Here is a 55,892-nt window from a genome sequence, read left to right on the forward strand (position 1 = left end):
TGAACGGCATTTGGTTTAGTGTTGTGAGTCAAACGATCTATGAAAAGTACGGCGGGTTCAAAACCATCAGCCGTATCGTGATGTCATTCTACGAAATGGCGCTGGATTCGGACGGGATCGGCGTGCATTTCGAAGACATCGACATGCCTCGACTGATCGACCATCAGACAAAATTCGTATCGTCTCTGGTGGGGGGACCGGCATCGTTCAGCGATGAAAGGATCGAAGCTGTTCATCGTCATCTGAAGATAAGCCACGACGACTTTGATGAGATGGCTGAGTTGTTTGGCGAAGCTCTGGCCATGCATGGCATGTCAGAGGCTGATATTCAGATCGCTTTGTCTGCTATCGAGGGAAAGCGTGCGATCATCGTCGCCCGGGATGCCGCATGAGCATTCTTGCCATCAATGAGCATCTGCTGCGGGCGATTGGGGTCGGCGTGGCTGTCTTGCGCGCGTCGGACCTGACCTTTGTCTTTCACAATGGGCCGTTTGCAGAATGGTTTGGAACTCCGGCAGAAGGGCAGACGCTCTTGGATCTACTGCCCGATCTTGATCAGCGCGAACTAGACGATGTTAAGCAATCCGGTTTGCGATACTCGGCCGAGTTGCAGATCAAGCCCAAACGCCGAACGCTGATATTTGCCACGACAATCTCTCTCGCCAATGGTCTTGAGGAGCAGGTTCTGGTTGTCGAGTGTCAGAACATTACGCGCATCCGTGAACTCGAAAGCATGATCGACAGTTATTCGACCATGGTTGAACGCAATACGCGCGAGTTGGAGCGTGAAAAGGAGCGGGTCGAGCGGTTGTTGCTCAATCTGATGCCTCGTGCAGTCTATGAGGAATTCAAAACATTCGGCGTTGTCACACCGCAGCTGTACGAGCAGGTTTCAGTGGTCATGCTGGACTTTGTCGGCTTCACCGATTTTGCGTCCCAAACCGATCCAACCGTTACGTTGAGTGAATTGAACGATATCTTCACCGCATTTGATCGCATCGTCGAGCAGTTCGGTTGCGAGCGGATCAAGACAATCGGTGACGCCTACCTCGCGGTATCGGGTATGCCGGACGCGACTCCTGATCATGCGACCGCCGTAGCCCACTGCGCGGTCCGGTTCCTGCGTTACCTCGAGCGGCGCAACGAGAGTCATCCACATAAATGGCAGGCAAGGGTCGGCTTAGGTATGGGGGCCGCTGTAGGGTCTGTCGTGGGCATTCAGAAATATGTCTATGATGTCTTTGGCCCAGCTGTGAACATCGCGTCTCGCCTGCAGGTGTTTGCCAACCCGATGAACATCGTTGCACCAGAAGAGATGAAGTACGCTCTGATTGATGAGTTTCAGGTGTCTGACCTTGGGCCAGTCGACATCAAAGGCATGGGTGAGATGAACCTGATCAACGTTACGTCTGGTCTTTCTGTCCCACAACCAAGCAGACATTTCTGAGACGTGTTATTCGTCTGGTGGCACCAGACCGAGCCCTCTGAGATAAATTCCAATACCAGACTCGAGCAAATCTTCAGGTGAAAATGGAGAACTTGCACCGGTGTTGCGGGCGTACAGCTCCACGACGCCGTGGCTCATGGCCCATATGTGGGCACTGAACATCGAGGCGGGTGGACGTTTCTCCGGTGGTATATGCTGCGACAGGTCGGAGGCTGCCTTTTCCAGAACGTCTTTGGCCCGGTTGGCAGCCATCGCCAGTTCTGGCGTACGATTTACCGAAATACCGCTTTCGAACATCGCGATATAGTGGCCGGGATGTTTGCGGGCAAACGCCAGATAGGCGCGTCCTGTTGCCTCGAAAGCGGCCAAGGCTGATGGCTGACCTTTGTCGTAGGCAAATTGCATCAGGTCCGCGAACATTTCGAAGCCCTGTCGTGCAGCCCCGGCGATCAGGTCCTCGCGACCTTGGTAGTGACGGTATACAGCTGCAGGGGTAACACCAGCAGTCTTCGCCGCCTCGGACAGAGTAAAGCCCGTCGGCCCCTTTTCCTCGATCAACGACAACGCCGCTTCAATCAGGGCTTGCTTGAGATTTCCGTGGTGATAGCCGCGTTTGGTCATCCCGGCTTCAGGTGCCTCTTGGTTTTAGTGTTTTTAGAAGTAGATACATAGAGTAACCCGGTGCGATCGTCCAACTATTGCCCTGTGAATTTTGCAGTTTTCTCCGTTCCACGAAATGCGAACAATCTGTGCACTAGGCGTCCCAGACCTCGGGTCCGCCGCATATTTTTGAATCTATGGGGCCAATGGCCTTTGGTTTCTTCTCGTCATAGTCCAGTGCGTTCAAAACGGTTCTGATTGCCTCCAGGCGGGCTCGTTTTTTGTCATCCGATCGCACGATGGTCCAGGGGCAGTGTTCTGCGTGTGATCGCGTCAGAGTTTCCGCAATCGACTGCGTGTATTCTTCCCATTTATCCAGGCCAGCGACATCAATGGGACTGAGTTTCCATTGTTTCAAAGGGTCAGTCTCGCGCGACAAAAAGCGGTTGAGCTGTTCGGCACGCCCTACATTCAGCCAGAATTTGAAAAGTTGAATGCCGTCATTCACGAGGCCTGTTTCCAGCGGTCGGACCTGGCGAAAAAAACGCTCGCGTTCTTCATTCGTGCAGAAACCGAAAACGTTTTCAACAACGCCGCGATTGTACCAGCTGCGGTCGAAGAAAACGATTTCTCCAGCAGACGGCAAGTGTGGGATATAACGTTGAAAGTACCATTGGCTGCGCTCTGAATCCGAGGGTTTCCCGAGCGCTACGTTCCTGGCACCGCGCGGGTTCAGATTTTCCCTGAACCGTTTGATTGTGCCACCCTTGCCAGCGGCATCGCGGCCTTCAAATATGATGGCAATCCGCTGTCCGGTTTCCTTGACCCAAGACTGCATCTTGACCAGCTCAATTTGCAGGGCGTCCATTTGCTCGTCATAGTCCTTACCCTTCATTCGTTCAGGGTAGGGATAAGTGGGATTTAGAATGTCACCCTTCTTCGACTTTTCGATAGCCTGTCGAACCTCTTTGGGGGCGCTGTTCTTAAAGTACTTTTGGATGGAACCTTTTTCTGATCGGGTCATGTGAGCCTCGCCATAAAATCCATAACTTACTATGGATTACGCGTGGCTCTAACGCAAACCTGCCCTTTGGGCTGCACGATCTATCGCCGCAGCAACTTCATCGGCGGCGACAACCTGGGGCATGTGGCCTACGCCTTCCAACTCTATCAACTCAGCGCCCGGTATCTGCTCGACCAAGCGCTCGGAATGAAGATCCAGTTCCACTGTCGTATCGGCAGTTCCATGGACGATTTCAGTGGGTACTGAGATATCGCCGTAGCGGGGCTGAAGTTGCGTGATCTCATCCAACAGATTGGCACGTTGCTTGGCATTCGAATGCATCGACGCACGGCGCATGGTTAAGCTGGGACCAAAGTGCTGCGCGTAGCCCTCGGGTGCTTTTTGAGGGGCAAACACAGAATCCAAAGCCTGCGAGACATACCAATCAGGTGTGAAGGCTGTTATCAGGGGCAGGGCGAGCGTGTTCCCAGCCGATGTGGACGCGATCGTATTGAATGAATCCAAGGGTGTTTCCCAAGGCACCGCGGCGGGTGCAATCAGGACCAGAGCCGAAATGTTGTCGGGGCGGGTAATTGCCCAGGCAAGCGACACCGATCCCCCATAGCTTTGTCCGGCAACGATTGGCTTGTCAGCCCCAAGAAAAGCAGCTGCATGCTGCAGGATTTCCGCCTGTTCGGTTATGGTTTCACCGTCGGGATTGAAGCTGCCGGAATATCCAAGCCCGGGACGGTCAAAAACGATTACCCGGTAGTTTTGAGCGAGTATCGGGGCTAAGGCAAAGGTCATATCGCGGGTGTTTCCGCTGGACCCGTGGATCAGGACGACGTCAGGCCCTTCGCCCATGACGACTGCATGAACGGGAACTCCATCGACATCGAGTATTTGTCCTTCGGGTGGAAATTCTGTCTCGGCGCGTGCCTCGTTTCTTGCAGATAACCATGCGGTTACCGTAGCAAGGCAAACCAGAACAACGCCGAGGGATATCAGAATTTTAGTCGCCAATTTTGCTCATGTCGAATGGGGTAGACTGGTAAATCTCGTTTATCCAGTTACCGTAAAGCAGGTGTGCATGGCTACGCCAGCGGTTCTGAGGTGTTTGAGAGGGATCGTCGTCAGGATAATAGTTGATCGGTACATTGATAGACGTGCCATTTTCTATGTCCCGGTCATATTCCTGCTTCAGTGTGTCACTGTCATACTCGAAGTGATTGAAAATATAGAGCGCACGGTGCGCGGGATCTTCAACCAGACAAGGTCCAACATCTTCGCTGCCCAACAAAGTCACCAGACCATGAGCATCGCTGATCTCACTTTGTTTCATTTCCGTCCAGCGGCTGACTGGGATGACGCAATCGTCAGAAAAACCGCGCAAAAACGGTGAGGCCGGTGACATGTTCTGATGGCGAAAGCACCCAAAGGCTTTCTCATCCAACACGTGTTTTTTAACGCCGTGGAAGTGATTAATCATCGCCATCCCACCCCAGCACACGCCAAATGTGGAATGCACGTTTGTTTGGGTCCACTCGAACACCTCTGAAATTTCTTTCCAGTAGGTGACATCATCAAATTCAAGATGCTCGATCGGCGCACCAGTGATGATCAGACCATCAAACTTCTGATCCCGCACTTCCTGAAACGGCCGGTAGAAATCCCTCATGTGCTCGGCGGCCGTGTTCTTGGTACGGTGCTCGGTCATGCGGATCAACGTCAGTTCAATCTGCAATGGCGTTGCGCCAATGAGGCGCGCGAACTGGTTTTCAGTCTGAATCTTTTTTGGCATCAGATTCAAGAGACCGATCCGAAGAGGGCGGATATCCTGACGGGCCGCGTGATCCTCCGCCATGACCATGACGCCTTCCCGGGTCAGGACGTCGAAGGCAGGCAGGTTTGATGGAATCTTGATCGGCATTGGTTCAGACTTTTCAGGCTTCTAGAGAGGTTTGGAACTTAGGCGCGCTTTGGGTTGGTCTCAAGGGTGCGTTCGATCAACTCATCGAAATCACGTGCATCCCGTACTTTGCTCACATCGTCAGCAGTGATCGTGATGCCCCAGTTCTTGGCCATAGCTTCGTATCTGGGTTGGCGATGGGCCAATGCCCGCGCATAGGTCCAACGAATGAACGAGTCAGGGTCAACCTCGGCGCTCGAGCAGTCGTGCTCGGTCAGGTATTCGTCCCAGACTTTGGTCAGAAACTCGGCCTGATATGACATCGGCTTGGGGGCCTTGTCGAAACGGCGGATCAGTTCGGCTGTGTGATCTTCGTCGCCCTTGATCCAAACCATGAGTGTCTGGCGTGACAATTCCGACATGACCTGATCACCAGGGTCTTCGGGGTCCACCCATTCACAGATTGACCCACCGGTGTCACAAATGAAATGAGGATAGTCATACAGGCGTCTGGCCCGGTCGATAAAGTACTCAGTGTCCAGGAGGGCGTGAATTTCCGCCAGTCGAAACTGCTCCTGTCGCCTGCGGTATTCAGAAATTTCAAGACCACCCAGATCAGGGTTGCCCGGCTTGCCCAAATAGGCGGACACAGGTGTGAGGTTTTCGAACGAGATGTTCGATCCGATATAGATGGAATCCGAAAGTAACAGGTCGCGGAGGAAGGGCACCTTCATCGCTTCGGCTTTGGCGTTGTCGGTGATGTACTCGCCCATATAACGGGTGCCGATCCGGTAATCGATGGAATAGTGAAACCAGTCGCCGGAATCTCTCAGAACATTTGAAACATATGTCTTGCCCAACCCGGACATGCCGAAAAACAGCACTTTTTTTCGCGCTGCATCGCGCCAGTCTCCTGCCGAGCCGTAGATCATGATCCGCTATCCCTTGTTTTGCTCTAGCTAAATCGGCCCGAGGGCGGCGTCAATTGCGCCGTCCTGATCTGCTGAGGATAACAAGGCCAACTGCAAGTATAGCGAACCCGATATAGGCATTGGGAGGCAGTGACTCGCCACGTAACAGAGTGCCAAGCAGTATGGCGACCGGCGGGATGACCAGAGTCACCAGCAGAAGGTTTCCACTGCCGGCAATGGCCAGCACTCGGTAGTAGAGCAAATATGCACCGGCGGTTGCGACGATCGCGTAGTATCCAATCGCTAACCAGGTCTCCAACGGTAATGAAAGGGAAGGGGGCCCATCCACGATCAGCATGATCGGCAGCATCATCACGGTTGATCCTGTCAGCATCCCTGCAGCGGCAACCTGAGGTGAAAGATCAGAAAGGTGAAACCGCGCCCAGACTGCGGCCAATGCATATGACACGGTACCGGCTAGAATGGCGATCTGCGCCACGCTGCGTAAATCAAAGCTCAGAAAATTCTCAATTCCGATTGTTGTTACAACGCCTAAGAACCCCAACCCGACACCAAGCAAACGGAGCCCGGTAAGACGTTCGTCCCGGAAGAAAACGGCTGCGAGCAAAACCCCGAATATCGCGGTTGCGGCATTCAGGATCGAGGTCAGGCCGGTGTCCACATAAAGCTGCCCCCACGCCATCAGTGAGAACGGTAGTACGTTGTTCAGCAACCCCATGATCAGAAACGCCCCCCATATTCGTAGGCTCGTGGGAACCTTCTGACCGCGTATCAGAATTACAGTCCACAATACCAATGATGCCCAGAAAACGCGATGAAACACCGATGTCATAACCGGGATCGTGTCGAGTGCGATGCGGATGGAGAGGAACGAAGCGCCCCAGATAACTCCCAAAAGAGTGAGTTCAAACCAGGCGCGGGGGGAAAGGGTTTTTTGTAATGCCATGGCTCTGTGTCGCATCGTTGGGCTCAGATATGCGACCCGTTTCTTGCGAAAAGAAAACCCCGCCGAAAGGGCGGGGTGATCCGATTTTCAACTCAGGTTACGCTCAGTTGAGGGCGTAGGTAACCTGCAGGCCAACACTCCAGGCGCTGTTACCAGTGAAGTTAGCGCGCGCAGCCGGGCCTGCACCATCCGCAGTCGCGTCGCCCAGATCGGTATAACGAATACCGCCCGAAATCTTGGCCTTCTCCAGAGAGTAGGTCCCACCCACTCCGATACTCCAGAAGCCATCAGTTGGGCCAAGGTTGGAAACCGGCTCATTTGTTGAGGACTCGTATCCCAGAGTTACAGCACCAGAGAATTCATCCGTGAACTGATAACCTAAGCCCAATGAATATGTCCAAGTCGGATCATCATAGTCGACCAATGGGTTCGCAGGCGGATAGTTTGGCGGATCGTAGATAGTTTGTGGCCAATCAACCCAACGGATCGATCCGAAGAGTAGGGTTTTTGGCGCGACACCAGTTTGGAAATCGAGATTCACCGATTGCGGCGAAGCAACCTCACTGTTGGTCTGGAAACTTGCAACTAGGCCAGTACCTGCTGCTTGCGGCGGATTTAGCGATTCCGTTTGTGACAGATCATGAGAGATTTTCGAGTTGTAGGTCAGAGCAACACGTGCTGCGATTTCAGGCTTTTCCCAAGCAACACCAAGTACATATCCGAGGTCCGTCGATGCTCCGCTGTTCACTTCGTACCCTACAGCTGCAGGAACTGCCACATTCGCCTTCAGGCGTTGAATACGCAGACCACCAATGGCGCTAAAGCCGCCATCGAATTTATAGCGCAACAATGCCGTTACCGCATCAGTATCAGCTTTTGCGCGTAGTACATCACTACGACCGCCCGGAACTGGGTTCCGAGATAGAGGGTAGCCAGAGGCGTAGTCGATGTCAGCGCCAAACGGCTGATCATAGATCAGAGCAAAATCCAGTTGATCAGTGAAAGCATGCTTATAGGCCAAATGAGGCGTAAAAAAGCTGTTAGCGACATTACCAGAGTCGACACCGAGCATCGTTCCGCTGACACTTGGTGAGGTGTAGCCCAAACGGAACTGAACGGCAGAGCCTTCTTCGAAAAGAATATTGATTCCCTGACCACTGCGGTCGATGCCGCCCGCCTGTACTGCCGTCGCCCCGACACATACCGCGCACGCTTGTAGCAGCGCTTTTTTCATTTCGTCCTCCCTTTTCACTATCCGATAGCCTCGGGCGCGTCAGAGTGACCGACATACCCCTGCTATTTTTTATAGGTTCCTGATAATCGCGTAGACATTTAAAAAACGTCAACCAGTGACCGAACGTTAGTTTCAGCGAGTGTTCTGCGGCTGTGTTGCGGAATTGATACGATTTTCAGACCAGACGTTCAGGAAAATTCCCGAAAAGATTACAGCGGCCCCCAGCAGGGTCCATTGATCCAATGGCTCGTGATACAGGATCATTCCGACGATCGCGATCGTTGGCAGGCGGGCAAAATCGAAGGGTATCACAACGGTTGCAGGCGCGATGGCCAGAGCGTTTGTGATACAGAAATGTGCAAGTAAACCAGCCAACCCAACAAGGATCAGGAACGGAGCAGTTTCCACTGTCGGCAGTGCAATCTGACCATCCAATCCAGCTGCGACAAGTCCAAGAATGGCCTGCATCACCGTCAACCAGAAAACGATACAGGCGATGCTGGTATGGCGCGTGAGTGTTTTTGTGGAAATCGTTGTTAAAGCGAAGAAAATGGCAGATGCGGCTGCCGCGATCACGCCCGGGCTAATCGCCGTCACCCCGGGGCGCGCGACGATGAGAATTCCAGCAAATCCAATAATCGCCGACGTCATTCGCAGGGCTGTCAGACGCTCTTTTAGCAAGAGTGGGGAGAGAAGGATGACCCAAATCGGCTGAGTGAATTCCAGCGCAAAAACCTGAGCCAAAGGGATGACGCCTACGGCGTAAAACCAGAGATTTTGCCCCGTGAAGTGAAGCGTGTTTCTGACTGCGTGCAGGCCTAATCTATTCGTCGATACCTGGTGCCAGTTTCCGGTAAATGACAGGATCAGGGACACTACGAAAACCCCGACCACGCTGCGGTACATCATGATTTCAAAGGTGTCGTGTGAAAGGCTGAGCTCACGCCCGGCAACCGCCATGGACGAGAATGAAGCTATGGCACCCGTCATCCAGAGGGCGGCCTTACCGATTTCAGCTTTCTTTTCGGTCACACCGAACTCCGATGAAGTCTCGTTCTATAGCATTGATGAGTAATCTCTTTTTGGCCCGAACATACAACAAAAAAGCCGGGACAAAGCCCGGCTTTTCAACTTATTCCCACTCGATCGTTCCCGGTGGTTTTGACGTAATGTCATAGGTGCACCGGTTGATGCCTTTAACTTCGTTGATGATCCGGGTTGCCGTTTCACCAAGGAATTCATGGCTGAAGGGGTAATAATCTGCGGTCATGCCATCTACTGACGTTACGGCACGAAGTGCGCAAGCGTAGTCATAGGTGCGGCCATCACCCATTACACCGACCGTGCGAACCGGAAGAATCGCCACAAAGGCCTGCCAGATCTCGTCATACAGGCCGTGTTTGCGAATCTGATCGATGTAAATCGCATCGGCTTCGCGCAGGATATCCAGTTTTTCGCGTGTGATCTCGCCAGGGCAACGGATCGCCAGTCCTGGTCCGGGGAAAGGATGGCGGCCAATAAAGCTCTGGGGCAATCCCAGCTCGCGACCAAGTGCGCGGACCTCGTCCTTGAACAGCTCGCGAAGAGGTTCGACCAGCTTCAGGCCCATTTTCTCGGGCAGGCCACCTACATTGTGGTGCGATTTGATCGTTACCGAGGGGCCGCCCGAGAAGGATACGGATTCGATGACATCAGGATATAGAGTGCCCTGAGCAAGGAATTCGGCACCATCAATCGTGTCCGCATGTTTCTGGAACACATCAATGAAGAGCTTGCCAATGATCTTGCGCTTGGTTTCCGGATCGCTTTGTCCATCCAGTTCTCCGAGGAACAGCTCGCTCTCATCTGCGTGGATCAGCTGGATGTTGTAGTTGTCGCGGAACATTGAGACGACTTCCTGCGCTTCATTCTTTCGAAGAAGGCCATGGTCCACAAACACACACGTTAGCTGATCACCGATGGCTTCGTGAATCAGGATAGCCGCGACTGAGCTGTCGACACCGCCGGACAGGCCACAGATGACTTTCTTGTCGCCAACCTGTTCGCGGATTTTCTCGATCATCTGCTCGCGATAGGCACCCATGGTCCAGTCACCCTTGAAACCCGCCAGTCTGACGAAGTTCTCATATAGCTTGGCACCTTTGGGAGTATGGTGCACTTCCGGGTGGAACTGGACCGCGTAGAAATGCCGCTCAGTGTCCGCAGTGATTGCAAAAGGTGCATTCGGGGAGGTTCCGAAAACCTCAAAACCCGGTGCAATCTCGCTGACGTGGTCACCGTGACTCATCCAGACCTGCTCGTCGCCATCCGCGAACCAGCCGTTCAGAATATCCAATTGCCCTTTCGGCGTGACAAAAGCGCGTCCAAACTCGGCGGTACCGTGGCCGCTTTCAACCTTGCCGCCCAGCTGGTGCATCATTACCTGTTGACCGTAGCAAATGCCCAGGATGGGCACACCGTAGTCAAAAATCTCCTGCGGGGCGCGGGGGGATCCGTCACGCGTCACGCTGTCGGGCCCGCCAGAAAAGATCACGGCACGGGGTGCCATGTCTCGCACGAAGTCCATCGTGACATTCTGGTAAGGGTGGATTTCACAGTAGACATTCAGCTCGCGCAGGCGGCGGGCGATAAGCTGCGTAACCTGGCTGCCGAAGTCGATGATCAGAAGGCGGTCGTGGGATGTCTGGGTCATACCCGGCTCTTAGGTTGCAAGCCTTGCATGTGCAAGCGCAATGACACCAATTGGTGGAGATGTGGGCCTGTGAATTGAAGGGAAGAGGCGCAATGGCTGATATTCGTTTCCGAAATGCAAGTGTGGGTGATGCGCAAGCAATCAGTAAGTGTATCGACCAAGCTTATGCCGCGGCACGGCGTGACATTCCGGATTTGCCCGACGTTTCGGCGGGCATCGAAGAGGATATTCGAGATCATTGGGTGAGTGTCGCAGAGATAGGTGACGCTCTTGTTGGTGTCATAGTCTTTGCCCGGATCGACCAGGCGATCATGGTCTTCAATATTGCTGTGTCTACAGAGGCCCAAGGGCAGGGTGTGGCGCGGCAGCTATTGGAGATTGCAGAACGAACTGGGCGAGAGCAGGGGTGCAACGTGCTCCGATTGGCGACCCACAGACAGATGCAGGATACGCGGGCGGTGTATCGTCATCTGGGGTGGTGCGAAGAAGAAGCTGAAGGCAACAAAGTCCGGATGTTCAAATCGCTGAACTGACCGAACGCGGGGTAACTGGCGCACGTCAGGCTATTCATGTCGCTTTTACCCCTATTGCGACGTAATCTACATTTGGTCAGGTCCGAGCTTCCTGTAACAAACTTGCAAATCTAACCATCCAGACGGGATTATCTCATGGCAGAGGCAAACACCCGGCGCAGAGCACGAGGTGGCGGTGGCGCCGCCCGCCGGGCCGAGCGCACCGCGGTTCGCATCGAAACGGCGAAATACATCGAACGCAACATTCCTAACTTCGAGATCCTCAACGAAGAAGCGTTGGAGATTATCGAGGCAAATGCAGAAACCGTGCTGGCAGAAGTCGGTGTCAACTTTGTTGACAATCCCGGTGCGTTGCAGCGCTGGAAAGATGCTGGTGCCGATGTCGACGGCGAGCGTGTGCGCATTCCTCGCGGTTTGGCCCGCGAGCTGATCAAGACAGCACCCAGCCAGTTCACCCAGCATGCACGCAACCCCGAAAAATCTGTTGTCATCGGTGGTCGCAATCTGGTGCTGGCACCGGTCTATGGCCCTCCGTTCGTGCGGGATGCGCAGGGCGGCCGTCGCTATGCGACCATGGATGATTTCAACAAGTTCGTGAAACTGGCCTATATGTCCAAGTGGCTGCACCACTCGGGCGGTACGGTGTGTGAGCCGACGGATATTCCGGTGAACAAGCGTCACCTGGACATGCTGATGGCGCACATGACCCTGTCGGACAAGCCGTTCATGGGCTCGGTCACCGATCCCAGCCGCGCGCAGGATTCGGTTGAGATGTGCGAGATCCTGTTCGGCAAAGAGTTCGTGCAGGAAAACACTGTCATGACATCGCTGACCAACATCAACTCGCCGATGACGTTCGACGACGTGATGATGGGTTCGCTTGAAGTATATGCTGCAAACAATCAGGCATGCATCATCTCGCCCTTTATCGTGGGTGGCGCGATGGCACCGGTTTCGGTGGCAGGTACGTTGACACAGGTTCTGGCCGAGGTTCTGGCAGGCGTTGCCTACAGCCAGATTATTCGTCCGGGTGCACCTGCAATCTTTGGTGCATTTGTATCTTCGATCGACATGAACTCGGGTGCGCCGACCTTTGGCACGCCCGAAGCGTCAATGGTAACCTATGGCGCGGGTCAGCTGGCGCGTCGTCTGAACCTGCCGTTCCGTTCGGCCGGGTCATTCTGCGGCTCGAAACTGCCGGACGCACAAGCCGCCTATGAAACCGCAAACTCGCTGAATATGGGCCTGATGTCGGGTGTGAACTTCATGTTGCACTCATGTGGCTGGCTCGAGGGCGGTCTGGTTGCCGACTTCGAGAAGTTCGTCATGGATGCCGATCAGTTGGGTGTTCTGCACGGTCTGGCCAAAGGCGTTGCGTATGACGAAAATGCGCAGGCGATGGACGCGATCCGCGAAGTTGGTCCGGGTGGTCACTACCTTGGTTGCGCCCATACGCAGGCAAACTTCAAAGACGCATTCTGGAAGTCCGAGGTTCTCGACTACAAACCCTTCGAGACCTGGGAAGACGAAGGCGGCCGCGACACGCGTCAGTTGGCCACGTCACGGGTCGAACATCTGTTGGCAAATTACCAACAGCCGCAGCTCGACCCTGCTGTCAACGAAGCACTGAACGCATATGTTGCGGAAAAGAAGGCGTCCGTTCCAGACGCCTTCACCTGATCACTGATATTGTGAAGCGCGGCTGGCCCGGTACAGCTGCGCCTCACCGATCACCGCGATTAACAAATCCAGATGCCGCACCAATGAGTATGCGGCATCTGAGTATTTCCTCATGGCGTTGACCTCGCGCTCAAGCTCCATCAGGCGGATCAATGATGCACTTGGTTTTGGCAGAGTGCCAAAGCCAAGGATGCGTTGTAAATGTCGTTCCCGATCATAGTCTTGTGCCCCGATTCTGGCTGCTCGCGTCAGCAAGCGAGGGCGACGAAGTGAGGCGATCATGGTCGACAGGTCATGCATCAAAGCGTTCCTTGTTATCAGAATTGAACACGATATTTGTCACACAACCATTGCGGGTGTTGCCTTGTTTCTGTTCTCCCCGAACGATGGTTTCACGACTGTTTATCTTTTTGAATCAATTCTGGTTCACGCCGTTTGTGGTTAACGAACAAGTAACGAAAGCGGCTCTAGTTAGATTTGGTTAACGAAAAATCTGACGGCGAAATTTGACAGTTTGTTGTTGTCGACGAGGGCAAATAAATATGGAAAACAGCTTGGCTTTCACCGTTCCGGCATGGGTTCCTGAGGGCGCGCAAAGGTATCTGGCCCACACCGAGGCTGGTAGGTCGATCCGAGATCTTGCGCGATCGGCTGGGTGCCATGCTTCGACAATTCTGAGACAGATCAGGCGGATCGAAATGCGTCGGGATGACCCGCTGGTTGATGCCGCGCTGCAATCCTTGGCCGAGTCCCATTTTCCTTCCGAAGATCACCAAGGGAGGAGGGTTTTCGCATCGCAAGGCACCAAAGACTTTGCCCTGCAGCCGAGCAACGAAGACAATGAGTTTGATCGTGAAGCGTTACGAGTTCTGCGCAGGCTGTGCGAAACGGGTTCGGTACTTGCCGTTGCTGAGGACATGGATAAAGCCGTTGTTGTGCGCGATAGCGGGGATGCTGGCGCAACTCGCACAGCAGTAGTGGATTGCAAGATCGCGCAGGCGCTTGCGCTGCAAGACTGGATTACTTGCGACAACCCGGGGCGCATCTCTCGCTATCGTATCTCGACTGCGGGCCGATCTGCACTGGGTCGACTGATTGCCGAGGCAGAAAACCGGGCGCGGGCTCGCAATGAGTTTGGCATGGCCGAAGCGCAGACATCCTTTCAGGCAGATCAAAGGGGTAAGGCGGGGGCTAGCGCACAACCAAATCGGCAAAGACGTATCCGCTATAGTGCCGCAGAGAGTCCTCTGATTGCTTTGTCTCGTCGCCGGGATCGAGATGGGAACCCATTTCTTGACGAGGCGCTTGTCGCAGCGGGTGAGCGGTTGCGCGAAGACTTTGAACTCGCGCAGATTGGGCCTCAGGTCACCCAAAACTGGGACAAGTTTCTCACCGGGGGCGGTCGGGGTAGTTTCGTGGCGGATGCGCATGTGGGGCGCGGATCCTCCGACGCTCGGGATCGGGTTGCGAATGCGCTTTCGGATCTAGGTCCGGGTTTGAGCGATGTGGCATTGCGTTGTTGCTGCTACCTTGAAGGCCTGGAGCTAGCCGAAAAGCGAATGGGTTGGTCTGCCCGGTCGGGGAAAATTGTACTGCGCATCGCACTGCAACGCCTAAAACGGCATTACGAGGATCAAGCTGAGAAAGACCGAATGATCGGCTGATCTAGCCCAATCATTCATTTACCGATCTTGCGGTTTTGTGGGTGAGTGATAATCAAGGGTTATGAATTTCACCCTCAGACAACTCCAGTACTTAAGAGCGGTTGCCGAGCAGCGTAACTTTGGGCGCGCTGCACAAGTTTGCCATGTCTCACAGCCCGCTCTTTCGGTGCAGATCAAAGCGTTAGAGCAAACAATGGGTGGGCCGCTTTTTGAGCGGCAGGCCCGGGATATTCTGCTCACGCCACTTGGGCGTGACGTACTTGAACACGCGCGGGGTGTTCTTGGTGCGGCGGATCGTCTGGACCGGTTCGCTCGTGACCATTCGGGAGGACATCGATCTCTTTCTATTGGCGTCATTCCGACCGTCGCACCATATTTGTTGCCGGGAGTTTTGGCTGGTTTACGTGCCGCGGATGTCTCGCTTCGTGTTCAGATACGCGAAGCGCGCACCGAACGTCTGTTGTCGATGCTACGCAGGGGTGAGATTGACGCCGCAGTATTGGCGTTACCAGTAGGTGGAAGCGAGCTGGAAGAGCTCCCTTTGTTCGAAGATAGATTTTTACTGGCCGGAAGCGAAGCTCGATTGAGCCGATTGTCAGTCAGCCCCGAAGCGTTGCGACCGATCGATTTGGGTTCTGCGCAGCTAATGCTGTTGGAAGACGGTCATTGTCTGACCGATCAGGCGCTGGAAGTGTGCGGTCAGGACCGCACCAGCGCTCAGATCAACATGGGGGCATCGTCGCTTGCCACGCTGTCGCGTCTTGTGGCCGAAGGGTTTGGGCTGACGCTCATGCCAGAGATTGCCGCGCAGTCCGAATCCGACGCAGTTCCGGGTTTGCGTTTGTTGCGATTTGGCGCACCGCAACCTGCTCGTACAGTTGGACTTGTGCGACGAGCATCGACTGCGAATGAGGATTGGTTTGAAAAGCTGGCTCAGGTCATTCGTCAGGTTGGCGAGGACATTGTCGGAGGCACACGGATATAGAAAAGGCCCGCAATCATGCGGGCCTTCGTGATATTTGAACGACTGGATCAGGCGAGTGCCGGTTCCTTGGCTTCGTCCAGATACTTCTTCAGGTTTTCAGGCGAAGAAACGCCATATGGATCTTCGGGGCAGTTATCCATCAGGCCAGGCTCTTCAAACCAGGCTTCGACGACACCGTCTTTAATGATGGCGGCATATCGCCAGGAACGCATGCCAAAGCCCAGATTGTCTTTGTCGACCAGCATGCCCATTTTACGGGTGAATTCGCCCGAACCGTCTGGGATGACTTTGACGTTGCTCAGTTCCTGATCTTGCGCCCATTTGTTCATGACAAAGCTGTCATTGACCGACATGCAGTAGATTTCATCGATGCCCTGAGCTTTGAAGTCGTCAAAACCCTTCTCGAAACCCGGAAGCTGATAGGTCGAGCAGGTCGGTGTAAACGCGCCTGGCAGCGAGAACAGGACTACCCGCTTGCCCGCAAAATAGTCAGCTGTGGTTTTGTCTTCCCAACGGAATGGGTTGGGACCTTCGATCGATGCGTCGCGTACGCGGGTGTGGAAGGTCACTTCGGGCAGTTTCGCGCCAGTCTTCATGTTCAAACTCCTGTGAATCACATGCGTTTGATTTGCGATTTAAAAGGATTCTAAAAGTGCTTCAATGATTGATATGCCGCGTGTGCAAATTTCCCAATAACCGTTGGAACGCAATGAGATTACAGGTCAAATGTCTATTGTTTTTGGCTTGATTTCTGCGATTGCAAGATGGGTGTGCATAGCAGGTATGCACGGGTAGCGTAATCAGCCTGATCAGTTTATGTTATGGGTAAACCGAATTGACCCAAAGTCAGGAAATTCTTCAGTGCGTGATCTGAAAATCCCGGAGCAAAGGCACCCGGAAAAAGCCCATCGGCCCGACAATGCTCAGCCGAAAAAGCCAAACTGGATTCGCGTTAAGGCGCCGGGCGGCAAAGGGTATGCCGATACGCGCAAGATCATGCGCGAAAACAATCTGGTGACAGTCTGCGAAGAGGCAGGTTGCCCGAATGTGGGTGAGTGCTGGAGCCAGGGTCACGCCACGATGATGATCATGGGCGAGATTTGTACGCGCGGCTGCACTTTCTGCAATATCGCCACCGGTCGCCCGGATACGCTGGATGCGTTTGAGCCGGGTCGCGTTGCACATGCGGTTGAAAAGCTTGGTCTGAATCACGTGGTGATCACTTCGGTCGACCGCGATGACCTTAAGGATGGCGGGGCGGAACACTTTGCGCAGACCATCCGCGCGGTCCGGCACCGTTCGCCCAAAACCACGATTGAAATTCTCACTCCAGATTTTCTGAAATGCGACCCGTCGGTTCTGAAAATCGTGGTTGATGCAAAGCCAGATGTCTTTAACCACAATCTTGAAACGGTTCCGGGGTTGTATCCCGAAGTTCGTCCAGGCGCGCGCTATTTCCATTCTTTGCGACTGTTGCAGCGCGTCAAAGAGCTTGATCCTTCGATCTTTACCAAGTCCGGCATCATGGTGGGACTGGGCGAACAAGAGCAGGAAGTTCGTCAGGTCATGGATGACATGCGGGCTGCGGACATCGATTTTCTGACCATCGGACAGTATTTGCAGCCGACGCCCAAGCACCACGGAGTGGATCGTTTCGTTACGCCCGAGGAATTCGCGTCCTACGAAAAGGCTGCTTATGGCAAGGGTTTCCTGATGGTTTCGGCAACACCGCTAACCCGCTCTTCCTATCACGCGGGCGATGACTTTGCGCGCTTGCGCGAGGCGCGGCAGAAGAAGCTGGGTCAGGCGTGACCCCTGAAACTCTGGCGCGGCTGACATCGCTGCGCCACAAGCTGCATCAATCACCTGAAATCTCCGGTGAAGAGAAAAATACTGCTGCGCAGATTGCGGAGTTGTTGGAGCAACATTCACCCGACCGGATCCTGAAGGATATCGGTGGTCACGGTATTGCTGCCGTGTTTGACAGCGGACAGGCGGGGCCAACAGTTGGTATCCGTTGCGAACTTGACGGTTTGCCGATTCAGGAAATCTCTGATGCACCCTATGTCTCGCGCATTCCTGGGAAGGGGCATCTGTGTGGTCACGATGGTCACATGACAATGGTGCTGGGTGTTGCCGAGGCCTTGGGGAAATCACGGCCACCAAACGGAAAAGTGGTGCTGATTTTCCAACCAGCCGAGGAAACCGGGCAGGGAGCGATTGCTTATCGTGCTGATCCTAAGTTTGCTGAGATCGCATCTGATTACATGTTTTCACTGCATAACCTGCCAGGACTCGACCTAGGTGAGGTTGAGCTGTGCCAGGGGCCAGCCAACTGTGCATCGCGTGGAATGCGGATTGTGTTGAAGGGCAAGACCTCTCACGCTGCGGCACCCCAGGATGGTGTTTCGCCTGCGGGTGCATTGTCTCAGCTCATTCCTGTTTTGGCAGATCTCGGTAAGGGTGGGGCGCTTGACGCAGATTTTGCGCTGACGACAGTCACTCACGCCAGTTTGGGCGAAGCAACCTTTGGCATTGCACCGGGACACGCAGAGCTTTGGGTGACGTTGAGAACAGTGTTTGACAACCGCATGTCACGCCTGATTCAGGATGCCGAAAACCTGGTGCAGTCTGTTGCCAAATCTGAAGGATTGGCAGTGGATATCACGTACGAAGACATCTTCGAAGCCTGCACCAACAATGCCGATGCTACCGAGGTTTTAGCTCAAGCCTGTGCCACACAGAGTGTTCCGTACCAACTGGTTTTAGAACCTCAAAGATTCTCTGAAGATTTCGGTCAATTCGGGAAAGGTGCCAAGTCAGCCATGTTCTGGTTAGGCTCTGGAAAGGACCATCCTCAGCTGCACAATCCAGATTACGATTTTCCGGATGCCCTGATCCCAATCGGAACTGGTATTTTTCTGAGTGCAATTGAGCAGGTGTTGGGGGGAGACCTCAGGGCCTGAGCTTTTGGGGAGGGGAGGTCGCCCATTCAGGCCACCAGCCCAGATACTCAATTCCGCCGACGATCAGGCAGACGGCAATGATCCCGAACACCATCAGCACGCGCCGTTCCGAGGGTGGTTTTCTCACCAACATTGACATACGCAGTAGATGACGCGGGTTCATTCGGCCTCCGATGCGAGGGTGGCAAAATCAGTCCTCGACGAACCTGACTTTGCCAATAAACGGCAAGTTTCGGTTTCTTTGAGCATAGTCGATCCCATAACCCACGACAAATTCATCAGGGATCTCAAACCCGATCCAGTCAGAGCGGAAATCAACCTCGCGGCGGCTTGGCTTGTCTAGCAGGGCAATCGATTTCAACCGCGTGGGCTTGCGGCTTTTCAGCAACTTGGTGACGTGATTCAGAGTATGGCCGGTATCTACGATGTCTTCGACCACCAGCACGTCTCGACCTTCAATGGCACCACGTAAGTCTTTGAGAATGCGTACTTCCCGGCTACTTTCCATCGAGTCGCCGTAAGACGACGCCTCAAGGAAATCCACCTCGATAGGCAGATCGAGTTCGCGCACCAGATCAGCGATAAATACAAAGCTTCCGCGCAGAAGACCGACAACAACCAGCTTGTCTGTGTTGCCAAACTCTTCGGTGATTTTGCGGCAAAGCTCTTCTATTCGGGCGGCAATCGCCTTGGCCGAGATCATCTCATCTATCACATATGCGCGTTGGCTCATCGCTGCCCCCTTGATCTTTGGCGCGCAACATACGACATGACGCGCCATTGTCACCTGCAAATACCTGATACGCCATGCCAGTACATTCGGAAACTCGCCACCTGCAATATACCGCGCAGCAGATGTATGATCTGGTTGCGGACGTGGCCAAGTATCCCGAATTTCTGCCCTGGTGCGCAGCCGCCAGAATCCGACGCACCTATGCGGTGGATGAGGCCAAGGTGCTTGAGGCTGATCTGGTCATCTCGTTCAAAGTGTTTCGCGAGCGCTTTGGCAGCAGAGTAACGCTGTTTCCGGAACAAAAGAAAATCGACACGGAATATCTGGATGGCCCGTTCAAATACATGAAATCCGACTGGCACTTTGAGGACGCGCCGGATGGCGGTTGCAATGTGTTCTTCCATGTGGATTTCGAATTCAAGAATGCGGTTTTGCAGGGTATTATCGGGGTCGTTTTCAACGAGGCCATGAACCGGATTGTTCGCGCGTTTGAACAACGCGCTGCTGACCTGTACGGCTGAGGCTTTACCCCGGCTACGTGCGCGCTAGACTGCGCCGCATGACTGATCTGACCACTGCATTTGCCGAGTTTGCGACGGGGCCTGTTTCGACAACGCTCCAGACCCGAATTGTCACTTCTTTGTCCGCGCTGGATTGGCTGGCCGTGGGACAGGCGGGGGCCGAAGAACCGGTTTCGCGGATCATCCGGGAAATGGTTCTGGCTGAAGGCGGTGCAGAACAGGCCAGAATCTTTGGCGGCGGAGCGGCTCCGTTGCGTGCGGCGGCTTTGGCGAACGGGACCATCTCGCATGCGCTGGATTATGACGACACCCATTTCGCACATATCGGTCATCCATCTGTTGCGGTGTTTCCGGCTACTCTGGCTGTTGCCACGTGGGGAGATAAACCAATCGTAGATCTGCTCGAGGCAGCACTTGTCGGGATGGAGCTGTCCATTCGCCTTGGGCTTTGGCTGGGCCGGGATCATTATCAGGCCGGGTTTCACCAGACCGCCACTGCCGGTGCTTTTGGGGCAACGGCAGCTGCAGGGCGTGTCTTGGGCTTCAATCCCTCGCAAATGCGACAGGCTTTGGGGCTGACCGCTACACGTGCGGCCGGCCTGAAGGCGCAGTTTGGAACGATGGGTAAACCCTACAATGCCGGTCTTGCTTCATCTGCAGGCGTAGAAACGGCATTGCTGATTCACCGGGGTTTCGAGCCGAACGATAACGCGCTGGAGGGGCAATACGGCTTTGGTACGACTCATAAGGGTGCTGATGACCTTTCAGCCGCTCTCGAAGGGATCGGGGACGAGTGGTTGTTTGAAAGTGTCAGCCATAAGTTTCATGCTTGTTGCCACGGCCTTCACGCAGCGCTGGAGGCAGCGCGTGATCTCGACATAGCTGAGCCCGAAGTGGCCGAGATCAAGGCCAAGACTCATCCGCGTTGGATGAGTGTTTGCAACCAGTTGTCGCCAACGACAGGTCTGGGGGCCAAGTTCTCGTACCGTACGGTGATCGCGATGCTCGCAATCGGGTATGATACTGCCTTGCCAGAAAACTTTTCGGACAAAACATGCGCCGACCCACGTTTGCGTTCCCTGCGGGATCGGATCACGGTCGAAGCGGATGACGGGCTGTCTGAAACGCAGGCCCATCTGTCATTGCTGCGTCGTGACGGTATTCGGAGGGAGGCAACGCATGACTTGCTGGCGCCGATGTCACTGTCAGATCGCGAGGATCGGGTGCGCGAAAAAGCGTCGAAGCTGATTGGCAGCGAAGAGGCCGACGCGATCTGGTCAATGCTGCGCACCGGAGGGCGCGCAGCAGAACTGTCTGACAGGCTTGAGGGTTAGACCACGCGCCAGTGCAGAGGGAAGCCGGGATCGAATACCGTCACCGGGCCATCACCGCTTTCGATTTTTGAGGGATACTCAACGGGTTCACCTTTGGTCAGGGTGATGCTGCCCTCATTCACAGGCAGACGGTAAAATGCGGGACCGTTCAGCGAGGTGAAGCCTTCCAGCTTGTCCAGCGCGTCAGCCCGGTCGAACATTTCTGCCACCAGTGACATCGTGTTTGTTGCCGTAAAGCAACCGGCGCAGCCACAGGCCATTTCCTTGTTTGCATCGGTGTGCGGTGCACTGTCAGTGCCAAGGAAGAACCTCGCATCGCCCGAGGTTGCTGCAGCCAGCAATGCCAGCCGATGCTCTTCCCGTTTGGCAACAGGCAGGCAGTAGTAGTGCGGTTTGATGCCGCCCACCAGAATGTGGTTGCGGTTGATGATCAGGTGATGCGCGGTGATTGTGGCACCCAGATCAGCCTCATTCGCCTTGACGTAGTCGACGCCGTTTGAGGTGGTGATGTGTTCCATTACCACACGCAACCCGGGGGTCGATTTTCGGATCGGATCAAGCACTCGATCGATGAACACTGCCTCGCGATCGAAGATGTCGATTTCTGGATCGGTCACCTCGCCATGAACGCAAAGGGGCAGACCGATTTCGGCCATCTTCTCGAGTACGGGACGAACCTTGTCGAAATCGCGAACACCCGAGGCCGAATTGGTGGTGGCACCCGCAGGGTAGAGCTTGACCGCCTTCACCAATCCGCTGGCATGTGCCGCGGCGACATCTTCGGCGTCAGAATCCTCGGTCAGATACAGGGTCATCAACGGTTCGAACGTCATATCATCGGGCAGCGCGGCCATAATGCGGTCGCGGTAAGCAGCGGCCTGATCCCCGGTCACGACCGGGGGCACCAGGTTTGGCATGATGATGGCGCGGCCAAAGTGGCGGGCGGTTTCGGGCAGGACGGCCTGCAGCATGGCGCCATCGCGCAGATGCAGATGCCAGTCGTCGGGGCGGCGGATCGTGAGGGTATCGGTCATGCCCCTTCCGCTAGCACAGCCGCCGGGGGCATTAAAGGCAAACCAATGCCCTAGCGGTCAAATGATTGGCGGCTTGGTGCGACTGAAATACTTGCCAATCCACCATCGCGCCGTAAGTCCTTTGGGGAACACGGTCTTGACGCACAGGCGCTGGCATGACCTGTTGTGCGAGGAGGAGAGACAAGGTCATGACGCAGGCGAATTCTATTGATGCGGTTCAGAGTATGCTTGGCGAACAGGGCTATGTTTGCGGGCGATCGCTGGCTACGGTGGTTTTCTTGTCTCTGAAACTGGGGCGCCCCTTGTTTCTTGAGGGTGAAGCGGGTGTTGGGAAGACCGAGATTGCCAAAGCGCTGGCTGCTGGGCTGAACCGACGACTAATCCGGTTGCAGTGCTATGAAGGGCTGGATGCATCCTCGGCTGTCTACGAATGGAACTTTCCGGCGCAAATGGTGGCTATTCGCACTGCCGAGGCGTCAGGTGGTGCGGATCGCGGATCGTTACAGTCAGAGTTATTCTCGGACGAATATCTGATCGAACGTCCTTTGTTGCAGGCCATGCGGCCGGATGAAAATGGTGCACCTGTCCTGCTGATTGACGAACTGGATCGCACGGACGAGCCGTTTGAGGCATTTCTGCTTGAGGCTTTGAGTGATTTTCAGGTGACGATCCCCGAATTGGGAACGGTTCATGCACCCGAGTCGCCCATCGTCATCGTTACCTCGAACCGTACACGCGAAGTGCACGACGCCCTGAAACGCCGTTGCCTGTATCATTGGGTCGACTATCCGGATTTTGATCGTGAGATCGAAATCCTGCATGCACGTGCACCGGAAGCTGCCGAGACGCTGAGCCGAGAAGTGGTCGCCTTTGTGCAGCGCCTGCGTACAGAAGACCTGTTCAAAAAGCCCGGTGTGGCCGAGACCATCGATTGGGCGAAGTGCCTCCTGGCGCTTGATGTCATCAATCTAAGCCCCGAGGTCATCGGTGACACGCTGGGGGCGATCCTGAAATATCAGGACGACATTCAGAAGCTGCAAGGATCTGAAGCCAAGCGTATTCTGGATCAGGCGAAAGCTTCGCTGGAACCAGCATAATGCATCATCTTTATTCAGAAACTGATGGGGTTGGCGGCGGAGCCTCCATAAGGTCTGATGGCTGAACAGCTCTCACTGGATATCCCCTCCGATCCAAAGCTGGCGCAGAATATCACTCATTTTGCGCGGGCATTGCGAAAGGCTGGACTACCGATCGGAACAGGAAGGGTTGTCGATGCAATCCGCGCCGTCGAGGCAGCAGGTTTCACAAAAAAGCAGGATTTCTACTGGACCCTTCACGCCTGTTTTGTGAACCGGCCTGAACATCGAACTGTTTTTGCTCAGGTGTTTCGTCTGTACTGGCGTGACCCTCGATATCTGGAGCATATGATGTCGATGATGCTGCCGGCCATTCGGGGTGTTCAGAAAGAACGCACGGCGGATGCCGGAGAAAAGCGGGCGGCTGAGGCTTTGCTGGATGGGGTGGATCGCGATCTTCCTGATATCGCTGAACAAGAGGGTGAAACAGAAATCGAGATTGATGCGACGCAGACTGCGTCTAGCGAAGAACGCTTGCGCAATCTGGATTTCGAACAAATGAGTACAGAAGAGGTGGCGCAGGCCAAACGTATTCTGTCGCGCCTCAACCTGCCGGTAAAACCCATCAATTCGCGTCGCGGGCAGGCCAGTCATCTGGGTCATCGAATTGATCGTGCGCGAACACTCCGTTCGGCAATGCGTCAGGGGGGCGAGCTACGGGATATCGCCCGTCTGCAGCCCAAACCCCGCTGGCCCAATCTGGTTGCCTTGTGCGATATCTCAGGGTCAATGAGCCAGTACAGCAGGATTATCCTGCATTTCCTCCATACGGTTTCAAATGCCAAAGGGGCGGGTTGGGCCAAAGTTCACGCTTTTACCTTTGGAACGCGTCTGACCAACATTACCCGTCATCTGCATCAAAGGGATGTCGATGCTGCACTTGCTGCCGCTGGTGCAGAAGCACAGGATTGGGAGGGGGGCACACGGATCGGGGATTGCCTGCATCAATTCAATCGCGACTGGTCGCGCCGTGTCATGGGGCAGGGCGCAGTTGTTCTGCTGATCACTGATGGCTTGGAACGTGGCGCACCGGAGGAACTGGAAAAAGAGATTGAGCGACTACATCTGTCGTCACGCCGACTGATCTGGCTCAATCCTTTGCTCAGATGGGATGGATTTGCGCCCAAAGCTCAGGGGATCATGACGATGCTGCCACATGTCGATAGCTTCCGTGCAGGTCATTCCATCGCCTCACTCGAGGATCTGGCGAACGTCATCTCAAAGCCTGATGATGAGGGAGAGAAAGCGCGACTGCTGGCCGCGCTTTCTGCCTGATGGATTACCCAAGCTGCTTTTCGTTGCACTCGCGCGCCATTTCCATGGCTTTGTAAGTGCCGGTCAGATCGACGGTGAATGCGAATTCCTTTTCGGGGAACACGACCATGACCTTTTGTTTTGCAATGTCATCAGCGAATTGGGGATCGTCTGACAGGACATATCCACCTGAATAACCCTTGGTGATGTTGCCTTTCATGCCTGTGGCTTCGCCAACATAGATATTGTCGCCCAGCAGAATGGCCACGGCCTCTTTTTCACCGCGCTTGATATCGGTTTTGGCCTTGGTGAAGACACCGACATAGCCAACGCTGCGATCTTCGGTCAGACCCATCTGAACCACGTTTTCAGCGTCATCAACGGCTTCAATCAGGCAGGATTTCTTTTCGTTATCGACGAAGACCTTCCAGCCTTCGACTTCACCATAGCGTACAAATGTATCAGCCCAAGCGGCGGTCGAAGCCAAAAGACCAATTGCCGTTCCCAGTGTAAGAATGCGTTTCAACTCTTTGTCTCCATTTTAAAATTCTTGATGGTGTGACGAGGGCGGAAGTCACCCTGTACAAGCGCAAGCTAGTGTTTGCGTAAGTCACAATCAATGCTCAGAACATTTGAATGCGACTTGATTTAAATCATTCACAAAGTTGAATGTATTATGTATTCCGTATTTAGAATGTAATAGCGCGAAGGAATCAAACCGTGCCACTCAACTGGAAATTAGGCGGCGTTCTGCTGGGCCTTGTCTTTTTTATGGCGGTCCTGCTGGTCAAGCCAATTGGTGTGTCAACGCAGTTCGTCATTCTCGACGGCATTGTGGCTGACGCCGTCAACCCGAGCCTCGTGACCGCAACGGACCAGGGATACACTTCGACAAATGCCTATCTGGCCAAATCTGATGGCAAGTATGCCAAAGCTGTCTCAAACCCGTTGAACTATTCCTTCGTGTTTGTGGTGGCCATGATGCTGGGTGGGTTTTTGTCTGCAATGTTTCGCGGCGGCATTGAAGCTTCCGATCGCAGCATTCCAGCGCTTTGGAGGGCTAACTTCGGCGACTGTGCAAAGAAGCGATACGCAGCAGCTTTTCTTGGTGGTTTTATTGTCCTGTATGGTGCGCGGTTGGCAGGCGGGTGCACCTCAGGCCACATGATGTCCGGCATGATGCAGACAGCTGTCAGCGGCTACATTTTCGCTGCCGGTGCTTTTGTCGCAGCGATCCCGGTATCTCTGATCATGTTCAAAAAGGAGGCCTGATCCATGACCTCGATCTTTCTTGCTTTGGTGATTGGTGCAGCCTTCGGCGCAGTGCTTGATCGTGTAGGGGCGTCCAACCCTACAATCATCAACCGGATGCTGAATCTAACGAACATCAACCTTGCGAAGTCTATCCTGCTGGCCATCGGCACGGGTTCCATCCTTATGTTTGGTGGACAAATGCTCGGGCTGGTCGATGTGGGGCACATGTCTGTGAAAACAGCCTATGTAGGCGTGTTTATCGGTGGCCTCTTGCTGGGCGCAGGCTGGGCCGTTTCCGGATATTGCCCGGGGACTGGTGTGGTTGCTGCAGCGTCAGGGCGCAAAGATGCATTGTTTTTTATTGCCGGAGGATTGCTGGGGGCTGCTGCTTACATGATGACCTACCCGGCCTGGAAAGCGTCTGGCCTGCTCGACAAGATTGCAGGCGGCAAAGTGACCCTGGGGACGGTCCCGGGTTCCGGATACGAGGGTCTGTCATTATTGCCCGGCGATATCGTTGGCATCGTGATGGGATTGGCCTTCATCGCAATCGCGTTTGCTTTGCCAGAAAGGCTGATTGGACAAACGGTACAAGCGCAACCAGCGGAATAGACCCAACGAAACATGCGAGGCGCAGTGAGATGGACACGCCCTCGCATCGCGGCCCGGCGTCCCGTGATACTGCCGGGCCGCTTTTCATTGCGCCAAACCTACCTATGTTGGTCCATGAAATTCCCGGAGGTTTTCATGGATCGATTCGACAACAGCCCCGAGACAGCGTTGGATTGGTATCGCAATGGGAGTGGTGCCGCATTGGCCACGGTTGTTCAGACTTGGGGCAGTGCGCCACGACGTGTGGGATCGCAGCTGGTGATCAGTGGCGACGGCCGCATCGAAGGTTCTGTTTCGGGCGGTTGTGTCGAAGGTGCAGTTATTGTCGAAGCACTGGAGGCCATCGAAGAGGGCGAGGCGCGTCTGCTCGAATTCGGGGTCAGTGACGAAGACGCCTTTGCGGTAGGTTTGGCCTGTGGCGGAACGATCCGGGTGTTGGTTGAACCTGTGGGGTCGGTCCTTCCCGAACCGATGTTGGCCGAACTGGTTGCAGCACGCGCGCGGCGCGAGCCTTTGGCGTATGAGGTCAACGTGGAGACCGGGCAACGCGCATTGCGCCGAAATGCATATGCCGACCGACTGCGCATGGACCGGTCTGGTTTTGAAGAGGATGGTCAGACATTTGTGGCCGTTCACAACCCGCCATTGCGTCTGATCGTAGTGGGCGCTGTTCACATCGCGCAAGCGCTTGTGCCAATGGCCCGGATAGCCGGATATGATCCGGCGATCGTGGACCCACGCGAGACATTTGCATCCAGTTCGAGATTTCCGGGCGAGACGATTCTGACAGATTGGCCGGATGAAGCGGTCGCCAAACTGGGGCTGGACACGCGCACTGCAGTGGTTTTGCTGACCCACGATCCCAAGCTTGATGATCCTGCGTTGGAGGCCGCTCTTGAGGCGGACGTTTTCTACATTGGGGCGCTGGGTTCGACACGCACACATGCCAAGCGTGTTGAACGTATGAAGGAAACTGGCTTCAAGGTTGAACAGATTGACCGGATTCATGGTCCGATTGGCTTGGATATTGGCGCAGCGGGACCATCGGAAATCGCAGTGGCCATTCTTGCACAAATGACAGCCGTGCTTCGGGGTAAAGCATGAAGTTTGGTCCGGTACCGGTTTCTGAGGCTGCGGGCGCAATTCTTGCACATTCCGTCAAAGCCGGAGACCAAAAACTCCGCAAAGGGCTTGAACTGACAAACCAGCATATCAGCGTGTTGGAGAAGGCAGGCCATTCTGAGGTCATCGTCGCGAGGCTGGAGCCAGGTGATTGCCACGAAGATGAAGCAGCCCGAATGCTTGCTGCTGCATTGGCACCGGAACCAGCACAGGTGAACCTTCGCGTGACAGAGCCGTTTACCGGTCGTGTGAACCTTTTGGCCGATGGACCGGGGGTTGTTGTACTGAATACCGCTGCACTGCAACGATTCAATCTGGTTAACCCGATGATCACCGTTGCTACTGTTCCGCAGTATCAACAAATGGGTGCGGGGGGGATGGTCGCGACAATCAAGGTCATTTCCTATGCTGTACCCGGTTCAGACGTCATGCATGCTGCGCGTTTGGCTCAGGATTCGATCCGATTGGCAGCGCCCGTTCACAGAACAGCAGGCCTGATCGTCACCGACATTCCGGGTGGACCACCGAACGAAAAGGGCATCGCTGCGATACGGGGGCGGGTAGAGGCCCTGGGTATGGACCTCAGCGATATCAAGATCGTTCCGCATCGTGTTGATGAATTGGCCGCTGCTGTATCTGACCTGCAGGGCGATGTCGCAATGATCCTGACTGGATCCGCAACGTCGGATGAGAACGATGTCGCGCCAAGCGCGGTGAGGGCAGCCGGAGGGTTCGTGGATCGGTTTGGAATGCCGGTCGATCCCGGCAATCTTTTGTTCATAGGGGCGCTGGAAAACAAACCGGTCATCGGTCTGCCGGGCTGTGCGCGATCACCGGCGCTGAATGGGGCTGATTGGGTGCTGTCCCGGGTCGCCTGCGGTATTGCGACCACAGGCGAAGACATCGCTGGCATGGGAGTCGGCGGTTTGCTCAAGGAAATTCCCACCAGACCTCAGCCGAGGGCTGGCAAAGGGAAGTGACGTAGCGGCAGATTTGACCGCTGCGACTGCCACTATAGCTGGTGGAGATCATGAGACTGAAATGCCTCAAAAAACGGCAAATATTTTTGTTCTCAAACAAATTTTCCCGTGTTTAACTCGACGTGAGGAAAAAATACCAAATGGGAGGAGCTTATGACACAGGTCTCAATGACCGTGAACGGAAAGTCCGTGAGCGGTGATGTCGAGGGCCGGACTTTGCTGTCCAGCTTTCTACGTGAACACCTGTCGCTGACCGGAACGCATGTCGGATGCGATACTGCACAATGCGGCGCATGCGTGGTGCATGTGAATGGCGAGGCGGTAAAATCCTGCAACATGCTGGCGCTTGAAGCAAACGGCGCGGATGTGGGCACGATTGAAGGGCAGGCCAACGCGGATGGTTCGCTGAATGTGATCCAACAAGCGTTTCAGGATCATCATGGTTTGCAATGCGGTTTTTGCACACCGGGAATGGTGATGAGCGCAGCGGCCCTGCTGAAAGAGAATCCGCGCCCGACAGAATCCGAAATACGTAAGTATCTGGAGGGCAATCTGTGTCGCTGTACCGGATACCACAACATCGTCAAAGCGATCATGGCCGCATCCGGTCAGGACGTCAGCAGCATCGCTGCGGAATGATGCCGCTGCGGGCGTGAGGAGGACGCCCGTGGGATGACATAGGGTGCACCAGCATCCGTTTATGGGAGGAGAACAAGCAATGCCCAAAGACAGTGGCATCGGAGCCAGTTCCAAGCGACGCGAAGACGTACGCTTTCTGACCGGAGCGGGCAATTACACCGACGACATCAACGTACATGGCCAGGCCTATGTACATTTTCTGCGGTCCGACATAGCGCATGGACGGATCAAAAGTATCGACACGTCTGCAGCTGAAGGCATGCCGGGCGTGGTCAAGGTTTTCACCGGCAAGGATTTCGAAGGTGTGGGCGGGATGCCCTGCGGTTGGGAAGTGACCGACAAGCACGGCGCACCCATGCAAGAGCCGCCGCACCCCATTTTGGCACAGGGCAAGGTGCGCCATGTGGGCGATCCGATTGCGGCCGTTGTGGCAGACAGCCTCGAACAGGCCCGTGATGCGGCCGAGGCGATCGATCTGGATATCGAAGAACTGCCGGCTGTCATGAACATGAAGGCCGCTGCTCAGGATGGGTCGACGCTGGTTCATGACGATCTGAAGAACAACATCTGCTATGACTGGCAATTGGGTGAGACGGACGACGCCAAGGTCGATGAGGTCTTTGCCAACGCAGCCCACGTAACGACTCTGGATCTGGTCAACAACCGCCTCGTCGCCAACCCGATGGAGCCGCGCGTGGCGGTCGGTGAGTATAAGCGTGGTACGGACGAATACACGCTCTTCACCACTTCGCAAAACCCGCATGTGATCCGATTGCTGATGTGCGCTTTTGTTCTGGGCCTGCCCGAACATAAAGTGCGCGTGGTGGCCCCGGACGTGGGCGGCGGTTTTGGCACAAAGATCTTCCACTATGCGGAAGAGGCGTTCTGCACCTTTGCCGCCAAGGCCTGTAATCGGCCGGTTAAGTGGACCTCAAGCAGGTCCGAAGCGTTTATGTCCGATGCCCATGGCCGCGACCATGTCAGCAAGATCGAACTGGCGCTGGATGCAGACAACAACTTCATCGGCCTGCGCACCAACACCTATGCGAACCTTGGTGCGTATCTGTCGACCTTCTCCAGCTCGGTTCCGACCTGGCTGCACGGTACCTTGATGGCAGGTAACTACAAGACACCGGTCATTCAGGTGAATGTGAAGGCGATGTTTACCAACACGGTGCCGGTGGACGCTTATCGCGGCGCAGGCCGTCCCGAAGCGACTTATCAGCTGGAACGTGTCGTCGATAAGGCAGCACGAGAGTTGGGCGTCGATCCGATTGCCCTGCGCCGTCAGAACTTTGTCACCCAGTTCCCCTATGACACGCCGGTTGCGCTGACCTATGACACCGGGGACTATAACGGGACGATGGACAAGCTTGAAGCCGCTGCCGATCTGGCAGGCTTTGCCGCGCGTCGGGCGAAAAGCGAGGCGAATGGCAAGCTGCGTGGCCTTGGCATCAACTGCTATATCGAGGCCTGCGGCATCGCACCTTCGAACATCGTCGGTATGCTGGGGGCCCGCGCAGGTCTCTATGATGCCGCAACCGTTCGGGTAAATGCCACCGGTTCGATCAGCGTCATGGTCGGTGCGCACAGCCACGGGCAGGGGCATGAGACGGCCTTCCCGCAGGTTGTGGCTGACATGATCGGTATCGACGAGTCGATGGTCGAGATCGTGCATGGCGATACCTCGAAAATCCCGTTTGGCATGGGTACCTATGGCTCGCGTTCGCTGGCGGTCTGTGGCTCGGCAATGGTCAAAGCGACTGAAAAGGTGATCGAGAAGGCCAAGAAGATCGCGGCCCACCTGTTGGAAGCCTCCGAGGCGGATATCGAGCTGAAGGACGGTCAGTTCAGCGTCGCAGGCACCGACAAATCGGTGGCTTGGGGCGATGTGACCCTGACAGCCTATGTGCCGCACAACTATCCGCTGGAGGTTGAACCCGGGCTGGAGGAGACCGCGTTTTACGACCCGGCGAACTTTACCTTCCCGGCAGGTGCTTATGCCTGTGAGGTCGAGGTTGACCCCGAGACCGGTCAGGTGACCATCGAGGCCTTCACCGCCGCCGATGACTTTGGCAACATCATCAACCCGATGATTGTTGACGGTCAGGTGCATGGCGGTATCGGTCAGGGCATCGGACAGGCGCTGCTTGAAAACTGTGCCTATGATGAAAACGGTCAGCTGCTGAGCGCATCCTTCATGGACTATGCAATGCCGCGTGCCGATGATCTGCCGTTTTATGAGGTTGATCATTCCAGCCAGACCCCATGCACCCACAATCCGCTGGGTGTGAAAGGGTGTGGTGAGGCAGGAGCCATCGGTTCTCCGCCTGCAGTGGTCAATGCTGTTATCGATGCGTTGAACTCGGGTGGAAAGGCTGTCGATCACATCGATATGCCTGTCAGCCCATCGCGTGTCTGGGCGGCAATGAACAGTTGAATGGAGAGGGTGGACCGGGGGCTTTGCCTCCCGAACCTCCGAAGTATCTATAGCCAGATGAAGAACGGATCTGCGTTCTTCGGAAAGGAAAAGCGAAATGTATAGTTTCGAGTTCGAAAAACCCTCGACCATCGCGGACGCCGTTGCCGCGCTTGGGGCCGAGGATGCTCAGGCATTGGGAGGTGGACAGACACTCATCCCGACGCTGAAGCAAAGATTGGCCGCACCAACAACTTTGGTCAGCCTAAGCAGTATCCCCGAGATGCAGGGTGTTTGTGTCGAAGATGACGGCTCACTTGCTATTGGCGGGGCAACGACACATGCAACGGTCGCTGCAGAGACAGCAGACAAATATGCAGCGCTGTCCGATCTTGCCGGTCATATCGGTGATCCCGCTGTACGTAATCGGGGTACTATCGGCGGCTCACTTGCCAACAACGACCCGGCGGCCTGCTATCCGGCAGCGGCATTGGGGTCGGGCGCAACAATCATCACCAACAACCGCAGTGTGTCAGCAGATGATTTCTTTCAGGGCATGTTCACAACTGCACTGGATGAGGGTGAGATCATCACGACCGTCCACTTCCCGATTCCGCAAGCAGCGAGCTATCAGAAGTTCCTGCAACCGGCGTCCCGATTTGCACTAGTTGGTGTTTTCCTCGCTCGATTTGCCGATGGGGTGCGTGTAGCGGTGACTGGTGCCAGCGAAGATGGCGTGTTCCGCTGGTCAGAAGCAGAAGAGGCGTTGAACAAAGAGTTTCGACCAGATGCGCTGATGGATCTGAAGATCAATCCGATGAACATGATCGGGGATTTGCATGGCAGCAAGGAATACCGTGCGCATCTTGTTGGCGTCATGACCAAACGTGCTGTTGAAGCCTGCATCTGAACGGTTGAACAAATCGATCCAAAGCCCCGGAGTTTTCTTCGGGGCTTTTATTTTCGCCTGATCTTGGGGCGCGGTGCTGCGCGCCAATACGCACCGGTATCTTCCCGAGCCGTCTGATACTCTTCAACACGCTGACGCGCAGCATCGCCGTTGGCTTCGAAAAGATGTCCTAACAGGCACTCCAGAACGGCCATGGCGCCGGAAAAGCTGGAGAAATGATGTTGAGAGCGGGTGCTGATTTTCAGCACGACGTCAGGCTCAAGCCCAGGTGCGACTACATCGCTATCGGACAACATTATGATCTTTGCACCCCGATCACGGGCGAAACGCATCGATTGAATGGTATCAGCGGAATAGGGATGGACCGTTATGGCAAAGAGGCAATCATTCTGATCTGCCTTAAGCAAATCGTCGATCGCTGACCCCATATGCCGTGGGATCAATTGAAGCCCCGGATGCGCCATGCGACCGGCATAGTGAAAGTAATAGGCTAAGGCGTAGCTGGCGCGGGTCGCGGTTACAAAGCATCGGTCGGCAGAAGTGATCAATTCAACGGCCTGCTTTACTCTGTCGGGTTCAGACAGACGAAGCGAACGCGTGACGACGTTCAGTTCGTTCCGGGCAAATACTGCTTGCGATGCGGCAAATGAATCACCGCCCTGCATTCTTGATAGCCAGTCTTGTCCAAGCAGGAGCTCGCGGTCGGTTACAAGATCCTGCCGAAAGGGGTGGCGGAAGGCTTCGAACCCTTCAAACCCCAGATAATGCGCCAGCCGCACTATAACATTTGTGCTGACGCCAATCTTATCTGCACTTACCCGTATTGGGTCGATCCCGAAATCAGCAGGATGATCTATTATGTACTTGGTCGCCGCCTGAAGTTGCGCAGGCATCTGGTCGATTTCGCGGCGAAGCCGGTCGATCAGTTGGGTCGTTGTCTGTGTCATAAAGAGAAAAAAACATATGTTTTGAAATAAGCAAGTTGAAAACGTTCTCTCAACAGATACATCGGCTTTGATCCATGGAGGCGGAGCTATGTCTGGCATCAAACAACAACACGAAGATTCAAGCAGCGGAGTGGTTTTGCCGTATATCCTGGTTGCTCCGAACGGAGCGCGAAGAGGCCATGATGATCACGCTGGTCTTCCTGTAACTCTGGATGAAATCGTCGATACAGCTCGTGCGTGTTCCGAGGTTGGGGCAAATGGATTGCATTTGCATGTGCGCGATGACCTGGGTGCACATTCACTGGATGCAGAACGGTACCGCGAGACAATCGCCGAGGTGCAGCGGGCGGTTCCCTCGATGGATATCCAGATCACTACCGAAGCTGCCGGTGTTTTTGATGTTCCGGCTCAATTCGAATGCCTGAAGAAAGTGCAACCCAGTTGGGCCTCGATCTCGATACGTGAGATTGCGCGAATGCCCGAAATGGCTGAAAGCGTTTACGCGTTGTGCGCGGATCAGGGTACGCGCGTTCAGCATATTCTGTATGACGCTGCTGATGCAGAGTTGTTGAGCGAGTGGCAACGCATCGGAACTGTTCGTGCCGATCAGGTCGACCGTCTGTTGGTGCTGGGACGTTATTCCACAGATCAGGAATCGACGCCCGAAGATCTCGATCGTTTTCCGACGCATCAAGACCCATGGATGATCTGCGCGTTTGGATCGCAGGAACATGATTGTCTGCAAGCGGCTGCGCTCCGCGGTGCGGATGTAAGAGTTGGATTTGAGAACAGCCTGACCAACCCAGAGGGTAAACCCTGGACGGATAACGCGGCATCGGTCGCAGCGCTGGTCAATCGTTTGAAAGGAATTTGAAATGAGCCACGTATTTCCACGCCATACAAAATCGGTGCTTCCTGTCGCAGCGGGTGGAGATGGATGTTACCTGATTGACAATCAGGGCAAACGGTATCTGGATTGTGGTGATGCCGCAGTTTCCTGTCTTGGACACTCCAACCCTGCGGTGATCAAGGCGGTTCAGGATCAGGTTGAACAAATTGCCTTTGCGCATACCGGGTTCATGACCTCGGAACCGGCCGAAGAGCTGGCGGACTTGCTGATTGAACATGCGCCCGGTGACCTGGACCGAGTGTATTTTGTTTCGGGCGGCTCAGAAGCAACCGAAGCGGCGATCAAACTGGCCCGTCAGTACTATCTCGAGATCGGTCAGCCTGAACGCCGTCATGTTATCGCTCGGAGACAGAGCTATCATGGGAATACACTGGGTGCTTTGTCGGCTGGCGGCAATGCATGGCGACGTGCGCAGTTCGCGCCTATGCTGATCGACATGACCCATATCTCGGCTTGCTACGAGTATGCTGAAAAGCCTGAAGATGAGAGCAGCTTTGACTATGGCCAGCGGATCGCCAATGAGCTGGAGGCTGAAATTCTGCGTCTGGGTCCTGACACCGTGATGGCCTTTATGGCCGAGCCGGTGGTTGGAGCAACTCTTGGTGCTGTCCCTGCGGTGGACGGTTATTTCAAACGGATCCGCGAAATCTGTGATCAGTATGGGGTGTTGCTGATCCTTGATGAGGTCATGTGTGGTATGGGTCGGATAGGACATCTGTTTGCCTGTGATCACGACGGGGTGGCGCCGGATATCCTGTGTATTGCCAAGGGATTGGGGGCTGGTTATCAGCCGATCGGTGCGATGATGTGCACAGGTAAAATCTATGATGCGATCCGTGATGGTTCGGGCTTTTTTCAGCACGGGCACACCTATATCGGTCACCCGGTTGCAACAGCTGCCGCTCTGGCCGTGGTTCGCGAACTGACCGGGCGCGAACTACCTGCGCGTGCTGGTGTGATGGGCGAAAAGCTACAATCCGCGCTGGAGGCCGCTTTCGGCCAACATCCCAACATCGGCGATATTCGCGGCAGGGGTTTGTTCCGTGGGATTGAGATTGTAGCCGACCGTGAAACACGTGCCCCGTTTGACCCCGCGCTAGGGATTGCCGGAAAGATCAAAAAGGCAGCCTTGGCCGAAGGTTTGATTTGCTATCCGATGTCCGGGACGCGCGATGGTAAGATCGGCGATCACGTTTTGCTTGCGCCGCCATTCATCATCGAGGATGCGCAGATCGACGAGCTTGTCAGCAAGCTATCGAAGGCAATCGACGTTTCGCTGCCAGCTTAAGAGAACAATAAAATCAGAGGGCGGTGTCGCCCATGGCCCTCTGATAATGCTCATTGAATGCCATGATCGGATGCTCAGACTGAGATGAGCATGCATCGTCAACCACAAGTGCACCGTAACCTAACGCTCCGCTTTCGAGCCCACGCTGCACCGAATCCACGATCGGGCCGTCTTCGGCAAAGGTGGTAGTGCGATGCTGTAGAATGATCTCGCGCTCGACGTCGTTTGGTTCGGACGCGGGCAGCCACCAGTCAACCTCGATCTTTGTCCTGTTCACGCCAAGCGGTTTCCAGCGGTAGGTGTTCACGATGCCGCCGGGATAAACTTGAAGTGCGAACAGAGGAAAGAACCACCAGGTTAGAAACTTGTCGGTGCGCGCCTCGGGGTCGGCGACATAGCTGTAGGATTTTTGCGAGTCCGGTCGGGCAGGGCTGGCGTGTCGAATGCCATAGTCAAAGCCACGGGTCCGGTATTGGTCAGGATCGACAACGCCGGAAGTCAGCGTCTTGTGAACCACCGCGCAGTGGTAGCATTCGTTGAAATTCTCGGCGACCACCTTCCAGTTGGCCTGTGCAAGCCGTTCCGTCCGGTCCGCGCGTTTGTAGCTGGCAAGATTGGGGGCATAGTCCGAAATCTCGCTTAGGGCGCTTTGAGCCAGATCTGCCATCGGTCGCGCTTCGGGGTCGAGGTTTACCAGAATCAATCCAAAGAACATTTCAACCAGAACCGGTCGCAGCTTGTACTGGCTTTTGTCGAACCCCGGAAAGGCCGTAGCGTTTGGGGCGGCGCGCAGCTGACCCGTCGTGTCGTAGGTCCACGCGTGATAGGGGCAGGTCATCTTCTTGGTGCAGCCCTTGCCGTTCAGCAATTCGTGGCCGCGATGCACGCAGACATTGTAGAAGGCGCGGACTTTGCCATCCTGCCCGCGAATGACAATCACAGAAACACCGCTGATATCTTCAACGACATAGTCTCCAAAGTTCGGAATATCTGTTGCGTGCCCAACCAATTGCCACGCTCGCTTGAAGATCAGGTCGCGTTCTTGGGTGAATATGCCTTCGTCACAATACGCCCGGGCAGGAAGCGATTGGTACACGCCGCCGGAAAAAGACATCTCACCCATAGCCGCCTCCTTTGTCTGGTCGCACCAGATTGAGGCAAAAGAGGATTCTGAGCTTTTCACTTTGCGCCAATCAATCGTCGAAATCAGAGTGCCTGAAATCGACACTCCGTCGGTTTCAGACTTTCTGAATTTGTTGATTGGCTGCTGGCGTTACAAATCGCGCCAATTGAATTTCCGGTGAACAAAAAACCCTGCCAGAGTGTCTCTGACAGGGTTCGAAACTGGATATCCGCAGTAATTACTTTTGCGGAAGAGGGCCAATCATCATGATCATCTGACGACCTTCCATCTTCGGCATGTTTTCAACTTTGCCGATTTCCTTGATATCTTCAGCTACGCGTTCCAGCAGTTCTCGGCCCAGATTCTGGTGTGCCATCTCACGTCCGCGGAAACGCAGGGTCACTTTGACCTTGTCGCCGTTTTCGAGAAACTTAACCACGTTGCGCATTTTGACGTCATAGTCATGCGTGTCGGTGTTGGGCCGGAACTTGACCTCTTTCACCTCGATGATTTTCTGCTTCTTACGGGCTTCGCTTTCGCGCTTCTGCTGCTCATATTTGAACTTGCCGAAGTCCATGATCTTGCAGACCGGCGGGTTCGCGTTGGGCGAGATCTCGACCAGATCAAGTCCGGCATCTGCAGCCATCTGTATGGCTTTGGCGGGATGAACCACTCCGACATTTTCGCCTTCGGCACCAATCAGTCGAATTTCGGGGGCACGGATCTTGTCATTGACGCGAGGGCCGGTGTCTCTTTGCGGCGGCGCGTTGTGAGGTCTGCGGGCTATGGGTTCATTCCTTTGATGATTGCAGAATTTCGAGCCCGGAATTTAGACTGCCCCGGGCGGTGTTTCAAGCGCCATAAACGCGGAAACAGCTGATTTTCGCGGGTTTCACGATAGTTAGTAGACCGGTCAGAGATCGATTCTCTGACCGGTAAGCAATTTAACCCACAAAGGCTTTTTCGATAACGAACTCTTTGGGATCCGAATTTGCGCCTTCGCGCAGGCCGAATTCCTCAAGGATCGCCTTGATATCGTGGTTGAACGCGAGGCTGCCACAGACCATTGCGCGATCCGTCTCCGCCTGAATGCCACCTTCGATGCCCAGATCTGCAAAGACAGTACCGTCTTTCAGCAATTCGGTGATGCGGCCCATCTTGGGGCTCTCTTCCCGTGTGGTGGTCGGGTAGTAACGGATCTTGTCGGCAAAGCCTTCGCCCATCAGTTCAGCCAGCATCTCGTCCTGACGGATGTTTTCAATCAGCTGACGACCGTATTCCAGTTCAGCGACCTCTCGGCAGGTATGGGTGATGATGATCTCGTCGTAGTCCTCGTAGGTCTGCGGCTCGCGCAGAAGCGAAGCAAACGGCGCAAATCCAGTACCGGTCGCAAAGAACCACAGACGCTTACCTGGCAGAAGCGCGTCGTGCACCAGTGTGCCAACAGGCTTGGGCCGCAGGATGATCTGATCACCCGGCTTGATGTGCTGCAGTTTCGAAGTCAGCGGGCCATCCTGAACCTTGATCGAATAGAACTCCAGTTCTTCGTCCCAAGACGGCGAGGCGATGGAGTAGGCCCGCAGCAGCGGCTTGCCGTTGTCGCCCAGCAGGCCGATCATCACGAATTCGCCCGAGCGGAACCGCAGCGAGGCAGGGCGTGAGACCTTGAACGAGAACAAGCTGTCGGTCCAGTGCTTCACATCAAGTACGGTTTGTGCGTCCGGAAGGACAGGGGCCTTTACGGCAGTTGCTTCGGTCACGGATTTCATCTCTGTCATCGTTTCACTATCGGTCTGCTTAACCGACATCTCCGTTTAATCTTTGATCCAAGTCAGGAAAAGGGGGCAAGTTGCCCCCATTTCGTCACAAGCTGGCGATTGGCGGGATTATCCGCGCAGGCGGGCCTGATAGTTATGGCTTTGCCAATCAGAACGGGCAAGCCACTGATCCTCGGGCTGGCGGGTGGCCAGAGCGTTGTCGATTTCAACCTCGTCGAATCCGCTACGGCGCGCCATTGCATATTGGTCAGCCAGGACGTGACCTTTGGCGCGTAGACGGCCTGTGTAGCCTTTCAGGCGCAACACGCGTGCGATTGTGAACCCACGTCCGTCTGCTGAAGACGGAAAGTCCACACGTACCATTTTAGCGCTGCCCAGTCGGTCGATCAGCTCATCGGGGTCGGTATCAGATGCCACGTCCAGCGCAACGACGTCGTTTGCGGCGTCTTCCAACGTGACGTAGCCATCGGTCCAATCATCAGGCGAAAAGCCTTCATCAGTTACGATTACGTTCATTGTATCTCTCCTGCGCGTACCATCTTGCCGTCGACAAAATGGATGCCGCATTCTTCCTTGTTCTGATCACGCCAGCGTCCGGCGCGGGGGTCTTCACCTTCTTTGACTGGCGAAGTGCAGGGGGCACAGCCGATCGAAGGGTATCCTTTGGCCACCAGCGGGTGCCGGGGCAGGCGGTTTTCGTCCATATAGGCGCGAACATCTTCTGGCGCCCAATGGGCCAACGGGTTGACCTTGATGCGTCCGGTGCCGTCCTCGACCTCAAAGAACTCAAGTTCGGCACGGGTGCCGGACTGAAATCGCTTGCGTCCTGAGATCCAGCCACAATACCCGCTCAGCGCCCGTTGCAGAGGAAACGTCTTGCGCAAGTTGCAGCAAGCGTCGGTATCGCGCAGGTGCAGTGCACCGTAGGGATCATCACGCTCAACATCTTCGTCATCAGCCCGGATGATTTTGACGTTGGTCAGACCCAAACGTTCACTGACTTCCTGCTGATACTCCAATGTTTCGGTGAACAGCATCTGCGTGTCGATGAACAGGACAGGCGTGGCTTTGTCGACCACTGCCGCCATATGCAGCAACACAACCGATTCCGCACCAAAGCTGGAGACCAGAGCAAGCTCTTCGATTTCCTGCAACGCGCCATGCATAACGTCATGGGCACTGTGGTGGCGGAACTGGGCGTTCAGCGCGTCGACCTTTTCGGTAAGTTCCGCGCGGTCTGCACCCAGTTCCGTCTGGATCAGGTCAAGCGGCATTGGCCTGCGCCTCGGGGTAAAGCGCCGCTTTGAACGGTGCCATGCCAACGCGGCGGTAGGTCTGCAAGAACGTCTCCTCTGCGCTGTCACGCTGGTTCAGATAGGCGTCGACGATACGTTCCACGGCAGGCACGATCTCGTCGTAAGCAAAGCCAGGACCGGTGCGATCACCAACAGCAGCGGTCTCTGTTGCGTCTCCACCCAGAGTGATCTGATAGTTCTCGACGCCTGCGCGATCCAGGCCAAGGATTCCGATGTGACCCACGTGGTGGTGACCACATGCGTTGATGCAGCCTGAAATCTTGATCTTCAGGTGACCGATGTCATGCTCAAGCTTCAGCTCGTCAAAGCGGGTCGCAATCTCTTGCGCAACCGGGATCGAACGGGCGGTCGCCAGCGCGCAGTAGTCCATGCCAGGGCAGGCGATGATGTCGCTGATCAGGCCGATATTGGCTGTGGCCAGCTCATACTCTTTCAGCTTCGCGTGGATCGCAGGCAGGTCCGACTTGTGGACATGCGGCAGAATCACGTTCTGCTCATGGCTGATGCGCAGCTCGTCATAGGCGAACTCTTCGGCCAGGTCGGCCATCACGCGCATCTGCTCGGCAGTCGCATCACCCGGCGTCTGGCCGTGCTTCTTGATCGAGATCGTGACGATCGCATGGTCCGCGTTCTTGTGCGGCGCGATGTTGGTGTCGACCCACGAACGGAAGACCGGATCGTTGGTATAGGCGCTTTCGAACGACGCAACCGAACCTTCACGGAAGGCCGGAGGCGCAAAGTGGCCTTTGATCTCATCCAGCAGAGCCATATCGGCGCCCTTGAACTGCGGGCGAACTTGCAGGAATCGCTCATTCACCTTGGCGCGGATGGCGTCAATGCCATGCTCATGCACGGTGATTTTGATGCGCGCTTTGTATTTGTTGTCGCGGCGGCCGATCTGGTTCCACACGGAAACAGTGGCTTCCAGATAAGCCAGCAGGTCGTCAAAGGCGACGAATTCGGACAGTTCCTTGCCGATCATCGGGGTACGGCCCAGACCACCGCCCACGATAACGCGCGCACCCAGAACGCCGTCATGCTCGACCAATTGCAGGCCGATGTCATGCGCTTTGATCACGGCACGGTCGTTTTCCGAACCGGTGATGGCGATCTTGAACTTACGCGGCATGAACTGGAATTCCGGATGGTCGGTGGACCACTGACGCAGAAGTTCAGCGTATGGGCGCGGGTCAGCGACTTCGTCCGCGGCGGCACCGGCGAAATGGTCGGCAGTCACGTTGCGGATGGTGTTGCCCGAGGTCTGGATGGCGTGCATGCCAACCTCAGCCAGCGCGTCCAGCATGTCTGGCACGTCGTTCAGTTTCGGCCAGTTGTACTGGATGTTCTGGCGCGTGGTGAAATGGCCATAGCCCTTGTCCCACTTCTCGGCCAGCAGAGCCAATTGGCGCATCTGTGCGCTGGAAAGGGTGCCGTACGGGATCGCAACACGCAGCATGTAGGCGTGCAACTGCAGGTACAGACCGTTCATCAGACGCAGAGGTTTGAATTCGTCTTCGGTCAGCGAGCCGTCAATGCGGCGCTCGACCTGAGCACGGAATTGGGCGTTACGCTCTGCCAGAAAATCTTTGTCAAACTCGGAGTAGCGATACATGTCTAGCTGTCCTTTTTTGCAGCCCCGGATCCGGGGCCATATAGGGGAGAGAGGGGCCTGAGGTCAGACCCGGGGCTGCTGGGAAGATTCCTGTTTGCCGTGGGCATAGTTGGACGGACCAGTTCGGCGGAAGTCCTCCCGAAAATGGGTGGGTTCCGGGCCGTTCTCACCAGCTACGGCGTCAGCCAGATAGGCACCCACGATCTTGCTGACCTGACGCTCGGCATCCAGCAGGCGCACCTGCGCATGTGCCTCGTCAGTGATCAGCTCTGCTTCGCTCAGGTCACGAGACCAGCGATCATCTTCGGTCAGATAAATCACGTCGCCTTCCAGCAAGTCATTTGCGGTGACGACTTTGGGGGTAAAAGCGCGGGCCATCAGGCAAGCTCCTTGTTGAATTCAGTTGCGGCTTTGGCCGCGTCGCGCGGGGCAAGGCCGTAAAATGTAAGGGCAGGGCCATCGAGTTCGGCAGCTGCCAGATCGGTGGGCAATTGGTCGAGTGTTGTCGCCACAACGCGCTGGTCCGGGCGTGAGGCATTTTCGACCAGTGTCACAGGCGTGGCTCGATCAGCGCCGTGCATGATCAGACGACCCTGAATGAAACGGGCGGATTTTTTACTCATGTAGATTGCGGCCACAGAACCGGGGCGCGCCAGCGCCGTCCAGTCGTGATCTGCAAATCCCTTCATGTCATGGCCAGTCAGGAACCGGACCGAGGAGTTGCGCCCGCGCCGTGTCAGGCTTTGACCAATTCCGGCGACTGCGGCTGATGCAGCAGTAATGCCGGGTACGATGTTCCACGAAACGCCTGCTGCGTCGAGCGCATCGATTTCTTCGTCCAGTCGTCCAAAGATAGTGGCATCACCTGATTTCAGGCGAACAACGCGCAGACCTTTAAGTGCGTATTCGACCAGAAGCGCATCAATGTCTTCCTGTTTCCAGGAAGGGCCGAAACCAGCTTTTCCTACATCGACCAGTTCAGCGGTTTGGCCTGCCAACAGCAGAATCTCATCGCTGATAAGACGATCATGCAACACGACATCCGCCGCCTCGAAAGCGGTCAGCGCTTTGAGGGTCAGCAATTCGGGATCACCGGGGCCTGCGCCGACGAAATCGACGTGACCTGCGTGCCCTTGTGTCTGCGTAACCTGCATTGGAGTGCCTTGGCGTTTGTTTGACTTGACCTGCAATATAGGAAATATTCCCGGTCATGCGCCATATATCCGCACAAATAAGGACATACGTTCTGTATGCGGTGTAAAGCGGGACGCGAGTTTTGAATTGGAAGGAAAATTGGGATGTCAGTGCGAATAGACGACACGGATCGGAAAATTCTGGCCGAGTTGCAGCGCGACGCCAGTCAGTCGTTGGATGAGATTGCGGCCAGAGTTGGCAGTTCCAAGACGCCGGTCTGGAATCGAATTCGCAAGTTGAAGGGGGCCGGTGTCATCGGTCAGCAGACCGTGCTTTTGGATGCAGAGGCGCTGGGTTTTGAGGCGACGTTCTTTGTTCTGATCAGAACTTCTGAACACGAAGCGGAGTGGCAACGGCGTTTCTTGAAAGCGCTGCGTGACCGACCCGAAGTTCAGGAGGCACACAGGCTTGCCGGTGACATTGATTACATCCTGAAAGTACGTGTGAAGAACGCCCGTGCTTATGACGCATTCTACCAGACACTGATCTCAGAAGTGCGCGTGCACAATGTGACGGCATTGCTTTCCATGGAAGAAATCAAATCCACTACGATGCTGCCCTTGAATGCGCTGACCGAATCCTGAACCCCGATCCGCAGACAATCAAAACATCAGGGGATATCTGAAGTCAGATCTGAACCATCAGTTTTGTCAGCCCATGAAAGTGATAGCTGTTGGAATACTCAGGTGCCTCGGCCAAGCGAAGGCCAGGGCAACGCTCAAACAGGATTGGCAGCGCAATACGCATCTCTAGACGGGCGAGTGGTGCGCCGACGCAAAAGTGAAGACCACCGCCAAAGCTGGTGTTGGTCTTTATCGAGCGTGTCGGATCAAATTTATCCGGATCGTTCCAGATCGAAGGATCGCGATTTGCAGCGCCCAATAACAAGGCGACCTGATCACCGCGAGAGAACCGGTGCCCGTAAAGTTCCACATCCTCATATGCATAGCGCGTGAACATATGAAGCGGTGGGTCAATTCTCAGGATTTCCTCAATGGTGTTATCGATCGTGTCTGGCATCAAAGACTCTGCACCCGCCCCGGTTTCCAGCAGCGTTTTGACACCATTTCCCAACGAGTGGACCGTTGCCTCATGTCCGGCATTGAGCAGCAGGATGCAGGTTGCAATCAGTTCATCACGCGAGAGCTTCTCACCATCTTCTTCGGCTGCAATCAGGCGAGTTATCAGATCATCGCGCGGTTCGGTTCGACGTTTCCCGATGTACTCATCAAGGAAATCCGTGAATTCCTGTGAGGACTGCGCTGCTACATCCTCGGTCTGGCCCGTTCTGCTAGCCTGATACATTGCCACCATGTCATGCGACCACCGCAGCAGATGCGGAGACATCTCTTCCGGCACACCCAGCAATCGACAGATGGTGATGACCGGAACTTGTATGCAATAAGCGTCCAGCAGGTCGAATGGTTCTTGTGGGAACGTGTCGATCAATTCGTGGCAAAGATCTTCGATTCCGGGCGCAAGGGCCGCTATTGCCCGTGAAGTAAATGCCCGAAGTACCAATGAGCGCAACCTTGTATGGCGGGGCGGCTCAGCCTCCAGCAAAGAGTGCTTTTCGACCAGTAACCAAGGGGCGAGGTGAGCGGGACCTTCAACCTCCAGTTCCGCTGGAACCTCACGTCCAAACCTGCGATCCCGAAACAGAGACTGAACCGCCTCGTGCGAAACGGCCGCGGGCATTTCGTATTCATCCCAATAGACAAGATCGCCATAGCCGCGGGCCCGGTCGTAGAACGGGTAGGGGTTCTGCACAAATTCAGGATCAGTCGGGGATTGGGAGAGTGTCTTCATGCGGCGCAGACTTGCCATGGGGCGCAGCGAATGCAAGACCCTATGTCATGCACAGGTTTTGGATCATTGTCGGGTACTTGTTCGCCGTCGCACTGTTATCAGCGATGGTCTGGTCCTATGGCTACCGTCAAGCGCTCACTCAACTCAGCGAAAAGGCCGAGGCGGATCTTGCGCTGGCATCGGACGGGTTGAGTTCCCAGCTGCAGGTGTATCAGGAACTTGCGGTCCTGATGTCGGATCATCCGGCCCTTAAACAGCTTGATAATCCAGCGGATAAATTTGCCGCACGGGAGTTGTTGCTTGAAGTGGCTGACAAAACCGCGGCCATCGACGTCATCTATGCCGATCGTGATGGGCAGGTTCTGGCCGCCGCTCATGATGTTGTTCAGGGAAATGTGAAGGGCCAACCTGCATTCGAGCGTGCAATGCACGGGGCATTGGGAAGCTCGCATGGTGTGCTCTCGGGTATTGGAAACCGCATATTCTCATATGCTGCGCCTGCTTTTGGTCCTGATGGTCAGGTCGTCGGTTCCGTTATGATCATCGCAGACATCGAAGACGTCGAACGTACGTGGCGCGGCAGTACTGAGGCTGTGTTCTTCATTGACCGAAGCGGCCTGGTGTTCATTTCCAACCGATCCGAGCTTTTGTTCTGGCAGAGATTTGACGGGCAGGTAGGGATCACGCCGCCACATGCAGAAGCGGGGAGCTTCGCCTCGAGCAGGATTGGGCCGCACGAGATTTGGAGCATTGGGTGGGGACCGTACCTGCCGGTACGCGCATTGCACCTGACCCGTGATTTGCCAGTGATCGGGATGACAGGTGAAGTGCTGATGGATATCGCGCCCGCACGGCGATTGGCCGCACTGCAGGCAGCTGCCGTGGCAGCGATCTTTCTGGCATTCGGTGCGCTGCTTTTCCTTGCGACCGAGCGGAGGCGTACTCTTGCGGATGCCAATGCAGTTTTGGAGAGCCGCGTTGCGCAGAGAACGCGAGCTTTGACAGCAGCAAACGTCGCACTCAGGCGTGAAGTGGCCGAGCGTCAGGAAGCGGAAGCCGCGCTGAAGCGAGCGCAGGCTGATCTTGTGCAAGCAGGTAAGTTAAATGCACTGGGCCAGATGTCGGCGGGTATCAGTCACGAGCTAAACCAACCGCTTATGGCCATTCAGCAATTCGCTGACAACGGCGCTGCATTTCTAACGCGAGGAAAGAGTGAAAAAGCCACCGAGAATCTGGGGCGAATTTCGGAAATGGCCGCCCGTATGGCGCGGATCATCAAAAACCTTCGCGCATTTGCGCGCAATGAAAGCGAACCAATGGGCAAGGTGGATCTGGTGCAGGTTATCAGAACCGCAGTGGAGCTCACCGAGCCCCGTTTGCATGCTGATGGGGTCACACTGGACTGGCGCCCCAATACCAAGCCCGTCTACGCTTGGGGCGGGGAGGTGAGGTTGGTGCAGGTATTCGTGAACCTGATCAACAATGCGGCTGACGCGATGAGTAATCAGGAAGAGCGTCTTATTCGCATCGCCATAGACAACGGAGAACGGCTGGCGGTCACTGTTCGGGACATTGGTCCAGGTATCGAAGAGCCAGAGAAGCTTTTTGAGCCATTCTATACCACCAAGGCGGTAGGTTCTTCCGAAGGAATGGGGCTTGGCTTGTCGATTTCCTATGGCCTTGTCCAAAGCTTTGGCGGAAACATTCGTGGTACGAATGCAAGTTCCGGCGCGATTTTCACGGTCGAGCTTGAATATTTCAAAGAGGACAAGGCCGCATGATCAAAAAGGTGCTTTTGGTCGACGATGATGCGGCAGTTCGAGAAGCATTGTCGCAAACTCTGGAGCTTGCAGATTATCACCCTGTTGCTGCAGGTTCATTCGTAGCAGCCAAGGATCACATCCGCCCGGATTTTGCCGGCGTAGTTGTCTCGGACATCAGGATGCCGGGGCGGGATGGGTTTCACCTGCTATCTTATACCCGAGAGATCGATCCGGATCTGCCAGTCATCCTTCTGACGGGTGAAGGGGATATCCCGATGGCCGTTCAGGCAATGGGACAGGGTGCTTTTGACTTTCTGGAAAAGCCCTGTGCCGCAGCAGATCTCTTGGCAGTGTTGGAACGCGCGTTTGCCAGCCGAACCGCGATTCTGGAGCAGCGCGCGTTGAAAAGTGAGCTGGAGCGCGGAGATCCTGCTGCGCGTTTGCTATTTGGACTGTCTGCTCAGGCCGAAGCACTTCGAGATCGAGTTAGAAGCGTCGCGCCAACAGGCGCAGAGGTTCTTGTGACAGGGCCACCGGGCAGCGGCATTTCCAAGGTTGCCGAAGTGGTGCACCTGATGTCTCCGCGTGGACAAGGCCCGTTTGTCAAACGCCCAGCAGCAGGATTGTTGGCCGAAGACCTCCTGCGCGTTTGCGAAGATGCAGCGGGTGGCTCTTTGTTTCTTGATGAAGTTTCCGCAATGCCGGAAGCCACGCAATATGCAGCGCTGGAATTGATAGAGCAGGGTGCCGGGGTAAGGATTGTCGCCGGTACGACCGCAGATCTGGCAGAACTGTCATCGCAGGGCGGGTTCCTCGCCGACCTTTTTTATCGTCTTGATGTCATGCGCGTGCGCATCCCGTCATTGGCGGAACGTCCCGAAGACATACCGGTGATCTTTCGCCATTACGTGGCTCAGGCCGCTGAACAAGCTGGCATCGCAGAACCCGAGGTCAGTTCTGAACACATGGCATCCCTCATGGCGAGTGATTGGCCGGGCAATGCAAGATCACTGATGTCGGCAGCAATGCGGTTTGTGCTGGGAATGCCTGAGGAGGTTACCCAAGCTGCTGATCTGGGGCTGAACGAACAGATGGCACGGGTTGAACGTTCTCTTCTGATTGCGGCGCTTGGGCGTCACAATGGTAAGGCGTCTGAGGCTGCCAAAGCGCTGAAACTGCCGCGTAAGACCTTTTACGACAAATTAGCGCGTTACCAGATTCGGCCGGAAGACTATCGCCGGTAACCGCACTGTTCCTATATCCTTAATACATATTTTCATAAGGTTAGGTGGGGTAAGCTACCCGACCTGCGTTTGGAGCAATGAAAAATTCACGGTTCGATTCGCGGATGTGATTCGAGGTTGTGCGAAATTCCGCACAAATCTTGATTGTGGTGTGCGGGATTTCGCACATGCCTACAGCGCTATCAGTCTTTCCCGTTCGGGTGCATCCCCTAGTGCATTGATAAATAACAACTTAAATCAAGTTCGACATAGTTGAATCAAAAAGTTGAGCGATAACTCCCGATTCGTTTCACTTCGCGTCATGCGACGCTGATCCAGTGTCCAAAAGAAGTTTCAAGGAAGTCCGGGAGGAAAAACGAATGAAGTTCCTGACAACGGCTGCAACCGCACTTGCGCTGTCTGTAACTGCAACGGCGGGCATGGCGGCCTGTGATGACGGTGAGATTGTCGTCAAGTTTGCGCATGTTACCAACACTGACAAACACCCCAAAGGTATCGCTGCTTCGCTGCTGGAACAGCGCGTCAACGATGAGATGAACGGCGTGATGTGCATGGAGGTCTATCCGAACTCCACACTTTATAACGACGACAAAGTCCTCGAAGCGATGCTGCAGGGCGACGTACAACTGGCGGCGCCTTCGCTGTCCAAGTTCGAGAAATTCACCAAGCAATTCCGTCTGTTCGATCTGCCCTTCATGTTCAAGAACATCGAAGCTGTTGATGCGTTCCAGGCATCGGCAGATGGTCAGGCGATGAAAGACAGCATGCAGCGCCGCGGCCTGCAAGGTCTGGCTTTCTGGCACAACGGCATGAAGCAGATGTCGGCCAACAAGCCTCTGGTTGACCCCTCGGATGCGGATGGCCTGAAATTCCGCGTTCAGTCTTCGGATGTTCTGGTTGCTCAGATGGAAGCCATCGGCGGTAGCCCCCAGAAAATGGCGTTCTCGGAAGTTTACGGCGCGCTGCAGCAGGGCGTTGTGGACGGGCAGGAGAACACCTGGTCGAACATCTACGGCAAGAAGTTCTTCGAAGTGCAGGACGGCATTACGGAAACCAACCACGGCATCATCGATTATCTGGTCGTGACATCTGTGGACTGGCTGGACAGCCTGGATCCAGAAGTGCGTGATCAGTTCCTGACAATCCTTTCTGAAGTCACGGAACAGCGGAACAAAGAAGCCTTTGCCGTGAACGAAGCCGCCAAGGCATCGATCACCGACACGGGTGCCATCATCCGCGAGCTGAACCCAGAACAGCGTCAGGCGTGGGTCGATGCGATGAAGCCTGTCTGGGACAAATTTGCCGATGATGTAGGTCAGGACAAGATTGACGCTGCACAGGCAATCAACGCCGGGTTCTAATCCCGGTTCAAGACCGCGCCGTCCAGGGACTGGGGAGTTGTGGACGCGCAGGTCAGGCGGGCCGATACAGGCCCGCCGCATTCCACTCTCATCATAAAAATATGGGGACAATGAGATGTCTGGTGCGAAATCCGGCCCATCGGGGCTGGTCGACCAAATCGAAGAAACCCTGATCGCGTTGCTACTTGGCCTGATGACGGTCATCACATTTGCCAACGTGATTGCGCGGTTCGTCTTTAATTCCAACATTCTCTGGGCACTGGAACTGACCGTATTCACCTTTGGGTGGCTTGTGCTGCTGGGGGCATCCTATGCGGTCAAGAAGCACGCTCATCTGGGTGTGGACGCAATCCTGAACATGCTGGCACCTGCGCCTCGCCGGATAATGGCGCTGGTGGCGGTTGCATGTTGTTTGGCATTTTCGCTTCTGATGCTCAAAGGAACTTATGACTATTGGGCGGTTTTCGCCGACCTGCCACCTACATCGGGCAGATGGTTCCCGACAGGGTTCGACACCGGCGCGCGCAGTCAGAGCTTTTATGAAGTCGATGACATTCCGATGATCGCTCCGCTGCGCTTTCTCGAAGACCTCATCAATTATGGGGAATACTACGAGAAACTGCCCAAAGTGATGCCTTATCTCGTTCTTCCCCTGTCGATGTTGTTGCTGGTCATTCGTTTTGCGCAGGTCGCTGTTCAGATCTGGCGCGGAGAAACGGATCGCCTTGTCGCAAGCCATGAAGTTGAAGACGAGATCGAAGAGGTCCGGGCTCAGCAAGGAGAGCATGACTAATGGACGTTGTAATTCTATTCTCCATGGTCATCGGCCTGCTGCTGATCGGTGTTCCGATCGCGGTTGCACTGGGTCTCAGCTCGACCCTGTTTCTGCTGATGTATTCCGACAGTTCACTGGCATCGGTCGCCGGTACTCTGTTTGAGGCGTTTGAGGGACACTTTACGCTGCTGGCTATCCCGTTCTTCATCCTGGCGTCGTCTTTCATGACGACCGGTGGTGTGGCCCGCAGGATCATCAGGTTCTCGATTGCCTGCGTGGGGCATTTGCCCGGTGGTCTGGCAATTGCGGGTGTGTTTGCCTGTATGCTGTTTGCTGCACTGTCCGGTTCGTCCCCGGCGACAGTTGTTGCCATCGGATCCATCGTGATCGCCGGGATGCGGCAGGTAGGTTATTCCAAGGAATTCGCTGCTGGCGTGATCTGTAACGCGGGCACACTCGGGATTCTGATCCCTCCGTCCATTGTGATGGTGGTCTATGCCGCTGCTGTCGAAGTTTCGGTTGGCCGGATGTTCCTGGCTGGTGTCATCCCGGGATTACTGGCTGGTCTTATGTTGATGGTCACCATCTACGTCATGGCCAAGGTCAAGGACCTGCCAAAGGGAGATTGGAAGGGCTGGGGTGAGATCTTTGTTTCGGCACGCGAGGCCGGCTGGGGCCTGTTCCTGATCGTGATCATTCTTGGCGGGATCTATGGGGGTATCTTTACCCCAACTGAGGCTGCTGCTGTTGCAGCGGTGTATGCATTCTTCATCGCAAGCTTCGTCTACAAGGACATGGGGCCGCTCAGCACAGCAGAAGGGACACAGAACCTTTCGCTGCTGAAGAAACCATATGCGCTGATCACTGCATTCTTCCATCCCGATACCAAACATACGCTGTTTGAAGCCGGAAAATTGACCGTGACGCTGTTGTTCGTCATCGCCAACGCGCTCATCCTCAAGCACGTTTTGACGGATGAACAGGTGCCGCAACATATCGCTGAGGCGATGTTGTCTGCAGGGCTTGGGCCGATCACGTTCCTGATTGTGGTCAACGTGATCCTGTTGATCGGTGGTCAGTTTATGGAGCCTTCAGGCCTGCTGGTCATCGTCGCACCGCTGGTTTTCCCGATCGCAATCGAACTGAATATTGATCCGATCCATCTGGGTATCATTATGGTGGTGAACATGGAGATCGGGATGATCACACCTCCGGTTGGATTGAACTTGTTCGTGACCTCGGGCGTTGCCGGGATGCCAATGATGCGCGTCGTCAAGGCCGCGCTGCCCTTCCTGGCTGTACTGTTCGTCTTCCTGATCATGGTCACCTACATCCCATGGCTTTCGACATTCTTGCCGAACACGTTCATGGGGCCGGAAATAGTGACAAACTAGGAAATCACGTTCCGTATTCAGGGCCGGTTTAAAACCGGCCCTGACTGTTTGAAAGATCAGCTGCCATATTTTTGCAGATAATCGGCCACCCAGCCGATACCACCGTAGGCGTGCCGCCGCCCGATACTCCAATAGCCGATATCGTCATTCACCAGCTCATCGGGGTTTGGCCGGCCATGAAAGATCACGATCTTCGGCCGGTCTGGAAGTTTGCGATAGGTCTTAAAAATCAGGCCAAAAGGCCAATAGGGCACCAGATGGACAAGCCCGATGCACCAATTCTTGGGATAGCACTTGCGCTTGTAAGCCAGTTTGGACACGTAGTTCTGGTCATTCCCATATTCGTTATGATGCTTTGCTGCATCGAAATCATCGTACAAATGGAATTGCTCGGAAGGAACGAAACCAACGACCGAGGAATTCCCCCGTGTAACCTGATTCATGAACCCCGGAACCAGATCCCAGAATGCAGCCGGGATCATGCGCCAGAGCAAACCGCGGAACTTGGGCATCAGGTACAGACCGCCCTTATCCCGAACTATTTTCAACAATGGTGTCAGATCGCCTGTCACCATGATGTCGAGATCCAGAAACAGCGCTGCATCATATCCTTCGACGATACGTCTGTCGAACATGAGGACCTTTGGAAACTTGCCATATTCCCAATTGGACTGGGCCATCTGAGGGAAGTCGAGGGGGCGGCATTTGATCCCCGAATCCAGACCTTCGAAATTGTCGGTTATACAAATGAAGTCGTGATCGACCTGCAGATGATCGCTGACCGCACGATGGAGCATGTTGACATATTCGTTGCCATACATCGTACCCCACTTCATGCAGACAACGCAGAACTTCTGACGCGACATGCTCTGAGCCTCTTATGATCTCATTCTTCAAAACGGCCTGTTTTCCGCGCCTTGCGGGGTTCAGACTCAAACTTTTTGGGTGTCTAACATCAAAATATTGTGTTCGTCCAAGATTGATTGATGACGGCTACTTTGGGGCCCCAATGTTCCTTGGTATCAGGACGTAATAGTCTCGGGTTTCGCAAAGCTTTGTCGCTTGCTGACCTTGCAATTTCGGTTTCTGTTTATAACTGAAGAGCAGAGGACGACCTCCCCATCACGGGATATCATTCGGGACGACCCGAGCTGATTTGAGGTCTCTTCATGCCTTGGATTTATCTTCTTTTTGCAGGTCTGCTCGAAATCGTTTGGGCTGTAGCCATGAAGCAGTCGGCGGGTTTCACACGTTTGTGGCCCACCGCTATCATGGGTGTTTCAATGGTGGGGTCTTTTGGCTTATTGGCTTTGTCGATGCGCACGCTGCCGCTTGGGACGGCCTATGTGATCTGGACCGGGATCGGCGCGGTTGGTGCATTCCTCGTGGGTGTGATGCTTTTGGGTGAAGCGTTGACGCCAATGCGCATTTTGGCGGCTGTCTTGATCGTGGTGGGGTTGATCACGATGAAGCTGGCCTGATGTCTGATGCAACCTGCCGTTGACCGCTGAGCGGGTATTCGGCAGGCTGCACTGAAAGCCATTGGAGCCGTACCACTCATGCTGAACGAAACTGACGCACAAATGCTGCGAATTGCCTATGAAGAAGCCAAAGCTGGTTTTGACGAAGGTGGTTGCCCGATCGGTTCTGTTCTTGCGCGTGCAGGGCAGGTGGTTGCGCAGGGCCGCAATCAACGTGTGCAGAAGGGCGATCCTATCGCTCATGGTGAGATGGATGCCCTGCGCAAGGCCGGGCGGCAAAAAAGCTATCGCGACACCGTGCTTTATACTTCGCTGTCACCTTGCATGATGTGCGCAGGTACCATCGTTCAGTTTGGTATTCCGCGAGTAGTCATCGGTGACACTGTGAATTTCGGGGGCAATGAAGAGTTTCTGCGTCAGCGCGGGGTTGAGGTCATCCTGGCGGAAGATCCTGATTGCATTGCCTTGATGCGGCGCTTCATCGACGAGAAGCCCGAGTTATGGGCAGAAGATATAGCTGAATAAGGCCGTTCGATCCTTGAAGCGGTTACGCGCCTTCGAGTGCGCGAATGATGCCCGAGAAATCCTCTGCCTTCAGGCTCGCACCACCAACCAGTGCGCCATCAACATTTGATACACCAAAGATCTCGGCCGCGTTGGAGGGTTTAACCGAGCCACCGTAGAGAAGCCGGACAGAGCGACCCACGCCCTCACCAAAGCGGCGCTCCAATCGCGCACGCATGAAGTCGTGAACCTCACCGATTTCTTCCAGCGTAGGAACTTTGCCGGTGCCGATTGCCCAGATCGGCTCGTAAGCCACCACGAGGTTTTCGCCAGTCGACTGATCCGGAATTGAACCGGACATCTGACCGCCGATAATATCCAGCGTGTTCGCCGCCTCACGTTGCTCAAGGCTTTCCCCAACGCAAATAATTGTAGTCAGGCCTGCATCCATTGCCGTGCGTGCTTTGGCCCGAACATCTTCGTTTTGCTCACCGTGATCTTCACGACGTTCAGAGTGACCGAGAATGACCGAGTTGGCACCTGTATCTTTCAACATTTCAGCACTTAGATCGCCTGTATGCGCACCAGAGGTGGCTGCGTGACAATCCTGTCCGCCGACAGCGATTCCAGTATGGTGAACCGTTTGAGAGGCCCGGTGCAGCAAAGTGGCCGGAGGGCAGATCAGGATGTCTACGGACGGATCCGGAAATGTATGAGCCAGTGATTCCAACTCGGCCAGCGCAGGTCCGGTGCCGTTCATCTTCCAGTTGCCTGCCGCCAGTTTGCGCCGCATGTCGGTATCTCCCTGATCTTTTTAATGTCTTTAAGCCAGTTAACATCGTGCGCGGGTGCTGACAATTCCGCTTGCGAAAGGAATGTCTAAACGGCAGTTTGCCCGCGCAAAAGGTAAGAGCAGAATGATCGATAATCTTGACCTCAAAAAACTGGATTTGCGCGATCCGGTAGAACTGAACCGATTGGCAACTGCAGTAAGCGAAGTTGGTTTTCTGACCATTAAAAATACCGGGCTGGATGCCGAAAGGATCGGTCAGCTAATTGATGCCTATCGAAATTTTTTCCGCATGCCAGAAACGTTCAAACGAAGCGTAGATATGGCACGCACCGGGGCGAACCGAGGGTGGGGTGCGCCACAATCTGAACAGGTCGATCCAAATGCAAACCCCGACTACAAAGAGGTGTTCGATTGTGGGTACGAGTTACCCCCAGGCAATCGCTATACCGGCAGTGGTTTGAGCGTCTATGCACCTAATCTCTGGCCAGATGGTCTGTCGGAGTTTCGGGAGACTGTTCAAAGCTATTATGCCGATGCATGTGGTGTTGCGATGCGAGTTCTCCGGGCGATCGCTGTTTCTCTGGGGCGTGACGCGGCAAGCTTCGATACCGCTTTTGACACTCCGATGGCTTTGTTGCGTGGCAACTTTTATCCGGAACGCCCTGATTGGGCAGGAGAAAAAGACTTTGGGATTGCTGCACATACAGACTATGGCTGCCTGACATTATTGGCGACCGACGGAAACTCTGGCCTCGAAGTTCAAATGCCAAATGGCACATGGGAAGGCGTGAATGCCGCGCCGGGAACTTTTGTGATCAACTTTGGTGAGATGCTTGAGTTCTGGACGGCCGGGCAGGTCAAGGCAACGTTACATCGGGTCAGGGGCGGGCAGGAAGAACGCATATCTGTGCCGCTGTTCTTTAACCCATCTTATGACACCAACGTAGCCCCACCGGGTTCCGACAGGTCGATCAGCGCCGGAGAACACCTGACCCGCCGGTTCAATGAAACCTATGTCCATCTGCAGGAAAACGCTTAGCGCTGAACAGCCAGGTTTTCGTCGAATTTGATGGATTCACCGCAGCCACATGCGTCGACGACATTCGGATTCTTGAACTTGAACCCGGACTCCAGCAGGGAAACCTCGTAGTCGATTTCGGTCCCGAACAGGAACATTTGCGCCATCGGGGCAATCATGACCTTTGCGCCATCCTGTTCGACCACTTCGTCGTTCGGATCGGCCTCATCTACGTAGTCCATGGTGTATTCCATGCCTGCGCATCCGCCCTTCTTGACGCCAATGCGCAACCCGGCATGCCCACCTGATGTCATCAGGCGAACAATCTGCTCTGCAGCCTTTGGCGTTATGGTCACGGCTTGTTTGCCGGGAATGCCGAACATAGTGGTCTCCGTTGTCGCGCGTTGTATCCAATTTAAGTCTGACACCGGTCGGGCTCAAGAGAGAGCATTCAAGTTGGCTTAACTTTCTTAGTATGTGATCGAATTCCTTTTCTTGCATCAACGTCACGTGTCACATTAGCGTGGCTTTAAGCTTCTTTCGTGGAGGCGATATTTTGAAGGCAGTTTGTCGAAGAAGAGGCGGTTTTAGAGATGGAACAAAAAGTAGTGACACAGGTGGCGCGTGCATTGGCAGGACTGTCGTGCCTGGCATTGATTGGAATGGCCAGCACCGCATCGGCAACAGGTGCCGAGAAGACCCATCCCGTCAATTGCGCCACGGCAGAAGGTGACCTGCGTGCGATCGCAGCGGAAAAGAAACATGCTGAGGATCAGCAGGCTGAAAGCGTTTTTGCGATTACGCCTGCCGGTGCATTGCTGGGATTGGTTTCCGGTACTGAAAACAAGAGACTGGAAATGTTATCAGGGGATTACGTCAAAAAGCTCGACGAACGTTCTGCTGAAATCAAGGAGACTTGCGGGATAAAATGATATCGCGCGACTGCTGGCTAGGGTCAAAAAAAGGACCGCTCTCGGGCAAGAGCGGTCCTGAATTCCGGGCTCGCCTTCCAGGGGGATAGCAAGCGGTCACTGAGCCCACGC

General features: G+C 55.0%; 58 protein-coding genes and 1 pseudogene. 31 read left to right on the forward strand and 28 right to left on the reverse strand.

All coding sequences use genetic code 11. The features are described 5' to 3' along the window. Positions 1 to 23 precede the first annotated feature (23 nt). Both GOX61_RS09030 and GOX61_RS09035 read left to right on the forward strand, forming a co-directional pair. Positions 24 to 392 (forward strand): group I truncated hemoglobin, encoded by a 369-nt coding sequence (locus tag GOX61_RS09030; RefSeq protein ID WP_170333008.1) that lies wholly within the window; start codon positions 24 to 26, stop codon positions 390 to 392. Beyond that, positions 389 to 1,447 (forward strand): adenylate/guanylate cyclase domain-containing protein, encoded by a 1,059-nt coding sequence (locus GOX61_RS09035; protein ID WP_155143726.1) that lies wholly within the window; start codon positions 389 to 391, stop codon positions 1,445 to 1,447. The genes GOX61_RS09030 and GOX61_RS09035 overlap by 4 nt, the downstream gene beginning before the upstream one ends. A gap of 6 nt (positions 1,448 to 1,453) precedes the next feature. Here the strand turns inward: GOX61_RS09035 and GOX61_RS09040 are convergent, their stop codons facing one another. The 9 genes from GOX61_RS09040 to guaA form a co-directional block, all read right to left on the reverse strand. Beyond that, the gene (locus tag GOX61_RS09040) at positions 1,454 to 2,068 is read right to left on the reverse strand and encodes a TetR/AcrR family transcriptional regulator (RefSeq protein WP_170333010.1); all 615 of its coding nucleotides are present in this window, start codon (positions 2,066 to 2,068) and stop codon (positions 1,454 to 1,456) included. Positions 2,069 to 2,201: 133 nt separating this feature from the next. Next, positions 2,202 to 3,071, reverse strand: a complete 870-nt coding sequence (gene ppk2 / locus GOX61_RS09045) for a polyphosphate kinase 2 (RefSeq protein WP_170333012.1) — start codon at positions 3,069 to 3,071, stop codon at positions 2,202 to 2,204. A 48-nt stretch (positions 3,072 to 3,119) separates the two neighbouring features. Continuing rightward, positions 3,120 to 4,073, reverse strand: coding sequence for an alpha/beta fold hydrolase (locus GOX61_RS09050; protein WP_170333014.1), 954 nt, complete (start codon positions 4,071 to 4,073; stop codon positions 3,120 to 3,122). Further along, positions 4,063 to 4,980, reverse strand: coding sequence for a homoserine O-acetyltransferase MetA (gene metA, locus GOX61_RS09055; protein ID WP_170333016.1), 918 nt, complete (start codon positions 4,978 to 4,980; stop codon positions 4,063 to 4,065). Before metA ends, GOX61_RS09050 begins: the two co-directional genes overlap by 11 nt. Before the next feature lie 38 nt (positions 4,981 to 5,018). Next, complete coding sequence (locus GOX61_RS09060) at positions 5,019 to 5,891, reverse strand: ATPase (RefSeq protein ID WP_170333018.1); 873 nt, start codon at positions 5,889 to 5,891, stop codon at positions 5,019 to 5,021. 49 nt (positions 5,892 to 5,940) lie between these two features. After that, on the reverse strand, positions 5,941 to 6,837 hold the full coding sequence (locus tag GOX61_RS09065) for a DMT family transporter (protein WP_170333020.1): 897 nt from the start codon (positions 6,835 to 6,837) through the stop codon (positions 5,941 to 5,943). 103 nt (positions 6,838 to 6,940) lie between these two features. After that, entirely contained in the window at positions 6,941 to 8,071 is a 1,131-nt protein-coding gene (locus GOX61_RS09070; protein WP_170333022.1) for an OmpP1/FadL family transporter, read from the reverse strand. 132 nt (positions 8,072 to 8,203) lie between these two features. Then, positions 8,204 to 9,103, reverse strand: a complete 900-nt coding sequence (locus tag GOX61_RS09075) for a DMT family transporter (RefSeq protein ID WP_367646952.1) — start codon at positions 9,101 to 9,103, stop codon at positions 8,204 to 8,206. Between the two features lie 100 nt (positions 9,104 to 9,203). After that, positions 9,204 to 10,763, reverse strand: coding sequence for a glutamine-hydrolyzing GMP synthase (gene guaA / locus GOX61_RS09080; protein ID WP_170333024.1), 1,560 nt, complete (start codon positions 10,761 to 10,763; stop codon positions 9,204 to 9,206). Between the two features lie 92 nt (positions 10,764 to 10,855). Between guaA and GOX61_RS09085 the strand changes: the two genes are divergently transcribed. Together GOX61_RS09085 and GOX61_RS09090 are read left to right on the forward strand one after the other, a co-directional pair. Continuing rightward, a complete protein-coding gene (locus tag GOX61_RS09085; protein ID WP_170333026.1) occupies positions 10,856 to 11,296 on the forward strand; it encodes a GNAT family N-acetyltransferase in 441 nt (146 codons plus the stop codon). A 135-nt stretch (positions 11,297 to 11,431) separates the two neighbouring features. Then, on the forward strand, positions 11,432 to 12,976 hold the full coding sequence (locus GOX61_RS09090) for a trimethylamine methyltransferase family protein (protein ID WP_170333028.1): 1,545 nt from the start codon (positions 11,432 to 11,434) through the stop codon (positions 12,974 to 12,976). On the opposite strand, the gene GOX61_RS09095 is transcribed toward GOX61_RS09090, so the two are convergent. Then, complete coding sequence (locus GOX61_RS09095; RefSeq protein WP_170333029.1) at positions 12,977 to 13,276, reverse strand: DUF6477 family protein; 300 nt, start codon at positions 13,274 to 13,276, stop codon at positions 12,977 to 12,979. Between the two features lie 242 nt (positions 13,277 to 13,518). On the opposite strand from GOX61_RS09095, the gene GOX61_RS09100 reads away from it, so the two are divergent. Next, on the forward strand, positions 13,519 to 14,640 hold the full coding sequence (locus GOX61_RS09100; RefSeq protein WP_170333031.1) for a DUF6456 domain-containing protein: 1,122 nt from the start codon (positions 13,519 to 13,521) through the stop codon (positions 14,638 to 14,640). Between the two features lie 61 nt (positions 14,641 to 14,701). Further along, positions 14,702 to 15,625 carry a hydrogen peroxide-inducible genes activator gene (locus GOX61_RS09105; RefSeq protein ID WP_170333034.1) on the forward strand — a complete coding sequence of 308 codons (924 nt, stop codon included), beginning with the start codon at positions 14,702 to 14,704 and terminating at the stop codon, positions 15,623 to 15,625. 47 nt (positions 15,626 to 15,672) lie between these two features. Here GOX61_RS09105 and GOX61_RS09110 read toward each other — a convergent pair whose 3' ends face one another. Further along, positions 15,673 to 16,221 carry a peroxiredoxin gene (locus GOX61_RS09110; RefSeq protein WP_170333036.1) on the reverse strand — a complete coding sequence of 183 codons (549 nt, stop codon included), beginning with the start codon at positions 16,219 to 16,221 and terminating at the stop codon, positions 15,673 to 15,675. 265 nt (positions 16,222 to 16,486) lie between these two features. Between GOX61_RS09110 and lipA the strand changes: the two genes are divergently transcribed. Continuing rightward, entirely contained in the window at positions 16,487 to 17,437 is a 951-nt protein-coding gene (gene lipA / locus GOX61_RS09115) for a lipoyl synthase (protein ID WP_170333038.1), read from the forward strand. Beyond that, positions 17,434 to 18,591 (forward strand): amidohydrolase, encoded by a 1,158-nt coding sequence (locus GOX61_RS09120; protein WP_170333040.1) that lies wholly within the window; start codon positions 17,434 to 17,436, stop codon positions 18,589 to 18,591. Before lipA ends, GOX61_RS09120 begins: the two co-directional genes overlap by 4 nt. Here GOX61_RS09120 and GOX61_RS09125 read toward each other — a convergent pair. Continuing rightward, complete coding sequence (locus GOX61_RS09125) at positions 18,581 to 18,754, reverse strand: hypothetical protein (protein ID WP_170333042.1); 174 nt, start codon at positions 18,752 to 18,754, stop codon at positions 18,581 to 18,583. The two genes, GOX61_RS09120 and GOX61_RS09125, sit on opposite strands and share 11 nt — an antisense overlap. Positions 18,755 to 18,781: 27 nt before the next feature. Further along, positions 18,782 to 19,324, reverse strand: a complete 543-nt coding sequence (gene hpt, locus GOX61_RS09130) for a hypoxanthine phosphoribosyltransferase (RefSeq protein ID WP_155142049.1) — start codon at positions 19,322 to 19,324, stop codon at positions 18,782 to 18,784. A 74-nt stretch (positions 19,325 to 19,398) separates the two neighbouring features. Here hpt and GOX61_RS09135 point away from each other — a divergent pair, with 74 nt between their 5' ends. Both GOX61_RS09135 and GOX61_RS09140 read left to right on the forward strand, forming a co-directional pair. Further along, positions 19,399 to 19,845 carry a type II toxin-antitoxin system RatA family toxin gene (locus GOX61_RS09135; protein ID WP_155142047.1) on the forward strand — a complete coding sequence of 149 codons (447 nt, stop codon included), beginning with the start codon at positions 19,399 to 19,401 and terminating at the stop codon, positions 19,843 to 19,845. A 38-nt stretch (positions 19,846 to 19,883) separates the two neighbouring features. Continuing rightward, positions 19,884 to 21,179, forward strand: a complete 1,296-nt coding sequence (locus GOX61_RS09140) for an MmgE/PrpD family protein (RefSeq protein WP_170333044.1) — start codon at positions 19,884 to 19,886, stop codon at positions 21,177 to 21,179. Here GOX61_RS09140 and pyrC read toward each other — a convergent pair. Beyond that, a complete protein-coding gene (pyrC, locus tag GOX61_RS09145; RefSeq protein WP_170333045.1) occupies positions 21,176 to 22,213 on the reverse strand; it encodes a dihydroorotase in 1,038 nt (345 codons plus the stop codon). The genes GOX61_RS09140 and pyrC overlap by 4 nt on opposite strands. 188 nt (positions 22,214 to 22,401) lie before the next feature. Here pyrC and GOX61_RS09150 point away from each other — a divergent pair, with 188 nt between their 5' ends. Beyond that, positions 22,402 to 23,310, forward strand: a complete 909-nt coding sequence (locus tag GOX61_RS09150; RefSeq protein ID WP_170333047.1) for an AAA family ATPase — start codon at positions 22,402 to 22,404, stop codon at positions 23,308 to 23,310. Positions 23,311 to 23,367: 57 nt separating this feature from the next. After that, complete coding sequence (locus GOX61_RS09155; protein WP_170333049.1) at positions 23,368 to 24,624, forward strand: vWA domain-containing protein; 1,257 nt, start codon at positions 23,368 to 23,370, stop codon at positions 24,622 to 24,624. Positions 24,625 to 24,628: 4 nt separating this feature from the next. On the opposite strand, the gene GOX61_RS09160 is transcribed toward GOX61_RS09155, so the two are convergent. Continuing rightward, the gene (locus GOX61_RS09160; protein WP_155142036.1) at positions 24,629 to 25,129 is read right to left on the reverse strand and encodes a hypothetical protein; all 501 of its coding nucleotides are present in this window, start codon (positions 25,127 to 25,129) and stop codon (positions 24,629 to 24,631) included. Positions 25,130 to 25,323: 194 nt separating this feature from the next. On the opposite strand from GOX61_RS09160, the gene GOX61_RS09165 reads away from it, so the two are divergent. The 7 genes from GOX61_RS09165 (at position 25,324) to GOX61_RS09195 (ending at position 32,539) form a co-directional block, all read left to right on the forward strand. Next, positions 25,324 to 25,875 (forward strand): YeeE/YedE thiosulfate transporter family protein, encoded by a 552-nt coding sequence (locus GOX61_RS09165; RefSeq protein WP_170333051.1) that lies wholly within the window; start codon positions 25,324 to 25,326, stop codon positions 25,873 to 25,875. 3 nt (positions 25,876 to 25,878) lie between these two features. Then, positions 25,879 to 26,469: a YeeE/YedE thiosulfate transporter family protein gene (locus tag GOX61_RS09170; RefSeq protein ID WP_170333053.1), complete on the forward strand. Its 591-nt coding sequence runs from the start codon at positions 25,879 to 25,881 to the stop codon at positions 26,467 to 26,469. A gap of 135 nt (positions 26,470 to 26,604) precedes the next feature. Further along, positions 26,605 to 27,573 carry an XdhC family protein gene (locus GOX61_RS09175; RefSeq protein ID WP_170333055.1) on the forward strand — a complete coding sequence of 323 codons (969 nt, stop codon included), beginning with the start codon at positions 26,605 to 26,607 and terminating at the stop codon, positions 27,571 to 27,573. Further along, on the forward strand, positions 27,570 to 28,571 hold the full coding sequence (locus GOX61_RS09180; RefSeq protein ID WP_170333057.1) for a molybdopterin-binding protein: 1,002 nt from the start codon (positions 27,570 to 27,572) through the stop codon (positions 28,569 to 28,571). Before GOX61_RS09175 ends, GOX61_RS09180 begins: the two co-directional genes overlap by 4 nt. A gap of 153 nt (positions 28,572 to 28,724) precedes the next feature. Next, on the forward strand, positions 28,725 to 29,210 hold the full coding sequence (locus GOX61_RS09185) for a (2Fe-2S)-binding protein (RefSeq protein WP_170333059.1): 486 nt from the start codon (positions 28,725 to 28,727) through the stop codon (positions 29,208 to 29,210). 79 nt (positions 29,211 to 29,289) lie between these two features. Then, positions 29,290 to 31,650 (forward strand): xanthine dehydrogenase family protein molybdopterin-binding subunit, encoded by a 2,361-nt coding sequence (locus GOX61_RS09190; RefSeq protein ID WP_170333061.1) that lies wholly within the window; start codon positions 29,290 to 29,292, stop codon positions 31,648 to 31,650. A gap of 97 nt (positions 31,651 to 31,747) precedes the next feature. Further along, positions 31,748 to 32,539, forward strand: a complete 792-nt coding sequence (locus GOX61_RS09195) for an FAD binding domain-containing protein (protein WP_155142025.1) — start codon at positions 31,748 to 31,750, stop codon at positions 32,537 to 32,539. 47 nt (positions 32,540 to 32,586) lie between these two features. Here GOX61_RS09195 and GOX61_RS09200 read toward each other — a convergent pair whose 3' ends face one another. After that, entirely contained in the window at positions 32,587 to 33,486 is a 900-nt protein-coding gene (locus GOX61_RS09200) for a MurR/RpiR family transcriptional regulator (RefSeq protein WP_170333064.1), read from the reverse strand. A gap of 88 nt (positions 33,487 to 33,574) precedes the next feature. On the opposite strand from GOX61_RS09200, the gene GOX61_RS09205 reads away from it, so the two are divergent. Then, positions 33,575 to 34,360, forward strand: a complete 786-nt coding sequence (locus tag GOX61_RS09205) for a 3-keto-5-aminohexanoate cleavage protein (RefSeq protein WP_170333066.1) — start codon at positions 33,575 to 33,577, stop codon at positions 34,358 to 34,360. Between the two features lies 1 nt (position 34,361). Continuing rightward, positions 34,362 to 35,684 carry an aspartate aminotransferase family protein gene (locus GOX61_RS09210; RefSeq protein WP_170333068.1) on the forward strand — a complete coding sequence of 441 codons (1,323 nt, stop codon included), beginning with the start codon at positions 34,362 to 34,364 and terminating at the stop codon, positions 35,682 to 35,684. 13 nt (positions 35,685 to 35,697) lie between these two features. On the opposite strand, the gene GOX61_RS09215 is transcribed toward GOX61_RS09210, so the two are convergent. The 8 genes and pseudogenes from GOX61_RS09215 to cobA all read right to left on the reverse strand — a co-directional run. After that, entirely contained in the window at positions 35,698 to 36,807 is a 1,110-nt protein-coding gene (locus GOX61_RS09215; protein ID WP_170333070.1) for an aromatic ring-hydroxylating oxygenase subunit alpha, read from the reverse strand. Between the two features lie 238 nt (positions 36,808 to 37,045). Further along, on the reverse strand, positions 37,046 to 37,636 hold the full coding sequence (gene infC, locus GOX61_RS09220) for a translation initiation factor IF-3 (RefSeq protein ID WP_437436574.1): 591 nt from the start codon (positions 37,634 to 37,636) through the stop codon (positions 37,046 to 37,048). A 115-nt stretch (positions 37,637 to 37,751) separates the two neighbouring features. Beyond that, the gene (locus GOX61_RS09225) at positions 37,752 to 38,585 is read right to left on the reverse strand and encodes a ferredoxin--NADP reductase (protein WP_155142060.1); all 834 of its coding nucleotides are present in this window, start codon (positions 38,583 to 38,585) and stop codon (positions 37,752 to 37,754) included. Between the two features lie 108 nt (positions 38,586 to 38,693). Next, positions 38,694 to 39,101 (reverse strand): DUF934 domain-containing protein, encoded by a 408-nt coding sequence (locus tag GOX61_RS09230; RefSeq protein ID WP_155142017.1) that lies wholly within the window; start codon positions 39,099 to 39,101, stop codon positions 38,694 to 38,696. Then, positions 39,098 to 39,859: a phosphoadenylyl-sulfate reductase gene (locus GOX61_RS09235; protein ID WP_170333072.1), complete on the reverse strand. Its 762-nt coding sequence runs from the start codon at positions 39,857 to 39,859 to the stop codon at positions 39,098 to 39,100. The genes GOX61_RS09230 and GOX61_RS09235 overlap by 4 nt, the downstream gene beginning before the upstream one ends. After that, the gene (locus GOX61_RS09240) at positions 39,849 to 41,513 is read right to left on the reverse strand and encodes a nitrite/sulfite reductase (protein WP_170333074.1); all 1,665 of its coding nucleotides are present in this window, start codon (positions 41,511 to 41,513) and stop codon (positions 39,849 to 39,851) included. Before GOX61_RS09240 ends, GOX61_RS09235 begins: the two co-directional genes overlap by 11 nt. 63 nt (positions 41,514 to 41,576) lie before the next feature. Continuing rightward, positions 41,577 to 41,891 carry a DUF2849 domain-containing protein gene (locus GOX61_RS09245; protein ID WP_155142010.1) on the reverse strand — a complete coding sequence of 105 codons (315 nt, stop codon included), beginning with the start codon at positions 41,889 to 41,891 and terminating at the stop codon, positions 41,577 to 41,579. Continuing rightward, a pseudogene (cobA, locus tag GOX61_RS09250) lies at positions 41,891 to 42,640 on the reverse strand (uroporphyrinogen-III C-methyltransferase); the annotation flags it as partial. The gene GOX61_RS09245 and the pseudogene cobA, both read right to left, overlap by 1 nt. A gap of 171 nt (positions 42,641 to 42,811) precedes the next feature. On the opposite strand from cobA, the gene GOX61_RS09255 reads away from it, so the two are divergent. After that, positions 42,812 to 43,291 (forward strand): Lrp/AsnC family transcriptional regulator, encoded by a 480-nt coding sequence (locus GOX61_RS09255; RefSeq protein ID WP_155142006.1) that lies wholly within the window; start codon positions 42,812 to 42,814, stop codon positions 43,289 to 43,291. A 43-nt stretch (positions 43,292 to 43,334) separates the two neighbouring features. Here GOX61_RS09255 and GOX61_RS09260 read toward each other — a convergent pair whose 3' ends face one another. Next, complete coding sequence (locus tag GOX61_RS09260) at positions 43,335 to 44,516, reverse strand: cytochrome P450 (RefSeq protein ID WP_170333077.1); 1,182 nt, start codon at positions 44,514 to 44,516, stop codon at positions 43,335 to 43,337. Between the two features lie 47 nt (positions 44,517 to 44,563). Between GOX61_RS09260 and GOX61_RS09265 the strand changes: the two genes are divergently transcribed. The 5 genes from GOX61_RS09265 to GOX61_RS09285 all read left to right on the forward strand — a co-directional run bounded on the left by GOX61_RS09265 (position 44,564) and on the right by GOX61_RS09285 (position 51,053). Then, complete coding sequence (locus tag GOX61_RS09265) at positions 44,564 to 46,297, forward strand: sensor histidine kinase (RefSeq protein ID WP_170333079.1); 1,734 nt, start codon at positions 44,564 to 44,566, stop codon at positions 46,295 to 46,297. Further along, positions 46,294 to 47,523 (forward strand): sigma-54-dependent transcriptional regulator, encoded by a 1,230-nt coding sequence (locus GOX61_RS09270; protein WP_170333081.1) that lies wholly within the window; start codon positions 46,294 to 46,296, stop codon positions 47,521 to 47,523. Before GOX61_RS09265 ends, GOX61_RS09270 begins: the two co-directional genes overlap by 4 nt. A gap of 359 nt (positions 47,524 to 47,882) precedes the next feature. Continuing rightward, the gene (locus GOX61_RS09275; protein WP_170333083.1) at positions 47,883 to 48,884 is read left to right on the forward strand and encodes a DctP family TRAP transporter solute-binding subunit; all 1,002 of its coding nucleotides are present in this window, start codon (positions 47,883 to 47,885) and stop codon (positions 48,882 to 48,884) included. Positions 48,885 to 48,999: 115 nt separating this feature from the next. Next, positions 49,000 to 49,677, forward strand: a complete 678-nt coding sequence (locus GOX61_RS09280) for a TRAP transporter small permease (RefSeq protein ID WP_170333085.1) — start codon at positions 49,000 to 49,002, stop codon at positions 49,675 to 49,677. Next, positions 49,677 to 51,053: a TRAP transporter large permease gene (locus tag GOX61_RS09285; RefSeq protein WP_155141998.1), complete on the forward strand. Its 1,377-nt coding sequence runs from the start codon at positions 49,677 to 49,679 to the stop codon at positions 51,051 to 51,053. Before GOX61_RS09280 ends, GOX61_RS09285 begins: the two co-directional genes overlap by 1 nt. A gap of 56 nt (positions 51,054 to 51,109) precedes the next feature. Here GOX61_RS09285 and GOX61_RS09290 read toward each other — a convergent pair whose 3' ends face one another. Next, positions 51,110 to 51,919, reverse strand: coding sequence for a hypothetical protein (locus GOX61_RS09290; RefSeq protein WP_170333087.1), 810 nt, complete (start codon positions 51,917 to 51,919; stop codon positions 51,110 to 51,112). A gap of 303 nt (positions 51,920 to 52,222) precedes the next feature. Here GOX61_RS09290 and GOX61_RS09295 point away from each other — a divergent pair, with 303 nt between their 5' ends. Next, positions 52,223 to 52,534: a DMT family transporter gene (locus tag GOX61_RS09295; RefSeq protein ID WP_155141994.1), complete on the forward strand. Its 312-nt coding sequence runs from the start codon at positions 52,223 to 52,225 to the stop codon at positions 52,532 to 52,534. Between the two features lie 78 nt (positions 52,535 to 52,612). Next, on the forward strand, positions 52,613 to 53,059 hold the full coding sequence (locus GOX61_RS09300; RefSeq protein WP_170333089.1) for a nucleoside deaminase: 447 nt from the start codon (positions 52,613 to 52,615) through the stop codon (positions 53,057 to 53,059). A gap of 22 nt (positions 53,060 to 53,081) precedes the next feature. Here GOX61_RS09300 and tpiA read toward each other — a convergent pair whose 3' ends face one another. Next, entirely contained in the window at positions 53,082 to 53,831 is a 750-nt protein-coding gene (tpiA, locus tag GOX61_RS09305; protein WP_170333091.1) for a triose-phosphate isomerase, read from the reverse strand. A 124-nt stretch (positions 53,832 to 53,955) separates the two neighbouring features. On the opposite strand from tpiA, the gene GOX61_RS09310 reads away from it, so the two are divergent. Further along, positions 53,956 to 54,870 (forward strand): isopenicillin N synthase family dioxygenase, encoded by a 915-nt coding sequence (locus GOX61_RS09310; RefSeq protein ID WP_170333093.1) that lies wholly within the window; start codon positions 53,956 to 53,958, stop codon positions 54,868 to 54,870. Here GOX61_RS09310 and GOX61_RS09315 read toward each other — a convergent pair. Then, positions 54,867 to 55,232, reverse strand: coding sequence for a HesB/IscA family protein (locus GOX61_RS09315; protein WP_170333095.1), 366 nt, complete (start codon positions 55,230 to 55,232; stop codon positions 54,867 to 54,869). The genes GOX61_RS09310 and GOX61_RS09315 overlap by 4 nt on opposite strands. Positions 55,233 to 55,442: 210 nt before the next feature. On the opposite strand from GOX61_RS09315, the gene GOX61_RS09320 reads away from it, so the two are divergent. Then, positions 55,443 to 55,781 (forward strand): hypothetical protein, encoded by a 339-nt coding sequence (locus tag GOX61_RS09320; RefSeq protein ID WP_254436806.1) that lies wholly within the window; start codon positions 55,443 to 55,445, stop codon positions 55,779 to 55,781. Positions 55,782 to 55,892: the final 111 nt, after the last annotated feature.

This window comes from Ruegeria arenilitoris (genome assembly GCF_013030265.1).
Lineage (GTDB): Bacteria > Pseudomonadota > Alphaproteobacteria > Rhodobacterales > Rhodobacteraceae > Ruegeria > Ruegeria arenilitoris_E.

Bases quoted from the DNA above. Each gene is read 5' to 3' on its own strand.
- GOX61_RS09185 (WP_170333059.1), top strand. From the start codon at position 28,725: ATGACACAGGTCTCAATGACCGTGAACGGAAAGTCCGTGAGCGGTGAT.
- GOX61_RS09265 (WP_170333079.1), top strand. From the start codon at position 44,564: ATGCACAGGTTTTGGATCATTGTCGGGTACTTGTTCGCCGTCGCACTG.
- hpt (WP_155142049.1), bottom strand. From the start codon at position 19,324: ATGAGCCAACGCGCATATGTGATAGATGAGATGATCTCGGCCAAGGCG.
- GOX61_RS09095 (WP_170333029.1), bottom strand. From the start codon at position 13,276: ATGCATGACCTGTCGACCATGATCGCCTCACTTCGTCGCCCTCGCTTG.
- GOX61_RS09225 (WP_155142060.1), bottom strand. From the start codon at position 38,585: ATGACAGAGATGAAATCCGTGACCGAAGCAACTGCCGTAAAGGCCCCT.
- GOX61_RS09180 (WP_170333057.1), top strand. From the start codon at position 27,570: ATGAAGTTTGGTCCGGTACCGGTTTCTGAGGCTGCGGGCGCAATTCTT.
- GOX61_RS09065 (WP_170333020.1), bottom strand. From the start codon at position 6,837: ATGGCATTACAAAAAACCCTTTCCCCCCGCGCCTGGTTTGAACTCACT.
- GOX61_RS09315 (WP_170333095.1), bottom strand. From the start codon at position 55,232: ATGTTCGGCATTCCCGGCAAACAAGCCGTGACCATAACGCCAAAGGCT.
- GOX61_RS09290 (WP_170333087.1), bottom strand. From the start codon at position 51,919: ATGTCGCGTCAGAAGTTCTGCGTTGTCTGCATGAAGTGGGGTACGATG.
- GOX61_RS09060 (WP_170333018.1), bottom strand. From the start codon at position 5,891: ATGATCTACGGCTCGGCAGGAGACTGGCGCGATGCAGCGCGAAAAAAA.
- ppk2 (WP_170333012.1), bottom strand. From the start codon at position 3,071: ATGACCCGATCAGAAAAAGGTTCCATCCAAAAGTACTTTAAGAACAGC.
- GOX61_RS09170 (WP_170333053.1), top strand. From the start codon at position 25,879: ATGACCTCGATCTTTCTTGCTTTGGTGATTGGTGCAGCCTTCGGCGCA.
- GOX61_RS09280 (WP_170333085.1), top strand. From the start codon at position 49,000: ATGTCTGGTGCGAAATCCGGCCCATCGGGGCTGGTCGACCAAATCGAA.
- GOX61_RS09175 (WP_170333055.1), top strand. From the start codon at position 26,605: ATGGATCGATTCGACAACAGCCCCGAGACAGCGTTGGATTGGTATCGC.
- GOX61_RS09205 (WP_170333066.1), top strand. From the start codon at position 33,575: ATGTCTGGCATCAAACAACAACACGAAGATTCAAGCAGCGGAGTGGTT.
- tpiA (WP_170333091.1), bottom strand. From the start codon at position 53,831: ATGCGGCGCAAACTGGCGGCAGGCAACTGGAAGATGAACGGCACCGGA.
- GOX61_RS09105 (WP_170333034.1), top strand. From the start codon at position 14,702: ATGAATTTCACCCTCAGACAACTCCAGTACTTAAGAGCGGTTGCCGAG.
- GOX61_RS09195 (WP_155142025.1), top strand. From the start codon at position 31,748: ATGTATAGTTTCGAGTTCGAAAAACCCTCGACCATCGCGGACGCCGTT.
- GOX61_RS09235 (WP_170333072.1), bottom strand. From the start codon at position 39,859: ATGCCGCTTGACCTGATCCAGACGGAACTGGGTGCAGACCGCGCGGAA.
- GOX61_RS09215 (WP_170333070.1), bottom strand. From the start codon at position 36,807: ATGGGTGAGATGTCTTTTTCCGGCGGCGTGTACCAATCGCTTCCTGCC.
- GOX61_RS09200 (WP_170333064.1), bottom strand. From the start codon at position 33,486: ATGACACAGACAACGACCCAACTGATCGACCGGCTTCGCCGCGAAATC.
- GOX61_RS09255 (WP_155142006.1), top strand. From the start codon at position 42,812: ATGTCAGTGCGAATAGACGACACGGATCGGAAAATTCTGGCCGAGTTG.
- GOX61_RS09035 (WP_155143726.1), top strand. From the start codon at position 389: ATGAGCATTCTTGCCATCAATGAGCATCTGCTGCGGGCGATTGGGGTC.
- GOX61_RS09240 (WP_170333074.1), bottom strand. From the start codon at position 41,513: ATGTATCGCTACTCCGAGTTTGACAAAGATTTTCTGGCAGAGCGTAAC.
- GOX61_RS09320 (WP_254436806.1), top strand. From the start codon at position 55,443: ATGGAACAAAAAGTAGTGACACAGGTGGCGCGTGCATTGGCAGGACTG.
- GOX61_RS09310 (WP_170333093.1), top strand. From the start codon at position 53,956: ATGATCGATAATCTTGACCTCAAAAAACTGGATTTGCGCGATCCGGTA.
- GOX61_RS09135 (WP_155142047.1), top strand. From the start codon at position 19,399: ATGCCAGTACATTCGGAAACTCGCCACCTGCAATATACCGCGCAGCAG.
- GOX61_RS09150 (WP_170333047.1), top strand. From the start codon at position 22,402: ATGACGCAGGCGAATTCTATTGATGCGGTTCAGAGTATGCTTGGCGAA.
- GOX61_RS09070 (WP_170333022.1), bottom strand. From the start codon at position 8,071: ATGAAAAAAGCGCTGCTACAAGCGTGCGCGGTATGTGTCGGGGCGACG.
- GOX61_RS09300 (WP_170333089.1), top strand. From the start codon at position 52,613: ATGCTGAACGAAACTGACGCACAAATGCTGCGAATTGCCTATGAAGAA.
- guaA (WP_170333024.1), bottom strand. From the start codon at position 10,763: ATGACCCAGACATCCCACGACCGCCTTCTGATCATCGACTTCGGCAGC.
- GOX61_RS09190 (WP_170333061.1), top strand. From the start codon at position 29,290: ATGCCCAAAGACAGTGGCATCGGAGCCAGTTCCAAGCGACGCGAAGAC.
- GOX61_RS09040 (WP_170333010.1), bottom strand. From the start codon at position 2,068: ATGACCAAACGCGGCTATCACCACGGAAATCTCAAGCAAGCCCTGATT.
- GOX61_RS09230 (WP_155142017.1), bottom strand. From the start codon at position 39,101: ATGAACGTAATCGTAACTGATGAAGGCTTTTCGCCTGATGATTGGACC.
- GOX61_RS09245 (WP_155142010.1), bottom strand. From the start codon at position 41,891: ATGGCCCGCGCTTTTACCCCCAAAGTCGTCACCGCAAATGACTTGCTG.
- GOX61_RS09125 (WP_170333042.1), bottom strand. From the start codon at position 18,754: ATGAACCCGCGTCATCTACTGCGTATGTCAATGTTGGTGAGAAAACCA.
- GOX61_RS09210 (WP_170333068.1), top strand. From the start codon at position 34,362: ATGAGCCACGTATTTCCACGCCATACAAAATCGGTGCTTCCTGTCGCA.
- metA (WP_170333016.1), bottom strand. From the start codon at position 4,980: ATGCCGATCAAGATTCCATCAAACCTGCCTGCCTTCGACGTCCTGACC.
- pyrC (WP_170333045.1), bottom strand. From the start codon at position 22,213: ATGACCGATACCCTCACGATCCGCCGCCCCGACGACTGGCATCTGCAT.
- GOX61_RS09275 (WP_170333083.1), top strand. From the start codon at position 47,883: ATGAAGTTCCTGACAACGGCTGCAACCGCACTTGCGCTGTCTGTAACT.
- GOX61_RS09260 (WP_170333077.1), bottom strand. From the start codon at position 44,516: ATGAAGACACTCTCCCAATCCCCGACTGATCCTGAATTTGTGCAGAAC.
- GOX61_RS09140 (WP_170333044.1), top strand. From the start codon at position 19,884: ATGACTGATCTGACCACTGCATTTGCCGAGTTTGCGACGGGGCCTGTT.
- GOX61_RS09155 (WP_170333049.1), top strand. From the start codon at position 23,368: ATGGCTGAACAGCTCTCACTGGATATCCCCTCCGATCCAAAGCTGGCG.
- GOX61_RS09110 (WP_170333036.1), bottom strand. From the start codon at position 16,221: ATGAAGACTGGCGCGAAACTGCCCGAAGTGACCTTCCACACCCGCGTA.
- GOX61_RS09100 (WP_170333031.1), top strand. From the start codon at position 13,519: ATGGAAAACAGCTTGGCTTTCACCGTTCCGGCATGGGTTCCTGAGGGC.
- GOX61_RS09295 (WP_155141994.1), top strand. From the start codon at position 52,223: ATGCCTTGGATTTATCTTCTTTTTGCAGGTCTGCTCGAAATCGTTTGG.
- GOX61_RS09270 (WP_170333081.1), top strand. From the start codon at position 46,294: ATGATCAAAAAGGTGCTTTTGGTCGACGATGATGCGGCAGTTCGAGAA.
- GOX61_RS09085 (WP_170333026.1), top strand. From the start codon at position 10,856: ATGGCTGATATTCGTTTCCGAAATGCAAGTGTGGGTGATGCGCAAGCA.
- GOX61_RS09285 (WP_155141998.1), top strand. From the start codon at position 49,677: ATGGACGTTGTAATTCTATTCTCCATGGTCATCGGCCTGCTGCTGATC.
- GOX61_RS09090 (WP_170333028.1), top strand. From the start codon at position 11,432: ATGGCAGAGGCAAACACCCGGCGCAGAGCACGAGGTGGCGGTGGCGCC.